40 protein-coding genes and 2 tRNA genes (1 of these 42 running past the window's edge) are annotated in these 42,467 nt (G+C 55.2%); 28 read left to right on the top strand and 14 right to left on the bottom strand.

Features of this window, described 5'->3' with window-relative positions; translation table 11 throughout:
* Positions 1–49 precede the first annotated feature (49 nt).
* Together KO1_RS24450 and KO1_RS24445 are read left to right on the top strand one after the other, a co-directional pair.
* Positions 50–126: transfer RNA gene (locus KO1_RS24450), tRNA-Asp, on the top strand.
* A 54-nt stretch (positions 127–180) separates the two neighbouring features.
* Positions 181–256: transfer RNA gene (locus tag KO1_RS24445), tRNA-Trp, on the top strand.
* An 82-nt stretch (positions 257–338) separates the two neighbouring features.
* Here the strand turns inward: KO1_RS24445 and hdfR are convergent.
* Positions 339–1,160 (bottom strand): HTH-type transcriptional regulator HdfR, encoded by an 822-nt coding sequence (hdfR, locus tag KO1_RS24440; protein WP_024274871.1) that lies wholly within the window; start codon positions 1,158–1,160, stop codon positions 339–341.
* 118 nt (positions 1,161–1,278) lie between these two features.
* Here hdfR and KO1_RS24435 point away from each other — a divergent pair, with 118 nt between their 5' ends.
* Positions 1,279–1,617, top strand: a complete 339-nt coding sequence (locus KO1_RS24435; protein ID WP_004097464.1) for a MaoP family protein — start codon at positions 1,279–1,281, stop codon at positions 1,615–1,617.
* 23 nt (positions 1,618–1,640) lie between these two features.
* Here the strand turns inward: KO1_RS24435 and KO1_RS24430 are convergent, their stop codons facing one another.
* Positions 1,641–3,161: a YifB family Mg chelatase-like AAA ATPase gene (locus KO1_RS24430; RefSeq protein WP_024274872.1), complete on the bottom strand. Its 1,521-nt coding sequence runs from the start codon at positions 3,159–3,161 to the stop codon at positions 1,641–1,643.
* A gap of 350 nt (positions 3,162–3,511) precedes the next feature.
* Between KO1_RS24430 and ilvL the strand changes: the two genes are divergently transcribed.
* The 6 genes from ilvL (at position 3,512) to ilvA (ending at position 10,055) form a co-directional block, all read left to right on the top strand.
* A complete protein-coding gene (gene ilvL, locus KO1_RS27705) occupies positions 3,512–3,610 on the top strand; it encodes an ilv operon leader peptide (RefSeq protein WP_001311244.1) in 99 nt (32 codons plus the stop codon).
* Between the two features lie 139 nt (positions 3,611–3,749).
* Positions 3,750–5,396: an acetolactate synthase 2 catalytic subunit gene (gene ilvG / locus KO1_RS24425; RefSeq protein ID WP_064407149.1), complete on the top strand. Its 1,647-nt coding sequence runs from the start codon at positions 3,750–3,752 to the stop codon at positions 5,394–5,396.
* Entirely contained in the window at positions 5,393–5,650 is a 258-nt protein-coding gene (gene ilvM, locus KO1_RS24420) for an acetolactate synthase 2 small subunit (RefSeq protein WP_004107599.1), read from the top strand. The genes ilvG and ilvM overlap by 4 nt, the downstream gene beginning before the upstream one ends.
* A 16-nt stretch (positions 5,651–5,666) precedes the next feature.
* The gene (ilvE, locus tag KO1_RS24415; RefSeq protein ID WP_004107600.1) at positions 5,667–6,596 is read left to right on the top strand and encodes a branched-chain-amino-acid transaminase; all 930 of its coding nucleotides are present in this window, start codon (positions 5,667–5,669) and stop codon (positions 6,594–6,596) included.
* A gap of 61 nt (positions 6,597–6,657) precedes the next feature.
* Positions 6,658–8,508 (top strand): dihydroxy-acid dehydratase, encoded by a 1,851-nt coding sequence (gene ilvD / locus KO1_RS24410; RefSeq protein ID WP_004107602.1) that lies wholly within the window; start codon positions 6,658–6,660, stop codon positions 8,506–8,508.
* Positions 8,509–8,510: 2 nt separating this feature from the next.
* Positions 8,511–10,055 (top strand): threonine ammonia-lyase, biosynthetic, encoded by a 1,545-nt coding sequence (gene ilvA / locus KO1_RS24405; protein ID WP_024274874.1) that lies wholly within the window; start codon positions 8,511–8,513, stop codon positions 10,053–10,055.
* A gap of 69 nt (positions 10,056–10,124) precedes the next feature.
* On the opposite strand, the gene KO1_RS24400 is transcribed toward ilvA, so the two are convergent.
* Together KO1_RS24400 and ilvY are read right to left on the bottom strand one after the other, a co-directional pair.
* Positions 10,125–10,514 carry a hypothetical protein gene (locus KO1_RS24400; protein ID WP_004107609.1) on the bottom strand — a complete coding sequence of 130 codons (390 nt, stop codon included), beginning with the start codon at positions 10,512–10,514 and terminating at the stop codon, positions 10,125–10,127.
* A gap of 9 nt (positions 10,515–10,523) precedes the next feature.
* Positions 10,524–11,414: an HTH-type transcriptional activator IlvY gene (ilvY, locus tag KO1_RS24395; protein WP_004107613.1), complete on the bottom strand. Its 891-nt coding sequence runs from the start codon at positions 11,412–11,414 to the stop codon at positions 10,524–10,526.
* A gap of 153 nt (positions 11,415–11,567) precedes the next feature.
* On the opposite strand from ilvY, the gene ilvC reads away from it, so the two are divergent.
* Positions 11,568–13,043, top strand: coding sequence for a ketol-acid reductoisomerase (gene ilvC / locus KO1_RS24390; RefSeq protein ID WP_024274875.1), 1,476 nt, complete (start codon positions 11,568–11,570; stop codon positions 13,041–13,043).
* 168 nt (positions 13,044–13,211) lie between these two features.
* Here the strand turns inward: ilvC and ppiC (KO1_RS24385) are convergent, their stop codons facing one another.
* On the bottom strand, positions 13,212–13,493 hold the full coding sequence (gene ppiC / locus KO1_RS24385; RefSeq protein WP_004107616.1) for a peptidylprolyl isomerase PpiC: 282 nt from the start codon (positions 13,491–13,493) through the stop codon (positions 13,212–13,214).
* A gap of 52 nt (positions 13,494–13,545) precedes the next feature.
* Positions 13,546–13,827: a peptidylprolyl isomerase PpiC gene (ppiC, locus tag KO1_RS24380; RefSeq protein WP_016808199.1), complete on the bottom strand. Its 282-nt coding sequence runs from the start codon at positions 13,825–13,827 to the stop codon at positions 13,546–13,548.
* A gap of 193 nt (positions 13,828–14,020) precedes the next feature.
* Between ppiC (KO1_RS24380) and KO1_RS24375 the strand changes: the two genes are divergently transcribed.
* From KO1_RS24375 to rep, 4 genes are all read left to right on the top strand, one after another.
* Positions 14,021–14,725, top strand: coding sequence for a Crp/Fnr family transcriptional regulator (locus KO1_RS24375; protein WP_004107618.1), 705 nt, complete (start codon positions 14,021–14,023; stop codon positions 14,723–14,725).
* A gap of 25 nt (positions 14,726–14,750) precedes the next feature.
* Positions 14,751–15,500, top strand: a complete 750-nt coding sequence (locus tag KO1_RS24370) for a nucleoside phosphorylase (protein ID WP_004107619.1) — start codon at positions 14,751–14,753, stop codon at positions 15,498–15,500.
* Positions 15,500–16,228: a nicotinamide riboside transporter PnuC gene (gene pnuC / locus KO1_RS24365; protein WP_017145186.1), complete on the top strand. Its 729-nt coding sequence runs from the start codon at positions 15,500–15,502 to the stop codon at positions 16,226–16,228. Before KO1_RS24370 ends, pnuC begins: the two co-directional genes overlap by 1 nt.
* 102 nt (positions 16,229–16,330) lie before the next feature.
* On the top strand, positions 16,331–18,349 hold the full coding sequence (gene rep / locus KO1_RS24360; RefSeq protein WP_004107621.1) for a DNA helicase Rep: 2,019 nt from the start codon (positions 16,331–16,333) through the stop codon (positions 18,347–18,349).
* 3 nt (positions 18,350–18,352) lie between these two features.
* On the opposite strand, the gene KO1_RS24355 is transcribed toward rep, so the two are convergent.
* The 3 genes from KO1_RS24355 to KO1_RS24345 are packed head-to-tail and all read right to left on the bottom strand — an operon-like array spanning position 18,353 to position 21,749.
* Entirely contained in the window at positions 18,353–19,315 is a 963-nt protein-coding gene (locus KO1_RS24355) for a PfkB family carbohydrate kinase (protein WP_023329096.1), read from the bottom strand.
* Positions 19,299–20,714, bottom strand: a complete 1,416-nt coding sequence (locus tag KO1_RS24350; protein ID WP_016808202.1) for a purine-cytosine permease family protein — start codon at positions 20,712–20,714, stop codon at positions 19,299–19,301. The genes KO1_RS24355 and KO1_RS24350 overlap by 17 nt, the downstream gene beginning before the upstream one ends.
* A gap of 18 nt (positions 20,715–20,732) precedes the next feature.
* On the bottom strand, positions 20,733–21,749 hold the full coding sequence (locus KO1_RS24345; RefSeq protein WP_004107627.1) for an ADP-ribosylglycohydrolase family protein: 1,017 nt from the start codon (positions 21,747–21,749) through the stop codon (positions 20,733–20,735).
* 220 nt (positions 21,750–21,969) lie between these two features.
* On the opposite strand from KO1_RS24345, the gene KO1_RS24340 reads away from it, so the two are divergent.
* Positions 21,970–22,755 (top strand): GntR family transcriptional regulator, encoded by a 786-nt coding sequence (locus tag KO1_RS24340; RefSeq protein WP_004107628.1) that lies wholly within the window; start codon positions 21,970–21,972, stop codon positions 22,753–22,755.
* 34 nt (positions 22,756–22,789) lie between these two features.
* Here the strand turns inward: KO1_RS24340 and KO1_RS24335 are convergent, their stop codons facing one another.
* The 5 genes from KO1_RS24335 to rhlB all read right to left on the bottom strand — a co-directional run bounded on the left by KO1_RS24335 (position 22,790) and on the right by rhlB (position 28,548).
* Positions 22,790–23,512, bottom strand: coding sequence for a DUF554 domain-containing protein (locus KO1_RS24335; protein ID WP_024274878.1), 723 nt, complete (start codon positions 23,510–23,512; stop codon positions 22,790–22,792).
* A gap of 61 nt (positions 23,513–23,573) precedes the next feature.
* Positions 23,574–24,572, bottom strand: coding sequence for an amidohydrolase family protein (locus tag KO1_RS24330; protein WP_004116967.1), 999 nt, complete (start codon positions 24,570–24,572; stop codon positions 23,574–23,576).
* A gap of 136 nt (positions 24,573–24,708) precedes the next feature.
* Complete coding sequence (locus KO1_RS24325; RefSeq protein WP_016808204.1) at positions 24,709–25,629, bottom strand: LysR family transcriptional regulator; 921 nt, start codon at positions 25,627–25,629, stop codon at positions 24,709–24,711.
* An 18-nt stretch (positions 25,630–25,647) separates the two neighbouring features.
* Positions 25,648–27,156: a guanosine-5'-triphosphate,3'-diphosphate diphosphatase gene (gene gppA / locus KO1_RS24320; RefSeq protein WP_163470876.1), complete on the bottom strand. Its 1,509-nt coding sequence runs from the start codon at positions 27,154–27,156 to the stop codon at positions 25,648–25,650.
* A gap of 126 nt (positions 27,157–27,282) precedes the next feature.
* Positions 27,283–28,548: an ATP-dependent RNA helicase RhlB gene (gene rhlB, locus KO1_RS24315; RefSeq protein WP_024274880.1), complete on the bottom strand. Its 1,266-nt coding sequence runs from the start codon at positions 28,546–28,548 to the stop codon at positions 27,283–27,285.
* Between the two features lie 343 nt (positions 28,549–28,891).
* On the opposite strand from rhlB, the gene trxA reads away from it, so the two are divergent.
* From trxA to wzyE, 13 genes are all read left to right on the top strand, one after another.
* Positions 28,892–29,221 (top strand): thioredoxin TrxA, encoded by a 330-nt coding sequence (trxA, locus tag KO1_RS24310; RefSeq protein ID WP_004097507.1) that lies wholly within the window; start codon positions 28,892–28,894, stop codon positions 29,219–29,221.
* 329 nt (positions 29,222–29,550) lie between these two features.
* Positions 29,551–30,810, top strand: a complete 1,260-nt coding sequence (gene rho, locus KO1_RS24305; RefSeq protein ID WP_002883293.1) for a transcription termination factor Rho — start codon at positions 29,551–29,553, stop codon at positions 30,808–30,810.
* A 242-nt stretch (positions 30,811–31,052) separates the two neighbouring features.
* A complete protein-coding gene (wecA, locus tag KO1_RS24300) occupies positions 31,053–32,147 on the top strand; it encodes a UDP-N-acetylglucosamine--undecaprenyl-phosphate N-acetylglucosaminephosphotransferase (protein WP_004107647.1) in 1,095 nt (364 codons plus the stop codon).
* 21 nt (positions 32,148–32,168) lie between these two features.
* The gene (gene wzzE, locus KO1_RS24295; protein ID WP_024274881.1) at positions 32,169–33,215 is read left to right on the top strand and encodes an ECA polysaccharide chain length modulation protein; all 1,047 of its coding nucleotides are present in this window, start codon (positions 32,169–32,171) and stop codon (positions 33,213–33,215) included.
* 56 nt (positions 33,216–33,271) lie between these two features.
* Positions 33,272–34,402, top strand: a complete 1,131-nt coding sequence (gene wecB, locus KO1_RS24290) for a non-hydrolyzing UDP-N-acetylglucosamine 2-epimerase (RefSeq protein WP_004107651.1) — start codon at positions 33,272–33,274, stop codon at positions 34,400–34,402.
* Positions 34,399–35,661, top strand: coding sequence for a UDP-N-acetyl-D-mannosamine dehydrogenase (wecC, locus tag KO1_RS24285; protein ID WP_004116973.1), 1,263 nt, complete (start codon positions 34,399–34,401; stop codon positions 35,659–35,661). Before wecB ends, wecC begins: the two co-directional genes overlap by 4 nt.
* The gene (gene rffG, locus KO1_RS24280) at positions 35,658–36,725 is read left to right on the top strand and encodes a dTDP-glucose 4,6-dehydratase (protein WP_004116976.1); all 1,068 of its coding nucleotides are present in this window, start codon (positions 35,658–35,660) and stop codon (positions 36,723–36,725) included. Before wecC ends, rffG begins: the two co-directional genes overlap by 4 nt.
* A 17-nt stretch (positions 36,726–36,742) precedes the next feature.
* Complete coding sequence (rfbA, locus tag KO1_RS24275; protein WP_004107659.1) at positions 36,743–37,624, top strand: glucose-1-phosphate thymidylyltransferase RfbA; 882 nt, start codon at positions 36,743–36,745, stop codon at positions 37,622–37,624.
* Positions 37,602–38,276 (top strand): dTDP-4-amino-4,6-dideoxy-D-galactose acyltransferase, encoded by a 675-nt coding sequence (gene rffC / locus KO1_RS24270; protein WP_016808209.1) that lies wholly within the window; start codon positions 37,602–37,604, stop codon positions 38,274–38,276. The genes rfbA and rffC overlap by 23 nt, the downstream gene beginning before the upstream one ends.
* Before the next feature lie 4 nt (positions 38,277–38,280).
* Positions 38,281–39,411 (top strand): dTDP-4-amino-4,6-dideoxygalactose transaminase, encoded by a 1,131-nt coding sequence (gene rffA, locus KO1_RS24265; protein ID WP_004107661.1) that lies wholly within the window; start codon positions 38,281–38,283, stop codon positions 39,409–39,411.
* A 1-nt stretch (position 39,412) separates the two neighbouring features.
* A complete protein-coding gene (wzxE, locus tag KO1_RS24260; RefSeq protein ID WP_004107662.1) occupies positions 39,413–40,663 on the top strand; it encodes a lipid III flippase WzxE in 1,251 nt (416 codons plus the stop codon).
* Positions 40,660–41,739, top strand: coding sequence for a TDP-N-acetylfucosamine:lipid II N-acetylfucosaminyltransferase (locus KO1_RS24255; RefSeq protein WP_004107664.1), 1,080 nt, complete (start codon positions 40,660–40,662; stop codon positions 41,737–41,739). Before wzxE ends, KO1_RS24255 begins: the two co-directional genes overlap by 4 nt.
* Positions 41,736–42,467: the 5' portion of an ECA oligosaccharide polymerase gene (gene wzyE, locus KO1_RS24250; protein WP_004107667.1), read on the top strand. Its footprint extends 615 nt past the window's final position; the window shows 732 of its 1,347 coding nt (coding positions 1–732); it begins with the start codon at positions 41,736–41,738; its stop codon lies off the right edge, out of view. The genes KO1_RS24255 and wzyE overlap by 4 nt, the downstream gene beginning before the upstream one ends.

Genomic DNA, 42,467 nt, shown 5'->3' with positions numbered 1-42,467 from the left:
TTAAGTAGTAAGCCGGTGCATAAATCCGGTGGTTACAGAAGTATTCGGTGGAGCGGTAGTTCAGTCGGTTAGAATACCTGCCTGTCACGCAGGGGGTCGCGGGTTCGAGTCCCGTCCGTTCCGCCACTTATTAAAAAAATTAAGCCTGCTGATTAAGCAGGCTTAATGATAAGAAACTTTAGGGGCGTAGCTCAGTTGGTAGAGCACCGGTCTCCAAAACCGGGTGTCGCGAGTTCGAGTCTCTCCGCCCCTGCCATATAATAATCCTTTGCTCAGGCAAAGGATTTTTTTTGCTTTAAATTTCCCTTCATTCATCCTCCGTCCCTGGAGGAGTCATCCTATTCTACTATGCTGTGCTTCAGGATCTCACGGATTTGCGCTTGCTTATCGCTGTTCTGTAGCCAAATCGCATAAAGAGGCCTTGAAAGCGTCACGCTGTCAGTGACAGTATGCAGGTTATTTTTTTCCTGCGCCCAGAGCACAGGCAACCACGTGCAGCCGTTAAGCGCGCTGAGCTGCTGATACGCTAATTCGGCAGAACTGGTGGTCAGGAGAGGAATATCATCATTTCCGATCAATCCCGCTTCATTTTGTTGAAAGTCAGGACCCCATTCCAGGCGCAAATAATTCAATTCATTTGTATTTTTAGCCGGCGAGGCGCAATAAAGCGCTAAGGTAAAATTACCCAGCAACTGGCTGCTTAGTTCATCCATCTTCGGCGATTCTGTCGTGATCAGTAGATCAAGCTGACGTTCGTGCAGCTGTTTGACCAACGATTGCCTCTGCGCGATTCGCGCCTCAAATTGTAGGTTATAGGGCTCTGTATAGAGCTTTCCTAACCACTCGTTAAGCAGGCATTCCCATAGCGAAGCGCTGGCTCCGATTGAAAATTCGTTATGCCGGGAGGCATTTGCGACCTCCTTGCGCGCAGCTTGCCAGGTGTTCATCAGGGTTTCGGCATAAGGCAGCAGTTTCTCTCCGGCTGAAGTCAGGCGGATATTATTGCGATGGCGGGTAAAAAGATTCACCCCCAGCTGGTTCTCCAGCTGACGAATACGAAAGCTAACTGCTGACTGCGTCAGATAAAGCGCCTCTGCGGCTCGGCCAAAGTGGCGAGTTCTGCTCACCTCGAGGAAAGTCTTGAGCAATTCCGTATCCACACTCTTCTCCGCAAAATTATTTGTCGTGATGATTTAAATGTTTTGTTTGACGCTCTGTCAAGCGTAACTAATACTCCGCGCCATAAATAGCTCGGCCAAAGAATCAGGAGCGTGTAGGATGGCGGAAAGCTTTACGACAACTAATCGTTTTTTCGACAATAAAAATTATCCGCGCGGGTTTTCCCGTCATGGAGATTTCACCATCAAAGAGGCGCAACTGCTGGAACGTCATGGTTATGCCTTTAATGAACTCGAACTAGGTAAACGCGAGCCTGTCACCGACGATGAAAAACAGTTTGTTTCGGTCTGCCGTGGTGAACGTGAGCCCGCAACGGAAGCAGAACGCGTCTGGATCAAGTACATGGCGCGCATTAAGCGTCCGAAGCGTTTCCATACTCTTTCCGGCGGCAAGCCGCAGGTGGAAGGCACGGAAGATTACACGGAAAGCGATGATTAAGAAAAAGGGCGTAAGCCCTTTTTTTACGTCATCATTTTTTGCAGATGGCTCAACATTCTGTCTATTGCCCGATAGCCAAGAGCCTCCTGCAAATGACGGCGTTCAATACGATCGACCTTCTCAATATCGGCAATCGTGCGTGAAACTTTAAGCAGGCGCTGCCAGGCCCGGATTGAGAGCCCCAGTTGCGTAAGCGTCTGCTCCAGCCAGATTGCGTCATCTTGATGAAGCTGGCACCAGATTTTCATCTCATTATTCCCCAGATTTGCATTGAGTTTTTTCTGTCGTGACAGTTGCCTTTCGTGCGCAGCCAAAACGCGTTGGCGTACGCAGGCGCTGCTCTCTTCTTCGTTTGTTCCCCGGCTAAGCACCCCCGGCGGCGGCAGAGGAATTTCCAGTGAGAGATCGAAACGGTCAAGAAATGGGCCAGATAAACGGGCCAGGTAGCGTAGCGTCTGTTCTGGAGATGCGCGATTATGCTGACCCTGATAGTGGCCCGTGGGGCTGGGATTCATTGCTGCAATAAGCTGAAAACGGGCGGGATAATCGATTTTCGCGCGCGTGCGGGAGATATGGATTACCCCGGATTCAATCGGTTCTCTTAATGCATCCAGAACCCTGCGTTCAAATTCGGGCAGCTCATCCAGGAACAGCACGCCATTATGAGCGAGAGAGATCTCTCCCGGTGTTGGAATAGAGCCGCCACCCACCATCGCAGCCAGGGACGCGCTATGATGCGGAGCTCGAAATGGCCTGCGGCGCCAGTTTTTCATCGCATAACTGGAATTGACCAGGCTAAGTATTGCCGCGCTTTCCAGCGCTTCCTGGTTACTCAGCGGCGGTAGTAGCCCAGGCAGCCGACTCGCAAGCATCGTTTTCCCTGTGCCGGGTGGGCCTATCATCAGCAGGTTATGTCCGCCTGCAGCGATAATTTCCAGCGCTCGCTTTCCTTGCTGCTGACCAATAACCTCGCGCAAGTCTAATGAAGACTCATCTGAGCTCTCCGCTTCCGGAATGGGATGATTTAGCGGGTTTTTTCCCTCCAGAAAGGCGCAGACCTCCTGAAGATGGGCGGCGATAAGACAGTCACTGCCGCCGATTAAACCCACCTCAGGAGAATTCTCATGAGAGACAATAATCTTTCTGCCCGCTCTTATCGCCTCCATCGCGCTGGATATAGCCCCAGGAACGCCACGTAGAGCGCCTGTAAGCGCCAGCTCGCCGACAAACTCGTATTGATTTAGCCTGGGAGCATTTAGCTGCTCAGAGGCCACCAGAAGCGCGAGAGCGATAGGTAAATCATATCTTCCCCCTTCTTTTGGCAAATCGGCTGGCGCCAGATTGATGGTGATTTTTTTCGCCGGCCAGGCGTAGCCGCTGTTGATAATCGCACTACGTACCCGGTCACGCGCTTCTCTGACCGTTGTTTCAGGCAACCCTACCATCGTCAGGCCAGGGAGTCCGTTGCTGATATGAACTTCAACTGTGATAAGGGGGGCGCCGATCCCAAGAGCGGCGCGGGTGTAAACAATGGCGAGTGACATAAAACCTCCTGAGAGCCGGCATTATGTCGGGGATTTTTTGTCGGGTAATTCAGCAATTTTAAATTTCAGGCGTTCGCTTCCAGCCAATTTTCCGTGAATTGCCGCTTTGCACTCGTTGCGGATACAGACTCGCAAAACATTGTTATCAGCCAGCGATGCGAGAAAAAGCTGTGGCGCTCGCCACAAATTGAAATATTTTCATTTCCTGTTTTTCCTATTAAAAACAATTGTTTTTTCGTAAATGGTTAGCAAGGTAAGAAATAGGGTCATAAAAAAATCTTGTATTTAATGCGATGTCTGTGGTACCTCTTTAGGTATTCCTTCGAACATGAAGCCAGAAAGAACATAAAATGACAGCCCTTCTACGAGTGATTAGCCTGGTCGTGATTAGCGTGGTGGTGATTATTATCCCACCGTGCGGGGCTGCACTTGGACGAGGAAAGGCTTAAAAAACAAGCCTTAACGAACTAAGACCCCCGCACCGAAAGGTCCGGGGGTTTTTTTATAACTTAAAAACAGAAAAGAGGAGCAGATGATGGTTGGCAGCATAAAATTCTGTTTCTCTCGATCTACGACGGGGAAGTAACTATGAATGGGGCGCGGTGGGTGGTACATGCTTTGCGAGCACAGGGTGTCGATACTGTTTTTGGCTATCCGGGTGGCGCAATTATGCCGGTTTACGATGCATTGTATGACGGCGGCGTGGAACACTTACTGTGCCGGCATGAACAAGGCGCAGCCATGGCGGCTATCGGCTATGCCCGGGCTACTGGCAAAACCGGCGTATGTATTGCGACGTCAGGACCGGGCGCAACCAACCTGATTACCGGCCTCGCCGACGCGCTGTTGGATTCCGTTCCCGTCGTTGCCATCACCGGCCAGGTTGCCGCTCCGTTCATTGGTACTGATGCATTCCAGGAAGTGGATGTTCTCGGTTTATCGCTGGCATGCACTAAGCATAGTTTTCTGGTGCAGTCGCTGGAAGAGCTGCCGCGCGTCATTGCCGAAGCATTCCATGTGGCAAACTCAGGGCGCCCCGGCCCGGTACTGGTCGATATCCCCAAAGACATCCAGCTGGCTCAGGGCGATCTCGATCCGCATTTCTCCATGGTAGCCGATGACGTTGACTTCCCATATGCGGATATCGAATACGCTTTGCAGATGTTGACTCAGGCGCAGAAGCCGATGCTCTACGTTGGCGGCGGCGTGGGTATGGCGCAGGCGGTACCGGCGCTGCGTGAATTTCTTGCCGTCACGCAGATGCCGGCAACGTCTACCCTGAAAGGGCTGGGCGTGGTGGCAGCTGATTATCCATACTATCTGGGCATGCTGGGGATGCATGGAACTAAAGCGGCCAATCTGGCGGTGCAGGAGTGCGATCTGTTGATTGCCGTAGGCGCTCGCTTTGACGATCGCGTGACCGGCAAGCTGAATACGTTCGCCCCGCACGCCAAAGTTATCCATATGGATATCGATCCGGCAGAACTGAACAAGCTCCGTCAGGCGCATATTGGCCTGACTGGCGACTTGAACGTGATGCTGCCGGCGTTGCAACAGCCGCTGTCCATCGACGCCTGGCGTCAACGTAATGCTCAGCTGCGCGCCGAGCACGCGTGGCGCTACGATCATCCGGGCGAGGCCATCTATGCTCCATTGCTGCTGAAGCAACTTTCCGAGCGCAAACCAGCAGATTGCGTCGTGACCACCGATGTGGGCCAGCATCAGATGTGGTCAGCGCAGCATATGACCTATACGCGTCCGGAGAATTTCATCACTTCCAGTGGATTAGGGACCATGGGCTTTGGCCTGCCGGCAGCAGTGGGCGCGCAGGTGGCCCGTCCTGATGATACGGTAATCTGTATCTCCGGTGACGGCTCCTTCATGATGAACGTGCAGGAGCTGGGCACCGTAAAACGCAAGCAGTTGCCGCTGAAGATAGTGTTACTGGATAACCAGCGTTTAGGAATGGTTCGACAATGGCAGCAGCTGTTTTTCCAGGAACGTTATAGCGAAACCACCCTTACCGATAATCCCGATTTTCTTACTCTGGCCAGCGCCTTCGGCATTTCTGGTCAACACATCACCCGTAAAGACCAGGTTGAAGCGGCACTCGACACCATGCTTTCGAGCCAGGGGCCTTACCTGCTTCATGTCTCAATCGACGAACTTGAGAACGTCTGGCCGTTGGTGCCGCCCGGTGCCAGTAATGCAGAAATGCTGGAGAAATTATCATGATGCAACATCAGGTCGCCTTGCAGGCTCGCTTTAATCCAGAAACCTTAGAACGCGTGCTGCGCGTCGTGCGTCATCGCGGGTTCCAGATTTGCGCGATGAATATGGAAACCGCCGCCGATGCCCGGAATATTAATATCGAACTGACCGTTGCCAGCCAGCGGCCCGTCGAATTACTGTTTAGTCAATTAAGCAAACTGGTGGACGTCGCCTGCGTCGAGATCCAGCAACCTACATCACAACAAATTCGCGCCTGAGCGCAAAGGAAGAATAATGACGACGAAAAAAGCTGATTACATTTGGTTCAATGGCGAGATGGTTCCGTGGGGAGAGGCGAAAGTTCACGTGATGTCCCATGCGCTGCACTACGGGACTTCCGTATTTGAAGGCATCCGTTGCTACGACTCTCACAAGGGGCCGGTTGTGTTCCGTCACCGTGAACATATGCAGCGTCTGCATGACTCAGCCAAAATTTATCGTTTCCCGGTTTCGCAAAGCGTTGATGAGCTGATGGAAGCCTGCCGTGAAGTCATTCGTAAAAACAATCTGACCAGCGCCTATATTCGCCCGTTAGTTTTTGTCGGCGACGTGGGCATGGGCGTCAACCCGCCTCCGGGCTATAACACTGACGTGATCATCGCGGCGTTCCCGTGGGGCGCCTACCTGGGTGCCGAAGCTCTGGATCAGGGGATCGATGCGATGGTTTCTTCCTGGAATCGCGCAGCGCCGAACACCATTCCGACCGCGGCCAAAGCCGGCGGTAACTATCTCTCTTCGCTGCTGGTCGGCAGCGAAGCGCGTCGTCATGGCTATCAGGAAGGTATCGCGCTGGACGTGAACGGCTATATCTCTGAAGGCGCCGGTGAAAACCTGTTTGAAGTGAAGGATGGCGTGCTGTTTACCCCGCCGTTCACCTCCTCCGCGCTGCCGGGCATCACCCGCGACGCGATCATCAAACTGGCGAAAGAACTGGGTCTGGAAGTGCGCGAACAGGTATTGTCTCGTGAGTCGCTGTATCTGGCCGACGAAGTATTTATGTCCGGCACGGCTGCAGAGATTACGCCGGTGCGCAGCGTTGATGGTATTCAGGTGGGCGAAGGTCGCTGCGGCCCGGTCACCAAACGCATTCAGCAAGCATTCTTTGGCCTCTTCACCGGTGAAACCGAGGATAAATGGGGCTGGTTGGATCAGGTTAATAACTAAGTATAAAAAGATGGGGCGGCACGCAACGCCCCATTTAACAGACACTGGGAGTAACTAAAGCATGCCTAAGTACCGTTCCGCCACAACCACTCACGGCCGTAATATGGCGGGTGCCCGCGCGCTGTGGCGCGCCACTGGAATGACCGACGATGATTTCGGTAAGCCGATTATCGCCGTGGTGAACTCTTTCACCCAGTTCGTGCCGGGGCACGTTCACCTGCGCGATCTCGGCAAGCTGGTTGCTGAGCAAATTGAAGCCGCTGGCGGCGTCGCTAAAGAATTCAACACCATTGCGGTGGATGACGGGATCGCGATGGGGCACGGGGGTATGCTTTATTCACTGCCATCCCGCGAACTGATCGCTGACTCGGTGGAGTACATGGTTAACGCCCACTGTGCTGATGCGATGGTCTGTATCTCCAACTGCGATAAAATCACTCCCGGGATGTTAATGGCGTCTCTGCGCCTGAATATTCCGGTAATTTTTGTTTCCGGTGGCCCTATGGAAGCCGGGAAAACCAAACTGTCCGATCAAATCATTAAACTCGACCTGGTCGATGCGATGATTCAGGGCGCTGACCCGAAAGTCTCTGACGATCAGAGTAATCAGGTTGAACGCTCCGCTTGCCCGACCTGCGGTTCCTGTTCCGGGATGTTCACCGCCAACTCCATGAACTGCCTGACCGAAGCGCTGGGCCTGTCGCAGCCGGGTAACGGCTCGCTGCTGGCGACTCACGCCGATCGTAAACAGCTGTTCCTCAATGCGGGTTCGCGTATCGTCGAGCTGACTAAGCGTTACTACGAGCAGGACGACGCTTCTGCGCTGCCGCGTAATATCGCCAGCAAAGCGGCGTTTGAAAACGCCATGACGCTGGATATCGCCATGGGCGGTTCCACCAATACCGTCCTGCATCTGCTGGCGGCAGCGCAGGAGGCGGAAATCGACTTCACCATGAGCGATATCGATAAGCTTTCACGCAAAGTACCGCAGCTGTGTAAGGTGGCGCCAAGTACGCAGAAATATCATATGGAAGACGTGCACCGCGCGGGCGGCGTATTGGGTATTTTAGGCGAGCTGGATCGTGCCGGACTGCTGAACCGCGATGTGAAGAACGTGCTAGGTTTGACCCTGCCGCAGACGCTGGAGCAGTACGATATCACCGTCACGCAGGATGAAGCGGTTAAAAAGATGTTCCGCGCCGGGCCAGCGGGTATCCGCACGACGCAGGCTTTCTCTCAGGATTGCCGCTGGGACAGCCTGGATGACGATCGCGCAGAAGGCTGTATCCGCTCGCTGGAACACGCTTATAGCAAGGACGGCGGTCTGGCCGTTCTGTACGGCAACTTTGCCGAAAATGGCTGCATCGTGAAAACTGCTGGCGTAGACGATAGTATCCTGAAATTCACCGGCCCGGCTAAAGTTTACGAAAGCCAGGACGCGGCCGTGGATGCCATCCTCGGCGGTAAAGTGGTTGCGGGTGATGTGGTAGTTATTCGCTATGAAGGTCCGAAAGGCGGACCGGGGATGCAGGAAATGCTCTATCCGACCACCTTCCTGAAATCCATGGGGCTGGGTAAAGCCTGCGCGCTGATAACCGACGGTCGCTTCTCCGGCGGTACTTCAGGCCTCTCCATCGGTCACGTTTCTCCGGAAGCCGCCAGCGGCGGCAATATCGCGATCATTGAAGATGGCGACATGATCGCCATTGATATCCCAAATCGCGGTATTCAGCTGCAGCTGAGCGATGCTGAGATCGCGGCGCGCCGTGAAGCTCAGGAAGCACGCGGTGATAAAGCCTGGACGCCGAAAGATCGCGAGCGTCAGGTTTCCTTTGCCCTTCGCGCCTACGCCAGCCTGGCAACCAGCGCCGACAAAGGCGCGGTGCGCGATAAATCGAAACTTGGGGGTTAATGATGGCCGAGTCGCAACCCCTGTCCGCCGCCCCTGAGGGGGCGGAATACCTCAGAGCCGTACTGCGCGCGCCGGTGTACGAAGCCGCGCAGATTACGCCGCTGCAAAAAATGGAAAAGCTCTCGTCGCGCCTCGATAACGTTGTGCTGGTGAAGCGTGAAGATCGTCAGCCGGTGCACAGCTTTAAGCTGCGCGGGGCGTACGCGATGATGGCCGGGCTGACGGAAGAGCAAAAATCGCACGGCGTGATCACCGCTTCGGCGGGTAATCATGCGCAGGGCGTGGCTTTCTCCGCCTCTCGCCTGGGCGTGAAGGCGCTGATCGTCATGCCAACCGCCACCGCGGATATCAAGGTCGATGCGGTGCGCGGCTTCGGTGGTGAAGTGCTGCTGCACGGCGCGAACTTCGATGAAGCCAAAGCCAAAGCTATTGAGCTGGCGCAGCAGCAGGGATTCACCTGGGTACCGCCTTTCGACCATCCGATGGTGATTGCCGGGCAGGGGACGCTGGCGCTGGAGCTGCTGCAGCAGGATGCCCATATCGACCGCGTATTCGTACCGGTTGGCGGCGGAGGTCTCGCGGCGGGCGTGGCGGTGCTGATCAAACAGCTCATGCCGCAGATTAAGGTCATTGCGGTTGAAGCTGAGGATTCTGCCTGTCTGAAAGCCGCCCTGGATGCGGGCCATCCGGTTGATTTACCCCGCGTGGGGCTATTTGCCGAAGGCGTGGCGGTTAAACGTATCGGTGATGAGACTTTCCGTCTCTGTCAGGAGTATCTCGACGACATCGTCACCGTTGATAGCGATGCCATCTGCGCGGCGATGAAAGACCTGTTTGAAGACGTGCGTGCGGTAGCAGAACCTTCCGGCGCGCTAGCGCTGGCGGGAATGAAAAAATATATCGCTCAGCATAATATTCGCGGCGAACGCCTGGCGCACGTGCTTTCCGGTGCGAACGTCAACTTCCACGGTCTGCGCTACGTTTCCGAACGCTGCGAACTGGGAGAACAACGTGAAGCGCTGCTGGCGGTCACCATTCCTGAAGAGAAGGGCAGCTTCCTCAAGTTCTGCCAGCTGCTGGGTGGCCGGTCGGTGACCGAGTTTAACTACCGCTTCGCCGATGCAAAGAATGCCTGCATTTTTGTCGGTGTGCGCCTGAGTCGCGGTCTGGAAGAGCGGAAAGAGATCCTCAATCTGCTGCATGAAGGGGGCTACAGCGTGGTGGATCTCTCCGACGACGAAATGGCCAAGCTACACGTACGCTACATGGTCGGCGGGCGACCTTCGCAGCCGTTGCAGGAACGTTTGTTCAGCTTCGAGTTCCCGGAATCGCCCGGCGCCCTGCTGAAGTTCCTGCATACGCTGGGTACCCACTGGAATATTTCACTGTTCCACTACCGCAGTCACGGTACCGATTATGGCCGCGTGCTGGCGGCATTCGAACTGGGCGATCACGAGCCTGATTTTGAAACCCGCCTGCATGAGCTGGGCTACGACTGCCACGATGAAACCCATAACCCGGCGTTCCGGTTCTTCCTGGCGGGGTAGTTATTATGATGACCGGAAGAAACCGCCTCTTCCGGTCATCTGTCAGAATGATATAAATGGCAGCATGGGTTACTTCATCACCGTCCCACGTACATACTTATCCAGCTTGTCCGATTCATAAAAGTTCATGCATTGCGCCAGCACGTTATTGGCAGTCTGAGCATGGTCAGGGTGTAATGACATCGTTAGCCGATCAAAATCTTTCGTCTCTTTGGCGACGAACGTCTGAAATGCCTTCCACACGCCGGCATTATCCAGGGCGTATCTCTCAATCATAAATGACGCATCCTGCGACGGGGCCGATCGCGCGCCTTCAGGCGTTCGGGCTTTGTAATTCGCCACCAGGCATTGCTGAAGCGCCAGATGTTTGATATCCAGCACGGTAATGCCCTTCGGTTTTGCCTGGACGGTACAACATAACACCATGGCAATGGTTAATAGCAACGTCCCTGAACGCATGTTATCTCCTTATTTTGTTTGAACGATTTCCCAGAACGCATTAATCAGCGGTTCATGCAGTCGCTTTTTGGGCGCGCAGACGCCCAGCTCAAAAGGGGTTTTTTCGTCGCTACGCTCCAGAATCATTACGCGATTGCGCACCGGCTCCGGGCTATTTTCCAGCACCACTTCCGGCAGCAGCGCGACGCCGCAGCCGAGCGCCACCATGGATACCATGGCTTCATGTCCGCCCACCGTCGCGTAAATTGATGGATTACTGATTTTATGGCGACGAAACCACAGCTCAATGCGGCGGCGCACGGGGCCCTGGTCGGCCATGATAAAGGGTACCGTTGCCCAGTCAGGCTTCTCCACCGAGACCTGGTTGCGAACCGGACAAGGCAGCGCCGGGGCGATTAGCACCACCGCCAGATTTTCCAGCATTGCGAAGGCCACCGCGCCGGGAAGCGTTTCTGGCTTACCGGCTATTGCCAGATCGGCTTCACCCGTCACCACTTTCTCCATCGCATCGGCGGCATCGCCGGTGGTGAGCTTAATTTCCACCGAAGGGTGCTCGGCGCGAAAGCGATCGAGTATGGGAGGCAGGTGGCTGTAGGCGGCGGTTACCGAGCAGAAGATATGCAGCTCCCCCGACAGCGACGGCCCTTGCTGATCGATAGTGTGGCGCAGCTGCTGATACTGCAGCAGCGTCTGCTGGGCAAACGTTCGTAGCTCTTCTCCCGCTTCGGTAAGCGTCACCGTGCGGTTATCGCGGACAAACAGCGGCTGCCCGAGGTCTTCTTCCAGGCGCTGAATTTGCCGGGACAGTGTGGAAGGGCTGACGTGCATTGCCCGCGCGCTGCGGCCAAAATGGCGGCTTTCCGCCAGATGCAGGAAGGTTTTTAGATCGCGTAAATCCACCGGCGGCACTCCACGATTTTACATTGCAGAAATTGCAACGTGACGTTGTGAATATATCAATTTCCGCAATAAATTTCCTGTTGTAATGTGGGTACATTCTCGCTGAACCGCGAACCGAACAAAATAAGACACACAACATCACGAGGTATCACCATGGCTAACTACTTTAATACACTGAACCTGCGCCAGCAGCTGGCGCAGCTGGGCAAATGTCGCTTTATGAGTCGCGACGAATTCGCCGATGGCGCAAGCTACCTTCAGGGTAAAAAAGTGGTCATCGTCGGCTGTGGCGCTCAGGGTCTGAACCAGGGCCTGAACATGCGCGACTCCGGTCTCGATATCTCCTATGCGCTGCGTAAAGAAGCGATCGCCGAGAAGCGCGCATCGTGGCGTAAAGCGACCGAAAACGGCTTCAAAGTGGGTACCTACGAAGAGCTGATCCCGCAGGCTGACCTGGTGGTTAACCTGACGCCGGACAAGCAGCACTCTGACGTTGTGCGTTCCGTTCAGCCGCTGATGAAAGACGGCGCGGCGCTGGGCTACTCTCACGGTTTCAACATCGTGGAAGTGGGTGAGCAGATCCGTAAGGATATCACCGTTGTGATGGTAGCGCCGAAGTGTCCGGGTACCGAAGTGCGCGAAGAGTACAAACGTGGTTTTGGCGTACCGACTCTGATCGCGGTTCACCCGGAAAACGATCCGAAAGGCGAAGGCATGGCCATCGCTAAAGCCTGGGCTGCGGCCACCGGCGGTCACCGTGCGGGCGTTCTTGAGTCTTCCTTCGTGGCGGAAGTGAAATCCGACCTGATGGGCGAACAGACCATTCTGTGCGGTATGCTGCAGGCTGGCTCTCTGCTGTGCTTCGACAAGCTGGTGGAAGAAGGTACCGACCCGGCATACGCTGAGAAACTGATTCAGTTCGGCTGGGAAACCATCACCGAAGCGCTGAAGCAGGGCGGTATCACCCTGATGATGGATCGCCTGTCTAATCCGGCTAAGCTGCGTGCTTACGCGCTGTCCGAACAGCTGAAAGAAATTATGGCGCCGCTGTTCCAGAAACATATGGATGACATCATCTCCGGTGAATTCTCCTCCGGTATGATGGCTGACTGGGCCAACGACGATAAAAAACTGCTGACCTGGCGTGAAGAGACCGGTAAAACCGCGTTCGAAACCGCGCCGCAGTTTGAAGGTAAAATCGGCGAGCAGGAGTACTTCGATAAAGGCGTTCTGATGATCGCGATGGTGAAAGCAGGCGTTGAGCTGGCGTTCGAAACCATGGTCGATTCCGGCATCATCGAAGAGTCAGCTTACTATGAATCGCTGCACGAGCTGCCGCTGATCGCCAACACCATCGCCCGTAAGCGCCTGTACGAAATGAACGTGGTTATCTCCGATACCGCAGAATACGGTAACTACCTGTTCTCTTACGCTTGCGTACCGCTGCTGAAAGAGTTCATGACTACCCTGCAGACCGGCGACCTGGGCAAAGCGATTGCCGAAGGCGCGGTAGATAACGCTCAGCTGCGCGACGTGAACGAAGCTATTCGCAGCCACGCTATCGAGCAGGTTGGTAAGAAACTGCGCGGCTATATGACCGATATGAAACGTATTGCGGTAGCGGGCTAATTCCCCGTCGCCTTTCAACTTGCAGATGCGTTGGCTGCGTTCGTACACCCCAGTCACATAGTTATCTATGTGACTGGGGCTGTACTCACTTGCCGCCTTCCTGCAAGCTGAAATCCTTAGGGGAAAGCTGTGAGATAAAAAACCGGTGCAAATAAGACACCGGTTTTTTTATTTGCGGTACAGCACCTTGATGATGTGATAACCAAACTGAGTGTGCAGCGGGCCGGTTGGCTCCAGCTCCGGGCAGGAGAAGACGACTTTATCAAACGCCGGCACCATCTGACCCTGGCGGAATTCACCTAAATCGCCGCCGCGTTTGCCTGACGGGCAGATCGAGTGCTTCTTCGCCAGTTTGCCGAAATCGGCGCCGTTTTTAATTTGCTCCAGAAGATCCAGTGCCAGCTTCTCTTCTTTAACCAGGATATGCAGTGCTGCTGCCGTTTTTGCCATGATCGTACCTTGAGTGAATGGGGGATAAATCAGGGCGCAATAGTAGCATGGGCTAGCGGCGATAGAGCACCTTAATGATGTGGTAGCCGAACTTGGTTTTGACCGGTCCATATGGCTTGAGCAGCGGGCAGCTGAAGACCGCTTTATCAAACGGCCCGACCATAACGCCTTGATTAAACTCCCCAAGATCGCCGCCGTTGCGTCCTGATGGACATTTCGAATAGCGCTTTGCCAGGTGATCGAAGCTGACGCCACGTTCCAGTTTGGCGAGGATCTCGTGCGCCAGTTTCTCTTCTTTAACCAGGATGTGCAGGGCTGCTGCGCTTTTTGCCATTATGGTGTTCTCAGTCGCAAAGATATCCCGTTACTTTACCACCCGCTTTAGCCGTGGACCTATACTCTTCGCCATCGCGGGACAGATGTCTCGCCTGATAAACGGAAGCGGGAGATGAGCAACACTTTTATCCGGCGTATTCCCTCTGGTCAGGGACAGCCGTCCTGTCCTTATAGTCCTGGAGCGAGATAACATGGATACAATGAAAAAACCTGAATTTTCAGTTGGCTGGCTTTCGGGGCTGAGTGAGATCGTGAGCGATCCACAGCTCTATGAATTACTAAAATATTGTCCCCTCGAGATCATGCAGCGCTGGCGCTTCGAAGAGATCCCGCGCGGCGATTTTATCTGTCGACAGGGGGAGGTGTGTCAGCGCTTTTCGCTGATTATCGCCGGTGAGGTGGATGTTTTCTACGAGGCTGAAGATGGGCGCCGCTATCGCCAGGCCCGCTACCGAAAAGGCGATATGGTGGGCGAGCTCGAGATCTTTGAGTCGCGTCAGTACATCTGCTCGGTGGCGGCGGTGGGACATGTGCAGCTTCTCAGCCTGTCACAGGAATATTTCTGCCGCTGGCTGGCGTTAGATAACCATTTTAACCAGCGGATGCTGCGCTTCTTTAGCCAGCAATATTACCAGCTGTCGAAAAAGGCCAGCAGCGACAATCTTTATTCGTTGCATCAGCGGGTGTGCCAGGCCCTATGGCTGCGTTATCAGCAGGATGGCGCCAATGAAATCTTGCTGGATAAGCAGAATCTCAGCCAGGAATTTGCGGCGACGACCCGCAGTATTAACCGTATTTTGCATGATCTGAAAGCGCTACAAATTATTGATACCGATGGTGAACGCATTGTGTTGTTAGCTCCTGAAAAACTTAAACAGGAGGCTGATATCGGATAACCGCAAGAGTGAAGGAGGCGCGAGTATGTCGCTGCAACCCCATATCCAGTTAAACAAAGAGATGACCGGCGCGCGGTACGCGCTGCTGCCGGGCGACCCCCAGAGGGTCGACCGTATCGTCAGTTTTCTTGATAATCCCGAGCCGCTCGGTCAGAACCGGGAGTTTCGCGCCGCACGCGGCTGGTATCAGGGCGTGGAAATTTTGGTGCTCTCCACCGGAATCGGCGGCCCCTCCACTGCGATCGCCATTGAAGAGCTGCGCCAGATCGGCGTTACGACCCTGATTCGTATCGGCAGCTGCGGCGCCCTGCAGGATAATCTTGCGCTCGGCGACGTAATTATCGCCCACGGCGCGGTTATGGATGACGGCACCAGCCGAACCTATGCGCCGGCAGGCTATCCGGCCTGCGCCGACCCGCAGCTGACCTGGGAGCTGATGGCGCAGGCGCGGCAAATGAATATCCCCGCCGCGTGCGGACTGGTGCGCAGCCATGACAGTTTTTATACCGATCGCGAGGCGGAGCTGGATGCACAGTGGTCGGCGCTTGGCATTCTGGGGGCGGATATGGAAAGCGCCGCCCTGATGACCATCGGCGCGCTGCGCGGGTTACGTACAGCCTCATTGCTCAACGTAGTGGTTGCCCACAACGGTTGCCTGGATAGCAGTATCAATGATTATGTTCAGCAGGAGGCTCTGTGCCAGCAGGGCGAAGAACGGCAAATTACTCTGGCGCTGCGCGCCATTTATTCCGCTAGCCAGCAAGGAGGTTTATGATGGACTTTTTTAGCATTAACAATGTGATGGTCAATATTCCTCTCGGCGAAGGCGGCTATGCGCTATCGTGGATTGAAGCCATCGGTACCGTATTCGGCCTGCTGTGCATCTGGTGCGCAAGCCGGGAAAAAATCATCAATTATCTGTTTGGCCTGATTAACGTCACGCTGTTTGCGGCCATTTTCTTCCAGATTCAGCTCTATGCCAGCCTGCTGCTGCAGGTATTTTTCTTCGCCGCCAACATTTACGGCTGGTACGCATGGAGCCGGCAAAACGAGGCGCAGGAAGCTACGCTCAAGGTTCGCTGGCTTTCCCGTCAGCAAACGCTGGCGCTGGGCGCCGTTTGCGCGGTGGCGATCGTGCTGATGACGCTGTTTATCGATCCGGTGTTTGCGATGCTGACCCGCATCATGATTGCCCTGCTGCAAACGTTCGGCATGCAGGTGGCGATGCCCGACCTCCAGCCCGACGCCTTCCCGTTCTGGGATTCCACCATGCTGGTGTTGTCAATTGCCGCCATGGTACTGATGACGCGTAAGTTTGTCGAAAACTGGCTGCTGTGGGTCGTTATCGACGTGATTAGCGTGGTTATCTACGCGGTACAGGGCGTTTACGCAATGTCGCTTGAGTATGTTCTGCTGACGGCTATCGCGGTCATGGGCTCATACAGCTGGATCAAGAGCGCGCAGCGTAATGGCTATGCGCCGCTTGCCGCCGCCGGATCCTGATTTAGCGATTTACAGGCTGCCTGAAAGGGCAGCCTGTTGCTCTCTGTGCCCCTCTTTCTGCTACAATCCCCACCCCGTTCGAAGATTGAGCAAAAGACTCCCATGCGTTTAAACCCTGGCCAACAACAAGCCGTCGAATTCGTTACCGGACCGTGCCTGGTGCTGGCGGGTGCCGGTTCCGGTAAGACCCGCGTTATTACCAATAAAATCGCCCACCTGATCCGCGGCTGCGGCTATCAGGCGCGCCATATTGCGGCAGTCACCTTTACCAATAAGGCGGCGCGCGAAATGAAAGAGCGCGTCGGGCAAACGCTGGGGCGCAAAGAGGCGCGCGGGCTGATGATTTCCACCTTCCACACGCTGGGGCTGGACATTATCAAGCGCGAATACGCCGCGTTAGGGATGAAATCAAACTTCTCGCTGTTCGACGATACCGACCAGGTCGCGCTGTTAAAAGAGCTCACCGAGGGGCTGATCGAAGACGATAAAGTGGTGCTTCAGCAGCTGATCTCCACGATCTCCAACTGGAAAAACGATCTGAAAACACCTTCTCAGGCCGCCGCCGGCGCGAAGGGGGAGCGGGAGCGGATCTTCGCTCACTGCTACGGCCTGTACGATGCGCACATGAAAGCCTGCAACGTACTCGATTTCGACGATCTGATCCTCCTGCCAACGCTGCTGCTGCAGCGTAACGAAGAGGTGCGGGAACGCTGGCAGAATAAGATCCGTTATCTGCTGGTGGATGAATACCAGGACACCAATACCAGCCAGTACGAGCTGGTAAAACTGCTGGTGGGACAGCGGGCGCGCTTTACCGTGGTCGGCGATGACGATCAGTCGATCTACTCCTGGCGCGGCGCGCGGCCGCAGAATCTGGTACTGCTAAGCCAGGATTTCCCGGCGCTGCAGGTGATCAAGCTGGAGCAAAACTATCGCTCATCAGGGCGCATCCTGAAGGCGGCGAACATCCTGATCGCCAATAATCCGCACGTTTTCGAGAAGCGCCTGTTTTCCGAACTGGGCTATGGCGTAGAGCTGAAGGTGCTCTCCGCCAATAACGAAGACCATGAGGCGGAGCGCGTTGCCGGTGAACTTATCGCTCATCACTTTATTAATAAAACCGCCTATAAGGATTACGCGATCTTGTATCGCGGCAACCATCAGTCGCGGGTTTTTGAAAAGATGCTGATGCAGAACCGCATCCCGTACAAAATTTCCGGCGGCACGTCGTTCTTTTCCCGCCCGGAAATTAAAGACCTACTGGCCTATCTGCGCGTGCTGACTAACCCTGATGATGACAGCGCCTTCATGCGTATCGTCAATACGCCAAAGCGCGAGATCGGTTCGGCGACCCTGAAAAAGCTGGGCGAATGGGCGATGGGACGCAATAAAAGCATGTTTACCGCCAGCTTCGATATGGGTTTGACCCAGACGCTGAGCGGACGCGGCTACGAGTCTTTGACCCGCTTCACCCACTGGCTGCGTGAGATTCAACAGCTTTCCGAGCGCGAGCCGATTGCGGCTGTCCGCGATCTGATCCGCGGCGTGGATTATGAATCCTGGCTTTATGAGACCTCGCCCAGCCCGAAAGCCGCCGAGATGCGGATGAAAAACGTCAATACGCTGTTCACGTGGATGACCGAAATGCTCGAAGGCAGCGAGATCGACGAACCGATGACGCTTACCCAGGTCGTTACCCGCTTTACCCTCCGCGACATGATGGAGCGCGGCGAGTCGGATGAGGAGACGGATCAGGTGCAGCTAATGACGCTTCACGCATCAAAGGGGCTGGAGTTTCCCTACGTCTATCTGGTTGGTATGGAAGAGGGGCTGCTGCCGCACCAGAGCAGCATTGATGAAGACAACGTCGATGAAGAGCGTCGCCTTGCCTACGTTGGTATCACCCGCGCGCAGAAAGAGCTGACTTTTACCCTGTGCAAAGAGCGCCGTCAGTACGGCGAACTGGTGCGGCCAGAGCCGAGCCGTTTTCTGCTGGAACTGCCGCAGGATGATCTGATTTGGGAGCAGGAGCGCAAAGTTATTTCGCCGGAAGAGCGCATGCATAAAGGGCAAGCGAACGTCGCCAACATCCGGGCGATGCTGGCGAAAGCGCGTAAATAGCGGCTAGCGGCCGTTGCCCTCTCGACGCTGGAACTGGCGTAGCTCTTCGCGATTCGGAGCGCCGTCTGAACCAGGTTTGCTGACAACAATGGCCGCCACTTGATTGCCCAGCCGCGTTGCCTGCTGCAGATCCATCCCGCAGGCCAGCCCGGCGATAGTACCGGCACAGTGGCTGTCTCCTGCGGCAATCGTGTCGTGAACCTGTACACGGTAGGCCGGAATATGCTGCGGTTGCGCGTCAGGTTCAACCACCCACGCGCCATCCTTATCAAACCGACAAATTGCTCGTAGCTGCCAGTCGCTGGCGAGCCGAGTGGCGTCGTCAAGCGTGGCGCCATCCCGATCGTATAAACGCGCGCATAGCACCCTAAGTTCATCGCGATTAAGGGTGAGAACGGGGCGTTTGCGCAGCAGCGCCTGAATAAAGCGAATATCCAGATCGCCCAGGCGTGGGCCAAAATCGACAAACAGCGTTTTATCTTCTGCCTGGGCAAGGAGCCACTGGCGCAGCGCTTCGCTGGCCAGTTCGTAGCCCGAGACGTAAATAATCGCGTCATTCGGCAGCGGTATTTGCGCTAATAGTTCATCAGTCCAGTGCTGTTCGCAGCCCTCAATGGTGATAAACGTCCGCTCTTTGTCGGCTTCAACAAGAGCCAGACACCAGCCGTTATCGTGGGTGGGGTGACGCAAGAGGACGGGCAAGTTTTCCAGCGCCATTTTTTGCGCAACGGCCTGCCCCCAGTCGCCATTGCCTACCGGTATGGCGTTAACGGGAAACAACTCGAGGCGCGAGAGCGCACGGGCGACGTTAAACGCGCAGCCGCCAATCTGCCGTCCGCCGTCGCGCGCGGGGACATCGCTACCGCTTTGCGGCAGCGCATCGAGATGGAGAATTATGTCGCCAAAAGCGGCGCCGATCACCACGATCGGCCGCCGCGGCGATAGCTGGTCAGCGCTGATTGTCACGGCTGTCCCCCTTTTTTGGTCCGAAGACAAGATAGAGCACCAGGCTCAGAATAAAAGAGACGAATAACCCGAGGCTGGAGTCCGCGAAAATGCCGACCGCGAAAGGTCCGTCGATAAACCCGGTTTTAGAGACCATCAACCCCGCCAGCGCGCCGACAATCCAGCAGCCCAGCGCGGTACGGTTGGCACCGCTTTCTCTGAACAAATCAGCTTCAGAATAGCCGACACGGCGGCGCATCCGATAAAAATCGACCATAAAGATGGCGGCCCAGGCGGCAAGAAATACGCCGCAGAAAATCAGAAACGCGATGAACGGCCCGAGAAAATCTTTCGAGACAAACAGCACGTAGAGGGCGATCCCCAGAACCAGCACGGCATCAATGGCTACGGCGGAACGCTGCTGCAGTTTAATTCCCATGCTTAGCAGGTTAAGGCTGGCGGAATAGAGACTCAGCACGGCGATAGTCACAACCCCGGCGGTAGCTGCAGCTAGATAGGGGATTGCCATCCATGAAGGCAGCAGTTTACCGATCGCTGAAATGGGGTTTTCGCTGGAGGCCAGATCGGGGATTTGGGCGGTGAGCAGTATTCCGGTCAGCATTAGCAGCAGCAGGGGAAGGGCTGCGCCGCTGACAACGGCGAGGAAAATCCCCTTTTCGCCGGAGTCAGGGCGCTGATCGCGGCTATAGTCGGCGCCGGCGATCGCCCAGCTGATGCCGGTGCCCGCGGCAATAATAGAGACCGCCGGTAGAAAGCCCGTCAGCCAGCTACCTGACGGCAGCGCGAGTATGGCCTGCCAGTCCGCGGTGAAGAGCAGATAAATGACGACCAGCAGCGTCATGGCGCCAAAGATGCGGGTGATCCACTTTTGCATCATCAGCACGGCATTTTGGCCGAGCACGCTAACCAGCACGGTCAGGCCGCCAAACAGAAAAAGCGACAGCGCGGTGGTGGTCAGGCTCTCTTCAAAACCCATGGCGGCAAACAGCGCAACGAGGGTGAGCGTACCGGTAATGATATTGACCGACTCCCAGCCCATCAGGTTTACCCAGCAGAAGCTGGTAGGTGCAATGTTGCCGCGCTTGCCAAAAATGACGCGTGAAAGCGTCAGCGTCGTGGTGCGGCCGATTTTTCCGGCGATACTGGTGACGCCGACCAGCGCAAAGGAGGCGACGCCCGCCACGGCGGCAAGAATCGACTGCCAGAAGGAGAGGCCGAACGATACAATGACTGCGCCGTAAACGACGCCAAGAATGCCGATGTTTGCGGCGCACCAGACGAAAAATAGCTGGATCGGTTTTTGGGTCTGGTGGACCGGGGGGACCAGATCAATCCCCAACTCCGCCATTCCGGGATCTGCTGTCTGGATATTTCCATCGTATGAAGCTTTGCTGTCCATATTGATGCCCTCTGTCAATTAAGCGAAGCGGTATCCTGCAAGCCGCTGTGCGTAAGGCGCGAAGTCTATGCTATTGGCCCGATTAATCTGTTGGATATGTTCCTCAGGAAACGCCTCTATGCCATGAAGCGCGCCGCAGATGGCGGTTGCCATCGCGCCTATCGTGTCGGTGTCGCCGCCTAAATTGGCCGCCAGCATAGCGCATTTCATAGGCTGCGTTTTTGCCAGCTCGACCAGCGCAATCGCCGCGGGGACAGACTCGATAATATCCATTCCGGCGCCGATATCCTCATAAATACGTTCAATTCCTGTCAGATGGTCGGTTTCGCTGGCGATCGTGGTCAGCGCGAGATTAATTCGGTTACCGAGAAGTGGACTAAAAGTGGACTCATACTGGCGCTGGGTTTCATTGGCGAGCGATGCCAGCTCCGTTTTAATTAACAGCCATCCGGCTCCTTCAATGGCGCGACTGATCGCCCAGGCGATAACTACCGCGCCGGCGATGGCGATATCTGATTTGTGCGTCGGCAGGCAGGAGAGGCGAACTTGCTCAATGAAAAATGCCTTATTCCGGGTCGGCAGCAGACAGCCCATGGGCGCCACGCGCATTGCCGCACCGTTGGTCACGCCGTTGGCCGCGATCTCATCGAGCGCTTGCCCCTGTTCAAGCGCCAGCAGGGAGGCCTTCGAGGTTGGGCCGAGAATATTTTTTTCAAAAGCCTGGCAGCGTCTGGCCCATAGCAGAATATGCCTGGCAATAGCCAGTGGATCGGTCACACCGTTGGTATCATTCAGGGCATCCATTAGTGCGATGCACTGATGGGTGTCATCGGTAAACTCTGCGGCGTGAAATTCGCAGGCCGCAATATTCTCTTTCGGTCCAGGAAGGAAGCGTTCAATCCAACCAAAGTGATTGATAATGCGGCGTTTAGGCCACAGTTCGGAAGGCATGCCCATCGCATCACCGATGGCTTGCCCGTAAAGACAGCCAAGGATGCGGCTTTCGGCGGTATTAGTAGGGCGAATATCAGACATCGTCGACTCCCGGAAACAAGTGAATAAAAGTTATCCTAAAAATAGATCCAGATTAAGTCCAGTTAAAGTCCTTTATGGTCATGCTGTGATCGCAGGCGCATTCTGCAAGAAAAATGCGGCGCTCAAAAGGGCGGGGAGACGTTATGATGGGGCTACTAATTCCAGTATGGATCCACTAGGATAAATCCACTGCTACTAAATTCCGGAAGGCCACGAAACGATGTCGCAACCGTTGCTTGAGTATATAAAAGGGCGTCTGAATGCAGAGGCCCCCGCGCCGCTTTATATTCAACTTAAACAAGCCATTGAAGCGGCAATGACGGAGCGGCTGCTGACGCACGGCAGTATTTTGCCCTCAGAACGTAAAATGTCGCAGACGCTTGAGCTATCGCGCGTGACGGTGGTGAAGGCGCTGGATGCCCTGCTGGAAGCCGGGCTGGTGATTAAGCGTCACGGAAAGGGTACGGAGGTCAATTTGCCGGTAAGCTATAACCTTGCCAGCGGGGGATTTTCTGCCCAGCTGCAAAATTCGGGGACGGTATCTAACCGATGGCTGGTGAGGGAAAAACTGGCGGCGGATGATTTTTTGGCTCGTGAACTGGAGATCGCCGTCGGCGATCGGGTGGCGAAAATAAAACGCGTGCGTTTAGTCGATGCGCTTCCGGTCTCCATCGAAACCATGTTTATTCCCGAGCGTTTTTTACCCCGTCCGGATCTGCTTGAAGGGTCGCTGTACGCGCACTGGGCTGAAAATAATATTTTTCCCGATCTCCAGGACTACTCACTCACGGTACATATCCCTTCCGGCGAAGAACTGAATTTGCTCGACCTGCCGCAAGGCGTGCCATTGATGAAAATTACGCTGAAAAGTCGTAATGCTCAGGGAGAGGTGCTTGAGTACGGTACTGCATTTTGCCTGAGCAATTACTTTAACTTTGATTTCCGGGTGAAACTCCAGTCTGCGTCTGGCGGCAAACCGGGCAGCGCTCACAAAAAAGACGCGTAACACCAGCATCCGGGCGATGCTGGTAGCATAGCGTTCAGGCGATCAACTGTTGCCAGGCGGCGGAGAAGGGCATCACCAGCAGTAGCGATGGCAGCATGTTCGCCGTCGGAAAAGCGCGAATCCCGCAGAGTCGAAAGCCCGTTGCCAGCATGATGATGCCGCCGCAGGCAGTAAAATCCGCGATCATTGTAGGGGTGATTAACGCCATAATAACGCTGGCGGCGAAGAAGAGGATCGCGAATACAATAAGCTGGGGCACAAAGATAACGGCGATGATGTACCCCAGCGCGGAGGCAAAAATAGCTGCGGTGAAAAAGTCGAGAATGGATTTGGTGAGCAGTATGGTCGCATCTCCTGTCATACCTTCGGTTAATGCGCCAAAAATACCGGTTCCGCTGGCGCAAAACAGGATCAGTACGGCGATAAACTGATTAGTGAAATCCTGGGGATCAATATCGGCACTGCCTTTGCCGGGAAATACTTTCTCAACGGGGCCCCGAAGCTTTATACCAGCATTTTCGATAACTTTTTCGATATGCAGCAGGCTACCGATAATGGTGCCGATGATGACAGCCAGGGCAATGGGCGGGAGATTCATCAGCTTATTGAGAAAAAACACGCCCATGCTAATAGAAATTAACCCGGCGATTAAAGGTAAGGTCTTTTTTAAATGTTCGGGAATAAATCGATTGAGTGATGCGCCAAAAATTGCGCCGACAAGTAGCGAGCCACTGCAAACAAAGATTCCTACCGGCATGATATATTCTCCATAATTGAAAGGGCCTGTTGTCAGGCCCTTTCATTAATACAGGATGGAATTATTTAATGTTAAATACGCGGCTGGCATTACCCCAGGCGATTTTATTCTTCAGTTCACTATCCATTTCCAGAGGATCGAACCAATCACAGGCCTGATGAATATCTTCATACGGATAATCGACGGAGAACATCACGCGATCCGGACCCATAATAGCTAGCGCATTTTGCAGAGAGTAGGTATTAAAATGGCCGCTGGTGGTGACGATAAAGTTATTCTGCAAATAGTGCATTAACGGTTTTTCTGCTTTGCCCAGACCGCAGCCGAAACGCTGACGATAGAGACGGTGTTGGGTGCGTGGCAGCATATGAACCAGGCCTTCGCCTAAGTGACCCAACACCAGATTCAGATTGGGATAGCGATCGAACAACCCGCTCATCATCAGGCGAATCGCATGAACCGCGGTTTCCTGGGCAAAGCCCCAGGCGGATCCGATCAGGCTTTCATAACCGGTGTAGATGCCGCGCGCCGGGCCTTCTAAGGGCTCACGCGGATGCAGATAAACGGGAACGTTCAGTTCGTTGACTTTATCCCAGAATACCAGCATTGATTCATCATCCAGGTACAGACCGTGCTCGTTATCCTTGACGTTGGTGTAACCGTTAATCAGCGCGCCTTTCATGCCCAATTTTTTTACCGCACGCTCCAGTTCTTCGGCCGCAGCTTCGGGGTTTTGTAGTGCCAGAGTAGCGAATGCGCTAAATTTATCCGGATTAGGTTTAACATAATTCTCGATGATGTAGTCGTTGGTTTCGCGCGCAAAAGATACGGCTGTGGCTTTATCCAAAATAGATTGGGCGCCAGGGGAAGTTAGAGAAAGAATAACATGGTCGATATTTCTCTGGGCCATTTCATCCAGTTGATAGCTACGATCTAATAAGCGGCGCTCAACGTCCATCATATATTCTGAACCGTTTCTTGAGGCTTCACCAGTAGAGTCCCAAAGGCTGTTGTTTTTAGGTGTTGAAACGTGTTCTTCTAACGCGATTTTTCCACGCATACTCTATTCCTCTATTTGGTTTTAATATGACCTGATGCGAGGAGAATAGGATTTTTTACGTACTGGCAGCAATAAACAGAATGCAATACAGGGTATCAGAAAAGCTAATACAGCATGACCTCCGGGAGCCGGAAAATTAATAGGGAATTTTGCTACTGCCGGTTGTGGGTAAGTTTACGATCAGCGACCGCAACCAGATGTGCCCGGGATCGCGGTGCAGACGCTGATGCCAGACCTGGCGAATAGCAATTTCCGGCAGCGAAAATGGCAGCGGCCAGCTGCAGCAGGGATAGCGAGTAATAATATGATTTGCCAGCTGCTCGGGGACGACGGCAATCAATTCACTGCCCGCAACCAGCTCGCCTGCGCCTAAAAAGCTGGGAAGAGTGAGGGCGATGCGTCGCGGCATACCGTATTCGTTAAGTAATCTATCGATATCGCCATGCCCGGTCCCGTTGACGTGAACGGCCAGATGCTTTTCCTGGCGCCAGTTCTCGGCGGTAAACGCGGCTCGGATCCGCGGATGGTTTTCTGCTGTCAGGCATACGTAGGATTGATCAAACAGGCGCTGCTGGTAAATGTTATCCGGTAGCTGCCTAAGATAGCCTATAGCTAAATCGCACTTCCCAGACTCAAGCGCACCCAGCGTTTGATCATCGATATTCAGCACCGAAATAGTAATGCCTTCGGCGTTAAGCTGCTGTAGCTGTGCCTGCAACGGCGGCAACAACGTCATCTGGCTGATATCAGTCATGCCGATAGTGAAATTACGTGTGCTGGCTTGGGGGTTAAATTCAGGGTTGCCAGGGAGCTGGTTATCGACCAGTTGAAGAATAGTAAAAACGGTCTGAGCAATATCATCTGCGCGCGGCGTGGGCACCATACGCTGTCCGATTCGCACAAACAGGGGATCGTCGAAATGCTCGCGAAGTTTTTTCAACAATAAGCTGCCGGTCGGCTGGCTGATATTAAGCGCTTCGGCGGCGGGAGAGACATTGCCCAGACGGAAGAGGGCGGAAAAAAAACGCAGCGATTTGAAGTCCAGTTCTTCTCGCATGGTATCCCCCTGATTGGGCTATATTGCTGCGCTATCCTCGATAATCTGCAGCGGCCAGTGAACGTAGCTCTGCCACTGGCACTCTTGCTCGACCATTTCCCGACCAAGAGGATGGTTTTCCAGCCATCCCTGCGGCAGGGTCAGCGTCAGGCACTCATCTTCAGCGGCCAGCGTCATCATCGGCAGCAGATCGTCGCGTCGGCGGTTGGCAAATAAAATAGCTAGGCGCAGCAGACGGCACATATGCTCAGCGACTCTCGGCGGCACCGCGTTCTGTTGATGAATGGAAGAAAGATCGACGGCGTTGGTTTGGTTTAACAGCAACGTCGCCAGCAGCTTCTTTTGCGCGGGGGTAAAGCCGGGCAGGTCCAGGTTGCGCACCAGCCACGCGGCGTGCAGCGGCGCCTGTTTGTACTCTACGCTCAAACCGATTTCATGCAACTGGCAGGCGCTTTGCAGCAAATCAAAGCATAACGGCTCAATTTCCCAGCTCTTTTCTACCTGATGAGCGAAATGGGCGGCTAACTGAGCAACGCGCTGTGCCTGCTCGGTATCTACCAAAAACCGGCGCTGAATATTGCGTAACGTACGGCTGCGAATATCCTGATCGACCGACAGATGCAGCATGCCGTAAACGAGGCCTTCGCGCAGCGCCCCGCCCGCGAGAGTCATGCACTGAATATTGAGCTCGCTGAAAATGGCAATCAGAATAGCCAGGCCACTAGGAAAGACGAGCGCGCGTTCAAGCGTCAGGCCTTCAATTTCGAGCTCTTCCAGACGTCCGCACTGAATCGCGCGCTGTTTGAGCTGTTGTAGCTTGGCTAAGGTGATGCGTTCATCCATCCCCTGCGCCATCATGATTTCCTGTAACGCCTGCACGGTGCCGGATGCGCCGACGCACACTTTCCAACCGTGGTAGCGCAGAACATCGGCGACGGGGCGCAGCACTTCACGCGCAGCGGTTTCGGCCTGGCTAAAGTTCTCTTTGGTCAGGCTGCGATCGGCAAAGTAGCGTTCCAGCCAGGTCACACAGCCCATCGACAGGCTGAAAAGCGAGGTCGTTTGCGCACCGGTGCCGGTAACCAGTTCGGTACTGGCGCCGCCAATATCCACGACCAGACGCTGATCTGCACCGCCGGTAGTATGGGCCACACCCTGATAAATCAGGCGTGCTTCCTCTTCACCGCTGATAACCTGCACCGGGCAGCCGAGAATGTCCCGCGCTTTCTCCAGAAACTCGCCGGCGTTAACCGCCAGCCGCAGCGTCGCGGTAGCCACCACGCGGGTTTGCGCCGGAGGAATATCCTGCAAACGCTCGGCAAACAGGCGTAAACATTGCCAGCCGCGTTCCATAGCTTCCGCAGAGAGCGTGTTGTCGCTGTTCAGGCCTGCGGCCAGACGTACTTTGCGTTTGATGCGACTCAGGGTCTGGATGCTTCCGGCCACCTCGCGTACAACCAGCATATGAAAGCTATTAGATCCCAGATCGATAGCGGCATAGAGCGAGGTGGAACTCATACACTTCATCTTTCAAACTGCCTCTGTGTTGGCTGCGTTCTCTGTACCCGAATCGCTGACCAGCGTCAGCTTGTTGCGATTCGCTTTCTTGCGGCCTTGATGCTGCTTGAACGATTTTGTGTATGGCATATTTCTTTAACCTGAACGACGACGATTACGTGGCGGACCGTTGCGGCGCGGGCCGTTGCCCGGACGCGGGCGCGTGAGGCGCAGCGGCTTAGGCAGGTCAGTCATGAGCGCGTCCGAATTGTATTTGCTCACCGGAATCGAATGACCAATATAGGTTTCAATCGCCGGAAGGTTCAGCGCGTACTCTTCACAGGCCAGGCTGATGGAGTGACCGCTGGCGCCAGCGCGGCCGGTACGGCCAATACGGTGAACGTAGTCTTCGCAATCGTCCGGCAGATCGTAGTTAAAGACGTGCGTCACGGCTGGAATATGCAGACCGCGAGCAGCTACGTCGGTTGCGACCAGAATATCGATTTCGCCGCGGGTAAATTCGTCAAGAATACGCAGACGTTTTTTCTGCGCGACGTCGCCGGTTAACAGGCCAACGCGATGGCCGTCCGCCGCCAGGTGACCCCAGATATCTTCACAGCGATGCTTGGTATTGGCGAAAATAATCGCGCGATCGGGCCACTCTTCTTCCAGCAGCGTCTGCAGCAGGCGCATTTTTTCTTCATTGGAAGGGTAGAACAGTTCTTCTTTAATTCGGTGGCCGGTTTTCTGCTCTGGCTCAACTTCAACGTACTCGGCGTTGTTCATTTGTTCGAACGCCAGTTCACGTACGCGATAAGAAAGGGTGGCGGAGAAAAGCATGTTCAGGCGCTGATTCGCGGGCGGCATACGGCGGAACAGCCAACGAATATCTTTAATAAAGCCGAGATCGTACATGCGATCGGCTTCGTCGAGCACGACAACCTGAATAGCGCCGAGGTTAATATGGTTCTGTTTAGCGTAATCGATAAGGCGACCGGTGGTACCGATCAGAATATCCACGCCGCTTTCCAGCACTTTCAGCTGCTTATCGTAGCCGTCGCCGCCGTACGCGAGTCCCAGCTTCAGACCGGTCGCCTGCGCCAGTGGTTCAGCGTCGGCATGGATCTGTACCGCCAGTTCACGCGTCGGCGCCATGATTAGCGCCCGCGGCTGATTGACCTGACGGTCAGCGATAGCCGGGTGTGTGAGAAGATAATGAAACGTTGACGTCAGAAACGCCATCGTTTTACCGGTACCGGTTTGCGCCTGCCCGGCGACATCGCGACCTTCCAGCGTTAGCGGGAGAGCGAGGGCCTGAATGGGTGTACAATTATGAAACCCTTTCTTTTCAAGGGCTTCAATCACTGCCGGGTGCAGGGCGAAGTCGGAAAACTTCTGTTCTGTTAAATGTGTTTTGCTCATAGTGTGGTAGAATATCAGCTAACTATTGCATTAAGAAAGCGTATCCGGTGAAATAACGTCAACCTTTCGTTGGCTATGTATGAAATTATTCAAGGTGCGTCTGCGGCAACTGAACGAATCTTCGAAAGCTTAGACTACTAAGCAAGGCGAGGGTGACAAATCTGCGATAAGCCGGTTTGAACGCTGGTTGCTTTAACTTCTGTGGGACAAAGTTCATGATGGACATTGTGACGCAGAGCGTTATAAAAGAGGCATTCTGAAGAACAGCGTGCATAACGTAGCATTGACACGTCGTTGATGACTGCGACACCAACACACCAGGCTTATTCCTGTGGAGTTAAATATGAGCGATAAAATTATTCACCTGACTGACGACAGTTTTGACACGGACGTACTCAAGGCTGACGGGCTAACCCTCGTCGATTTCTGGGCAGAGTGGTGTGGTCCGTGCAAAATGATCGCCCCGATTCTGGATGAGATCGCTGAAGAGTATCAGGGCAAACTGACCATTGCGAAGCTGAACATCGATCAGAACCCGGGTACTGCGCCGAAATACGGCATTCGCGGCATCCCGACCCTGCTGCTGTTCAAAAATGGTGAAGTTGCAGCGACTAAAGTCGGCGCGCTGTCTAAAGGCCAGCTGAAAGAGTTCCTTGACGCCAACCTGGCGTAAGCGGCTTGCTGTTCCGGCGTCCAGGCTCCTATTTTTTGCGGATCTCTGGACGCCCGGCGAGAGTCGTGCTAAGTTAATCCCAGACTTCGTTTTAAACATACCTTTGTTTGAATCTTGTTTTACCCAAAGCGTCCCGCAAAAATGCGCGTGAGGCTTATAATCCGGGCTTATCACTCATTCCGTTTAGTCGTTTCAGTTCTGCGTTCTTTCCTGTGACCAGGCAACGTACAGACACGAGATGAAGGCCGTTAACAGGCATGGATGTTCCTGCCATACCATTCACAACATTAAGTTCGAGAATTACCCCGAGTTTAAGAACCCACACCATTATGAATCTTACCGAATTAAAGAATACGCCGGTTTCTGAGCTGATTACTCTCGGCGAAAATATGGGGCTGGAAAACCTGGCCCGTATGCGTAAGCAGGATATTATTTTTGCCATCCTCAAGCAGCATTCGAAGAGTGGCGAAGATATCTTTGGCGATGGCGTACTGGAGATACTGCAGGATGGATTTGGTTTCCTCCGTTCAGCAGACAGCTCCTACCTCGCCGGTCCCGACGACATCTACGTATCTCCCAGCCAAATCCGCCGCTTCAACCTCCGCACTGGTGACACCATTTCCGGTAAGATTCGTCCTCCTAAAGAGGGTGAGCGTTACTTTGCGTTGTTGAAAGTTAACGAAGTTAACTACGATAAGCCGGAAAACGCCCGTAACAAGATTCTGTTTGAGAACTTAACCCCGCTGCACGCAAATTCACGTCTGCGTATGGAACGCGGTAATGGCTCAACGGAAGACTTAACCGCTCGCGTGCTGGATCTGGCATCGCCGATCGGCCGCGGTCAGCGTGGTCTGATTGTTGCGCCGCCGAAGGCGGGTAAAACCATGCTGCTGCAGAATATTGCGCAGAGCATTGCGTACAACCATCCTGATTGCGTGCTGATGGTACTGCTGATCGACGAACGTCCGGAAGAAGTGACCGAGATGCAGCGTCTGGTTAAAGGCGAAGTGGTTGCTTCTACCTTTGACGAACCGGCCTCTCGCCACGTTCAGGTTGCCGAAATGGTTATCGAGAAGGCGAAGCGTCTGGTTGAACACAAGAAAGACGTTATCATCCTCCTCGACTCGATTACCCGTCTGGCGCGCGCCTACAACACCGTAGTTCCGGCTTCCGGTAAAGTGTTGACCGGTGGTGTGGACGCCAACGCCCTGCATCGTCCGAAGCGTTTCTTCGGCGCCGCGCGTAACGTGGAAGAGGGCGGTAGCCTGACCATCATCGCAACAGCGCTGATCGATACCGGTTCTAAAATGGACGAAGTTATCTACGAAGAGTTTAAAGGCACCGGTAACATGGAGCTTCACCTCTCACGTAAGATCGCTGAGAAACGCGTCTTCCCGGCTATCGACTACAACCGTTCCGGTACCCGTAAAGAAGAGCTGCTCACCACTCAGGAAGAGCTGCAGAAGATGTGGATCCTGCGTAAAATCATTCACCCGATGGGTGAAATCGACGCGATGGAATTCCTCATCAATAAACTGGCGATGACCAAAACTAACGACGACTTCTTCGATATGATGAAGCGCTCGTAAGTTAAAAAAGCCAGAGAACGCCACGCTATTGCGTGGCGTTTTGTTTTCCGGGTTTGTATGATCCAGGAAGGGAAAACAAAATGGGCGTTAACGTATGATGTGCGCAGCAGGATGGCAGGCAGAGACAGCTTTAACAGTCTAAAATTTCTACAATAAATTTGTAATGTTCTGCTTTGCCCCTTCTGGAGTTGAGGCATCGTCGTTATACTTCCCGGATTAACTATGCTGAGAGCACATGCGTTGTGAATTTACTCACTGCTATTACTGAATTAATCAGTATTTTCTTATTCACCACCCTGTTTATATTTGTCGCCCGCAAGGCGGCAAAAAGAGTTGGGCTCGTGGATAAACCTAACTATCGTAAACGGCATCAGGGTTTGATTCCGTTAGTCGGTGGTATTTCAGTTTTCGCAGGTATTTGTTTTACGTTTGCCATCGCCGATTATTACATTCCCCACGCAAAGTTATACCTGGGGTGTGCCGGGGTGCTTGTGCTGGTCGGCGCGTTAGACGACCGCTTTGATATCAGCGTAAAAATTCGCGCGGTAATTCAGGCCGCCATCGCCGTCATTATGATGATGGTGGGAAATCTTCATCTAAGTAGCCTCGGCTTTATATTTGGCTCATGGGAGCTGGTGCTCGGCCCCTTTGGCTTCTTCCTCACGCTTTTCGCCGTTTGGGCCGCGATCAACGCCTTCAATATGGTTGATGGCATCGATGGACTGCTGGGCGGCCTCTCCTCCGTCTCTTTTGCGGCAACCGGTATCATTCTGTGGTTTGATGGCCAGTACAGCCTGGCAATGTGGTGTTTTGCGATGATTGCCGCCATTTTGCCCTATATTTTACTAAACCTCGGGGCGCTTGGCCGTCGCTATAAAGTCTTTATGGGTGACGCCGGCAGCACCATGATTGGCTTCACTATCATCTGGATCCTGCTGGAGACCACGCAGGGAAAGACGCATCCCATTAGCCCTGTCACTGCGCTATGGATTATTGCGATCCCGTTGATGGATATGGTGGCGATTATGTACCGCCGCCTGCGTAAAGGAATGAGTCCGTTCTCCCCGGACCGTCAGCATATTCATCACTTGATCATGCGCGCCGGGTTTACTTCCCGCCAGGCATTCGTGCTGATCACCCTGGCCGCCGCGCTGCTGGCGCTGGTTGGTGTGGCAGCGGAATACACCCGTATTGTTCCTGAATGGGTGATGTTAATACTCTTTTTGGTGGCCTTCTTTCTTTATGGCTACTGTATTAAACGCGCCTGGAAAGTGGCGCGCATGGTTAAGCGCATTAGACGCAGAATACGGCGACACAGCGGCAATAATCCAAATTAACCAAGTCAATCTGGGGACGTGATGACTCAACCATTACCGGGAGCACAAACAGTGAACGTTGAGAATGAGCTGGATATTCGCGGGCTGTTTCGCGCCCTGTGGGCAGGAAAAAGCTGGATAGCAGGTTTCGCGGTGCTCTTTGCACTGATTGTTCTGGTCTATACCTTCTTTGCTCGCCAGGAGTGGAGCGCGACGGCAATTACCGACCGGCCGACGGTGAACATGCTGGGCGGGTACTATTCGCAACAGCAGTTTTTACGCAATCTCGATATCAAGGCCAATCTCGTCTCGGTCGATCAACCTTCGGTAATGGATGAAGCGTATAAAGAGTTCATTATGCAGCAGGCGTCATGGGATACCCGCCGCGATTTCTGGCTGCAAACGGACTACTACAAGCAGCGCCAATCGGGTAACGCCCGCGCCGATGCCGCTTTGCTGGACGATCTGATTAACGACATTCAGTTTATGCCTGGCGATGCGCTCAAAAGCGTTAACGACAGCGTGAAGCTGACGGCGGAAACCGCCCCGGATGCCAATAATCTGCTGCGTCAGTATGTCGCCTTCGCCAGCCAGCGCGCGGCGGGTCACCTGAATGACGAGCTTAAGGGCGCCTGGGCCGCGCGAACCGTGCAGATGAAAGCGCAGGTTAAGCGCCAGGAAGAGGTGGCGCGCGAAATTTTCAATCGCCGCATGCATAGCGTGGAGCAGGCGCTGAAAGTCGCCCAGCAACACAATATTTCCCGCAGCGAAACCGATATTCCACCAGACCAGCTGCCGGATTCCGAACTGTTTTTACTGGGCCGGCCGATGCTGCAGGCCCGTCTGGAAAATCTGCAGGCGGTCGGGCCGCAGTACGATCTTGATTATGACCAAAGCCGAGCCATGTTAACGACGTTAAACGTGGGACCGACCCTGGACCCGCGTTTTCAGACTTACAGGTATTTGCGAACGCCTGAAGAACCGGTAAAACGCGATAGCCCGCGCCGCGCGTTTCTGATGGTGATGTGGGGGATTGTGGGCGCGCTCATCGGCGCAGGCGTTGCGTTAACGCGTCGCCGTGTCCAGTGAATGCGACCTGTGGTGAAGGACATCCAGCCTTCATCGCCTAATCGAAGAGAATCGATGTGAAAGTACTAACGGTATTTGGCACGAGACCAGAAGCCATCAAAATGGCGCCTCTGGTTCATGCGCTGGCAAGGGATCCTCATTTTGAGGCGAAAGTTTGCGTGACCGCGCAGCATCGGGAGATGCTCGATCAGGTGTTGAAACTTTTTTCTATTGTTCCGGACTACGACCTTAACATCATGCAGCCGGGTCAGGGGTTGACGGAGATTACCTGCCGCATCCTTGAGGGCTTAAAGCCGGTGCTGGAGTCGTTTAAGCCAGATGTGGTGCTGGTGCATGGCGATACCACCACGACGATGGCGGCAAGCCTTGCCGCTTTCTATCAGCGCATTCCGGTGGGGCACGTGGAAGCCGGACTGCGCACGGGCGATCTGAGCTCGCCGTGGCCGGAAGAGGGGAACCGCACGTTGACCGGGCATCTGGCAACGTACCATTTTGCGCCGACGGAAACCTCGCGGCAGAACCTGCTGCGGGAAAATATTGCCGATAATCGGATCACGATAACCGGCAATACGGTTATTGATGCGCTGTTTTGGGTGCGCGATCGGGTACTGAGCGATGAAGCGCTGCGTAACGAGCTGACTCAGCGTTATCCTTTTCTCGCCAACGGTAAGAAGATGATTCTGGTCACCGGGCATCGTCGGGAAAGCTTTGGCCGCGGTTTTGAGCAAATCTGCCACGCGCTGGCAGAGATCGCTGCCAATAACCCAGACGTACAGATTGTCTATCCGGTGCATCTGAACCCGAACGTCAGCGAACCGGTTAACCGTATTCTCGGCCACGTTGAGAACGTCATGCTTATTGAGCCGCAGGATTATCTGCCGTTCGTCTGGCTGATGAATCGCGCGTGGTTGATTCTGACCGATTCCGGCGGTATCCAGGAAGAGGCGCCATCGCTCGGCAAACCGGTGCTGGTAATGCGCGAAATGACCGAGCGTCCGGAAGCGGTCAGCGCGGGAACCGTATGCCTGGTGGGTACCGACAGCCAGCGCATCGTCAATGAAGTCACGCGCTTGCTGCATGATGAGTCCGCCTGGCAGGCCATGAGCCGGGCGCATAACCCGTACGGCGATGGACAAGCGTGTCATCGTATTTTGTCTGCACTTAAAAATAATCAGGTAACGCTATGAATTTTTCTACCATTTCAGTGATTGGCCTTGGATATATTGGCCTGCCAACCGCTGCCGCGTTCGCCTCCCGGCAAAAGCGGGTGGTCGGCGTTGATGTCAATCAACACGCCGTGGAGACCATTAACCGTGGTGAAATTCATATCGTGGAGCCGGATCTGGCGAGCGTCGTTAAAACGGCGGTCGAGCAGGGCTATCTGAGCGCCACCACCGCGCCAGTAGAAGCTGACGCCTATCTGATTGCGGTGCCGACGCCGTTTAAAGACCTGCACGAACCGGATATGGTTTTCGTCGAGTCGGCGGCTAAATCTATCGCGCCGACGCTGAAGAAAGGTTCGCTGGTTATCCTCGAGTCCACTTCGCCGGTAGGTTCAACCGAACAGATGGCGGACTGGCTGGCGGAAATGCGCCCCGATTTGAGCTTCCCGCAGCAGGCTGGCGAAGCGGCGGACGTGAATATCGCCTACTGCCCGGAGCGCGTTTTGCCGGGTCAGGTCATGGTTGAGCTGATCAAAAACGATCGCGTGATCGGGGGTATGTCGCCGGTTTGCTCAGCCCGCGCCAGCGAGCTGTATAAAATTTTCCTCGAAGGCGAATGTGTGGTGACTAACTCTCGCACCGCCGAAATGTGCAAGCTGACAGAAAACAGCTTCCGCGACGTTAATATCGCTTTTGCCAATGAACTTTCGCTGATTTGCGCCGATCAGGGGATTAACGTCTGGGAACTGATTCGCCTGGCGAATCGCCATCCGCGCGTGAACATTCTCCAGCCCGGTCCGGGCGTTGGCGGTCACTGCATCGCGGTCGACCCGTGGTTTATCGTGGCGCAAAACCCGCAGCAGGCGCGGCTTATCCGTACCGCGCGTGAAGTTAACGACCATAAACCAGAGTGGGTGATCGATGAAGTTAAAGCGCGGGTCGCCGACTGCCTTGCCGCCAGCAACAAACGCGCCAGCGAGATAAAAATCGCCTGCTTTGGCCTGGCGTTTAAGCCGAATATTGATGATCTGCGCGAAAGCCCGGCCATGGCCATTGCCGCACAAATCGCCCGCTGGCACGGCGGCGAAACCCTGGTTGTTGAGCCGAATATCCACCAGTTGCCGAAGAAGCTTGATGGCCTGTGCGCTCTGGCGTTGCTCGACGAAGCGCTGGCGAGCGCCGATGTGCTGGTGATGCTGGTCGATCATAAAGAATTTAAAGCGATTAGCGGGGATAGCGTCAGCCAGCAGTTTATCGTCGATACCAAAGGGGTATGGCGGTGAGAACGATTCTGGTCACCGGCGGCGCCGGTTTTATCGGTTCTGCGGTGGTGCGTGAAATCATCACTGCAACCAGCGATAACGTGGTGGTGGTTGATAAGCTGACCTACGCGGGGAATCTGATGTCGCTGGCGCCTGTCGCCGGGGATCCGCGTTTTGCTTTTGAACAGGTGGATATCTGCGATCGCGCTGAACTGGACCGGGTATTTCGCCACTATCAGCCCGATACGGTGATGCATCTGGCCGCTGAAAGCCACGTTGACCGCTCTATTGACGGCCCGGCGGCGTTTATCGAAACCAACATTGTCGGTACCTGGACGCTGCTGGAAGCGGCCAGGGCCTGGTGGAATACGCTGGCGAACGATAAAAAATCCGCCTTTCGTTTCCACCACATCTCAACGGATGAGGTCTATGGCGATCTGCACGACAGCGGCGCGTTTTTTACCGAAACCACGCCCTATGCGCCCAGCAGCCCCTATTCGGCGTCGAAAGCCAGCAGCGATCATCTGGTGCGCGCCTGGAAGAGAACCTATGGCCTGCCAACGCTGGTCACCAACTGCTCGAATAACTACGGACCGTATCATTTCCCGGAAAAACTGATCCCGCTGACTATCCTGAACGCGCTGGCGGGTAAACCGCTGCCGGTTTATGGCAACGGGCAGCAGATCCGCGACTGGTTGTACGTTGAAGATCACGCCAGGGCGCTCTATCGGGTGGCAACGAGCGGTGAGCCGGGCGAAACTTACAATATCGGCGGCCATAACGAGCGGAAAAATATCGAGGTAGTGGAAACCATTTGCGATCTGCTGGAAGAGCTGGCGCCGCGCAAACCGGAAGGCCTTGCGCGCTATCGCGATCTCATCACCTTTGTTGCCGATCGTCCCGGCCACGACCTGCGCTACGCTATTGATGCGGCGAAAATAGCGCGTGAACTGGGCTGGACGCCGGCCGAAACGTTCACCAGCGGGATGCGCAAAACCGTTGCGTGGTACCTGGCTAATGAAGCCTGGTGGCAGCAGGTGCTGGACGGCAGCTATCAGGGTGAACGCCTGGGGCTGCAAGCCTGAGCGCTTGAGGGGGTAAAATGAAAGGTATTATTCTGGCAGGCGGATCGGGTACCCGCCTGCATCCGATCACGCGCGGCGTCTCAAAACAGCTGCTACCCATCTACGATAAGCCGATGATCTACTATCCGCTCTCGGTGCTGATGCTGGCCGGGATTCGCGAAGTGCTGATCATTACCACCCCGGACGACCAGCGCGATTTCCAGCGCCTGCTTGGCGATGGTTCGGAGTTCGGCGTTCAGCTCAGCTACGCCGCGCAGCCAAGCCCGGACGGGCTGGCGCAGGCCTTTATCATCGGCGAGGCGTTCCTCAACGGTGAGCCCTCATGCCTGGTGCTCGGCGATAATATCTTTTTCGGCCAGGGTTTTAGCCCGAAGCTCCGTAGCGTCGCGTCCCGCACTTCCGGGGCGACGGTGTTTGGTTATCAGGTGATGGACCCGGAACGCTTTGGCGTGGTGGAGTTTGATGACGATTTCCGCGCGATTTCGCTGGAGGAGAAGCCAAAGCAGCCCAAATCCAACTGGGCGGTAACCGGCCTCTATTTCTACGACGGTAAAGTCGCGGAATACGCAAAACGGGTTAAACCCTCGGCGCGCGGCGAGCTGGAGATCACCTCCATCAATCAAATGTATCTCGACGATGGCGCGCTAACGGTTGAGCTGCTGGGCCGCGGTTTTGCCTGGCTCGATACCGGCACGCACGATAGCCTGATCGAAGCCAGCATGTTTGTGCAAACGGTGGAAAAGCGTCAGGGTTTCAAGATTGCCTGCCTGGAAGAGATCGCCTGGCGCAACGGCTGGCTGGACGACGACGGCGTGAAGCGCGCGGCGAAACGGCTGGAAAAAACCGGCTACGGTCAATACTTACTGGATTTACTCCGTGCCCGCCCGCGCCAGTATTGAGTCCCTGGAGTGGGAGAACCGCTTCTTCGGCGTCAATAGCGCTATCCTGCGCTTTGGCGATGATGCGCCGCCGCTGACGGTGGACGCGCTGGCGAACTGGTCGCGGGTACAGGCGAAAGTTGCGGCGGATGATACCGCACGCCTGGATGCGCTGCAGGCATTGGGCTTCCGACTGGTGGAGGGCGAGGTCGATCTCGCGCTTTCGCCAGCCGCTTATGGTGATAGTGGCGCCGAGCCGGCGACCGAGGCGGATATTCCCCGGCTGCGTGAACTGGCAGCGCTGGCCTTTGCGCAGAGCCGTTTTCGCGCGCCCTGGTACGCAGCCGATGCCAGCGGCCGTTTCTATGCCCAGTGGATTGAAAATGCGGTGCGCGGCACCTTCGATCATCAGTGTCTGGTGTTTCGCGCCCCTGGCGGCGATATCCGCGCTTTTGTCTCCCTGCGCCAGCTTAGCGCGCACGAGGCAAGGATTGGCCTGCTGGCCGGACGCGGAGCCGGAGCGGAATTAATGCAGGCAGCTCAGGGCTGGACCGCGCTGCGCGGGCTGAAGACACTGCGGGTGGCGACCCAGATGGGCAACACCGCCGCGCTTAAACGTTACATTCTTAGCGGTGCGAATGTCGAAAGCACCGCGTACTGGTTATACAGGTGACATGATGATTCCATTTAACGCACCGCCGGTGGTGGGAACCGAGCTTGATTATATGCAGTCCGCGATGGGAAGCGGCAAGCTGTGCGGCGATGGCGGTTTTACCCGCCGCTGCCAGCAGTGGATGGAGCAGCGCTTCGGTACTGCCAAAGCCCTGCTGACGCCGTCCTGCACCGCTTCGCTGGAAATGGCGGCGCTGCTGCTGGATATCCAGCCGGGCGATGAAGTGATTATGCCGAGCTATACCTTCGTCTCCACCGCCAACGCCTTTGTGCTGCGTGGCGCAAAAATCGTCTTCGTTGATATTCGTCGCGACACCATGAATATTGATGAAACGCTGATTGAAGCGGCGATCACCGACAAAACCCGCGCGATTGTGCCGGTCCACTACGCCGGCGTGGCCTGCGAAATGGACACCATTATGGCTATCGCCAGCAAACATAATCTGTTTGTCGTGGAAGATGCCGCTCAGGGCGTGATGTCGACCTATAAAGGCCGGGCGCTCGGTACTATCGGCCATATTGGCTGCTTCAGCTTCCATGAAACAAAAAACTACACTGCGGGCGGTGAAGGCGGCGCGACGCTGATTAACGATCGCAAGCTGGTAGAGCGCGCGGAGATCATTCGAGAAAAAGGCACCAACCGCAGCCAGTTTTTCCGTGGTCTGGTGGATAAATACACCTGGCGTGATATCGGCTCCAGCTACCTGATGTCCGATTTACAGGCGGCCTATCTGTGGGCGCAGCTGGAAGCGGCGGAGCGAATTAACCAGCAGCGCCTGGCGCTGTGGCAGAACTACTACGAGGCCCTGCTGCCGCTGGCGCGCGCCGGGCGTATCGAGCTGCCGATTGTGCCTGCCGACTGCGGGCACAATGCGCATATGTTCTACATCAAGCTGCGCGATATTGACGATCGCAGTAAGCTGATTGCCTGGCTGAAAGAGGCGGAGATTCTGGCCGTGTTCCACTATATTCCGCTGCATAGCTGCCCGGCCGGGGAGAACTTCGGCGTGTTCCACGGGACGGATCGCTTCACGACTCAGGAGAGCGAACGCCTGCTGCGTTTGCCGTTATTCTACAACCTGTCGAGCGTAAACCAGCGCACGGTGATTAACTCGCTGCTGAGCTATTTCTCCTGATATGTCGCTGGCTAAAGCTTCTCTGTGGACCGCAGCGTCCACGCTGGTCAAAATCGGCGCCGGTCTGCTGGTAGTTAAACTGCTGGCGGTGTCGTTCGGCCCGGCAGGCGTGGGGCAAGCGGGCAACTTCCGCCAGCTGGTGACCGTGCTTGGCGTGCTGGCGGGGGCCGGAATCTTTAACGGCGTCACGAAGCTGGTAGCCCAGCATCATGACGATCGCCGGCAGTTGCACAACGTCGTCGGCACCGCTTCAGCGATGGTGCTGGGGTTCTCCACCCTGCTGGCGCTGATATTCCTGCTGGCGGCGGCGCCGATAAGCCAGGGTCTGTTCGGTCATCAGCATTATCAGAATCTGGTACGGCTGGTAGCGCTGGTGCAGATGGGCATTGCCTGGGCGAACTTCCTGTTAGCGCTGATGAAGGGGTTTCGCGATGCGGCGGGCAATGCGCTGTCGCTTATCGCCGGGAGCCTGATTGGCGTGGCGGCGTACTATGCCTGCTACCGTTTCGGCGGCTATCAGGGCGCATTGCTGGGACTGGCGCTGGTACCTGCGCTGGTGGTCGTGCCGGCGGCTATCGTACTGTGGCGACGCGGCAATATTCCGCTGAGCGCGCTGCGTCCGCGCTGGGACAACGGCCTCGCAGGGCAGCTGTCGAAATTTACCCTGATGGCGCTGATTACTTCGGTGACGCTGCCGGTAGCCTACGTGATGATGCGTAACCTGCTGGCGGCCCACTATGGCTGGGACGCGGTGGGGATCTGGCAGGGGGTAAGCAGCATCTCCGATGCCTATTTACAGTTTATTACCGCATCATTTAGCGTTTATCTGTTACCGACATTGTCCCGCTTGACGGCGAAAGCGGATATCACCCGTGAGATTGGCAAATCGTTAAAATTTGTTCTCCCGGCGGTAGCTGCAGCCAGCCTGACCGTATGGCTGCTGCGCGATTTCGCTATCTGGCTGCTGTTTTCCGACCGCTTTACGGCAATGCGCGATCTGTTTGCCTGGCAGTTGGTGGGCGATGTGTTGAAGGTCGGGGCATATGTTTATGGCTATCTGGTGATCGCCAAAGCCTCGCTGCGTTTTTATATTCTGACGGAAATCAGCCAGTTCACGCTGTTGACCGCATTCTCGCACTGGCTTATACCGGCGCACGGCGCTATCGGCGCGGCGCAGGCGTATATGGCTACTTATATTGTTTATTTCGCCCTCTGTAGCGGCGTGTTTTTACTTTGGCGTAAACGGGCATGACAGCACTGATACATGTACTGGGATCGGATATCCCGCACCACAACCAGACCGTTCTGCGGTTCTTTAATGATGAGCTGGCCGTCAATGACGAGCAGGCTCGCCTGTTTATGGTCGTCGGTGATGCGACAGGAATTCGCGAAGCGTACCCCGCGCTCTCCATCAGCTGCTATCCGGGGAAGAAGTCGCTGGCAAAGGCGGTTATCGCGCTGGCAAAGGCGAACCGGCAGCAGCGCTTTTTCTTTCACGGCCAGTTTAATACCGGCCTGTGGCTGGCGCTGCTCAGCGGGGGGATCCGCCCGGCGCAGTTTAACTGGCACATCTGGGGCGCGGATCTGTATGAGAATTCCGCCAGCCTGAAGTTTCGCTTGTTTTATCCGCTGCGGCGCCTGGCGCAGGGGCGGGTAGGGCGCGTCTTTGCGACCCGCGGCGATCTCAGTTGGTTCGCCGCCCGGCATTCGGGCGTGCCGGGCGAACTGCTCTATTTCCCGACCCGCATGGATCCGGCGCTGAACTCGCTTGCTGAAAGCGCGCCGCGCGGCGAGACGCTGACTATCCTGGTGGGGAATTCCGGCGACCGCAGCAACGAGCATATCGCCGCGCTGCGCGCGATTCATCAGCAGTTTGGCGATACGGTCAACGTTGTCGTGCCGATGGGTTATCCGGCCAATAATAGCGACTACATCAATGAAGTTCGCGCGGCCGGCGCGGCGCTGTTCAGCCCGCCGCATCTTCAGGTACTGGGCGATAAGCTGGCGTTTGATGACTATCTGGCCCTGCTGCGCCGCTGCGATCTTGGCTACTTCCTGTTTGCCCGCCAGCAGGGGATCGGCACGCTGTGTCTGCTGATTCAGGCGGGGATCCCCTGCGTGCTGAACCGGGAGAATCCCTTCTGGCAGGATATGTCGGAGCAGCATATTCCGGTACTCTTTACCAGCGATACGCTGGACGCGGCCGTGGTGCGTGAAGCGCAGCGCCAGCTGGCCGGCGTGGATAAGAATCAGATTGCCTTCTTCCGTCCTAATTATCTGACGGGCTGGCGACGGGCGTTGCGGATTGCCGCGGGGGTGGATGCATGACATTAATGCAATTTAGCGGACTGCTGCTGGTTTGGCTGCTGTCGACGCTTTTTATCGCCACCGCCACCTGGTTTGAATTTCGTCGGGTGCGCTTCAACTTCAACGTCTTTTTCTCGCTGCTGTTTCTGCTGACCTTTTTCTTTGGCTTTCCGCTGACCAGTATTCTGGTGTTTCGCTTCGACGTGGCGGTCGCCCCGCCGGAAATTCTGTTGCAAACTCTGCTGGTTTCCGTCTGTTTTTATGCGGTTTACTACGTGACTTATAAAACGCGGCTACGCTCGGCGGCGCAGAGCCATCAGCATCGTCCGCTGTTTACGATGAACCGCGTGGAGACCCATCTGGCCTGGGGGATTTTGCTGGGACTGGCGCTGCTCTGCGTCGGGATCTTCTTTGCGCATAACGGCTTTCTGTTATTCAAGCTCAATTCCTATAGCCAGATCTTCTCCAGCGAAGTTTCCGGCGTGGCGCTAAAGCGTTTCTTCTACTTTTTCATTCCGGCAATGCTGGTGGTCTATTTTCTGCGTCAGGATTATAAAGCGTGGATATTCTTCCTCGTCAGCACCGTCGCATTTGGTCTGCTGACTTATGCCATCGTTGGCGGGACCCGGGCGAATATCATCATTGCGTTTGCTATCTTCCTGTTTATTGGCATCATTCGCGGCTGGATAAGTCTGTGGATACTGGCGGCGGCGGGCGTACTGGGCATCGTCGGCATGTTCTGGCTGGCG

It is taken from the genome of Klebsiella oxytoca NBRC 105695 (genome assembly GCF_001598695.1).
Classification (GTDB): Bacteria; Pseudomonadota; Gammaproteobacteria; order Enterobacterales; family Enterobacteriaceae; genus Klebsiella; species Klebsiella oxytoca.
Note: the sequence above shows the minus strand (reverse complement) of the source record. Positions and strands in the feature narration are given on the sequence as shown.

What these genes read in the sequence shown, in the direction of transcription:
- KO1_RS24435 (WP_004097464.1), top strand. Translation starts at nt 1,279, where the DNA reads ATGGCGGAAAGCTTTACGACAACTAATCGTTTTTTCGACAATAAAAAT.
- KO1_RS24430 (WP_024274872.1), bottom strand. Translation starts at nt 3,161, where the DNA reads ATGTCACTCGCCATTGTTTACACCCGCGCCGCTCTTGGGATCGGCGCC.
- ilvL (WP_001311244.1), top strand. Translation starts at nt 3,512, where the DNA reads ATGACAGCCCTTCTACGAGTGATTAGCCTGGTCGTGATTAGCGTGGTG.
- ilvG (WP_064407149.1), top strand. Translation starts at nt 3,750, where the DNA reads ATGAATGGGGCGCGGTGGGTGGTACATGCTTTGCGAGCACAGGGTGTC.
- ilvM (WP_004107599.1), top strand. Translation starts at nt 5,393, where the DNA reads ATGATGCAACATCAGGTCGCCTTGCAGGCTCGCTTTAATCCAGAAACC.
- ilvE (WP_004107600.1), top strand. Translation starts at nt 5,667, where the DNA reads ATGACGACGAAAAAAGCTGATTACATTTGGTTCAATGGCGAGATGGTT.
- ilvD (WP_004107602.1), top strand. Translation starts at nt 6,658, where the DNA reads ATGCCTAAGTACCGTTCCGCCACAACCACTCACGGCCGTAATATGGCG.
- ilvA (WP_024274874.1), top strand. Translation starts at nt 8,511, where the DNA reads ATGGCCGAGTCGCAACCCCTGTCCGCCGCCCCTGAGGGGGCGGAATAC.
- KO1_RS24400 (WP_004107609.1), bottom strand. Translation starts at nt 10,514, where the DNA reads ATGCGTTCAGGGACGTTGCTATTAACCATTGCCATGGTGTTATGTTGT.
- ilvC (WP_024274875.1), top strand. Translation starts at nt 11,568, where the DNA reads ATGGCTAACTACTTTAATACACTGAACCTGCGCCAGCAGCTGGCGCAG.
- ppiC (WP_004107616.1), bottom strand. Translation starts at nt 13,493, where the DNA reads ATGGCAAAAACGGCAGCAGCACTGCATATCCTGGTTAAAGAAGAGAAG.
- ppiC (WP_016808199.1), bottom strand. Translation starts at nt 13,827, where the DNA reads ATGGCAAAAAGCGCAGCAGCCCTGCACATCCTGGTTAAAGAAGAGAAA.
- KO1_RS24375 (WP_004107618.1), top strand. Translation starts at nt 14,021, where the DNA reads ATGGATACAATGAAAAAACCTGAATTTTCAGTTGGCTGGCTTTCGGGG.
- KO1_RS24370 (WP_004107619.1), top strand. Translation starts at nt 14,751, where the DNA reads ATGTCGCTGCAACCCCATATCCAGTTAAACAAAGAGATGACCGGCGCG.
- pnuC (WP_017145186.1), top strand. Translation starts at nt 15,500, where the DNA reads ATGGACTTTTTTAGCATTAACAATGTGATGGTCAATATTCCTCTCGGC.
- rep (WP_004107621.1), top strand. Translation starts at nt 16,331, where the DNA reads ATGCGTTTAAACCCTGGCCAACAACAAGCCGTCGAATTCGTTACCGGA.
- KO1_RS24350 (WP_016808202.1), bottom strand. Translation starts at nt 20,714, where the DNA reads ATGGACAGCAAAGCTTCATACGATGGAAATATCCAGACAGCAGATCCC.
- KO1_RS24345 (WP_004107627.1), bottom strand. Translation starts at nt 21,749, where the DNA reads ATGTCTGATATTCGCCCTACTAATACCGCCGAAAGCCGCATCCTTGGC.
- KO1_RS24340 (WP_004107628.1), top strand. Translation starts at nt 21,970, where the DNA reads ATGTCGCAACCGTTGCTTGAGTATATAAAAGGGCGTCTGAATGCAGAG.
- KO1_RS24335 (WP_024274878.1), bottom strand. Translation starts at nt 23,512, where the DNA reads ATGCCGGTAGGAATCTTTGTTTGCAGTGGCTCGCTACTTGTCGGCGCA.
- KO1_RS24330 (WP_004116967.1), bottom strand. Translation starts at nt 24,572, where the DNA reads ATGCGTGGAAAAATCGCGTTAGAAGAACACGTTTCAACACCTAAAAAC.
- KO1_RS24325 (WP_016808204.1), bottom strand. Translation starts at nt 25,629, where the DNA reads ATGCGAGAAGAACTGGACTTCAAATCGCTGCGTTTTTTTTCCGCCCTC.
- gppA (WP_163470876.1), bottom strand. Translation starts at nt 27,156, where the DNA reads ATGAAGTGTATGAGTTCCACCTCGCTCTATGCCGCTATCGATCTGGGA.
- rhlB (WP_024274880.1), bottom strand. Translation starts at nt 28,548, where the DNA reads ATGAGCAAAACACATTTAACAGAACAGAAGTTTTCCGACTTCGCCCTG.
- trxA (WP_004097507.1), top strand. Translation starts at nt 28,892, where the DNA reads ATGAGCGATAAAATTATTCACCTGACTGACGACAGTTTTGACACGGAC.
- rho (WP_002883293.1), top strand. Translation starts at nt 29,551, where the DNA reads ATGAATCTTACCGAATTAAAGAATACGCCGGTTTCTGAGCTGATTACT.
- wzzE (WP_024274881.1), top strand. Translation starts at nt 32,169, where the DNA reads ATGACTCAACCATTACCGGGAGCACAAACAGTGAACGTTGAGAATGAG.
- wecC (WP_004116973.1), top strand. Translation starts at nt 34,399, where the DNA reads ATGAATTTTTCTACCATTTCAGTGATTGGCCTTGGATATATTGGCCTG.
- rfbA (WP_004107659.1), top strand. Translation starts at nt 36,743, where the DNA reads ATGAAAGGTATTATTCTGGCAGGCGGATCGGGTACCCGCCTGCATCCG.
- rffA (WP_004107661.1), top strand. Translation starts at nt 38,281, where the DNA reads ATGATTCCATTTAACGCACCGCCGGTGGTGGGAACCGAGCTTGATTAT.
- wzxE (WP_004107662.1), top strand. Translation starts at nt 39,413, where the DNA reads ATGTCGCTGGCTAAAGCTTCTCTGTGGACCGCAGCGTCCACGCTGGTC.
- KO1_RS24255 (WP_004107664.1), top strand. Translation starts at nt 40,660, where the DNA reads ATGACAGCACTGATACATGTACTGGGATCGGATATCCCGCACCACAAC.